Source organism: Rhodococcus sp. DMF-1, from assembly GCF_021441945.1.
In the GTDB taxonomy this organism is placed as follows: Bacteria; Actinomycetota; Actinomycetes; order Mycobacteriales; family Mycobacteriaceae; genus Rhodococcus; species Rhodococcus ruber.
In genome coordinates this window covers 55529-111211 of the sequence record NZ_CP090442.1, presented here as the reverse complement: position 1 = coordinate 111211, position 55683 = coordinate 55529, and the positions used below count along the sequence as shown (strand labels likewise).

At 71.2% G+C, this 55683-nt stretch carries 53 protein-coding genes and 1 riboswitch (1 of these 54 running past the window's edge); of the genes, 29 read left to right on the top strand and 24 right to left on the bottom strand.

Annotated features, from left to right (window positions below; genetic code table 11):
• A protein-coding gene (locus LZP97_RS00575; protein WP_048772348.1) for a DUF3027 domain-containing protein crosses the window boundary here: on the bottom strand, positions 1 to 966 show its 5' portion. It extends 156 nt beyond the left edge of the window; the window shows 966 of its 1122 coding nt (coding positions 1-966); its start codon is at positions 964 to 966; its stop codon lies off the left edge, out of view.
• A gap of 49 nt (positions 967 to 1015) precedes the next feature.
• On the opposite strand from LZP97_RS00575, the gene LZP97_RS00570 reads away from it, so the two are divergent.
• The 3 genes from LZP97_RS00570 (at position 1016) to LZP97_RS00560 (ending at position 4039) form a co-directional block, all read left to right on the top strand.
• Positions 1016 to 1822: a glutaminyl-peptide cyclotransferase gene (locus LZP97_RS00570; protein ID WP_053085917.1), complete on the top strand. Its 807-nt coding sequence runs from the start codon at positions 1016 to 1018 to the stop codon at positions 1820 to 1822.
• A gap of 61 nt (positions 1823 to 1883) precedes the next feature.
• The gene (locus LZP97_RS00565) at positions 1884 to 3575 is read left to right on the top strand and encodes an MFS transporter (protein WP_234574940.1); all 1692 of its coding nucleotides are present in this window, start codon (positions 1884 to 1886) and stop codon (positions 3573 to 3575) included.
• Positions 3572 to 4039 (top strand): DUF2771 family protein, encoded by a 468-nt coding sequence (locus LZP97_RS00560; protein ID WP_010593975.1) that lies wholly within the window; start codon positions 3572 to 3574, stop codon positions 4037 to 4039. The genes LZP97_RS00565 and LZP97_RS00560 overlap by 4 nt, the downstream gene beginning before the upstream one ends.
• Positions 4040 to 4126: 87 nt before the next feature.
• On the opposite strand, the gene LZP97_RS00555 is transcribed toward LZP97_RS00560, so the two are convergent.
• Entirely contained in the window at positions 4127 to 4537 is a 411-nt protein-coding gene (locus tag LZP97_RS00555; RefSeq protein ID WP_010593974.1) for a cold-shock protein, read from the bottom strand.
• A 167-nt stretch (positions 4538 to 4704) separates the two neighbouring features.
• On the opposite strand from LZP97_RS00555, the gene LZP97_RS00550 reads away from it, so the two are divergent.
• The 3 genes from LZP97_RS00550 to LZP97_RS00540 all read left to right on the top strand — a co-directional run bounded on the left by LZP97_RS00550 (position 4705) and on the right by LZP97_RS00540 (position 6366).
• Positions 4705 to 4947 carry a hypothetical protein gene (locus tag LZP97_RS00550; RefSeq protein WP_010593973.1) on the top strand — a complete coding sequence of 81 codons (243 nt, stop codon included), beginning with the start codon at positions 4705 to 4707 and terminating at the stop codon, positions 4945 to 4947.
• Positions 4944 to 5336: a YccF domain-containing protein gene (locus LZP97_RS00545; RefSeq protein WP_010593972.1), complete on the top strand. Its 393-nt coding sequence runs from the start codon at positions 4944 to 4946 to the stop codon at positions 5334 to 5336. Before LZP97_RS00550 ends, LZP97_RS00545 begins: the two co-directional genes overlap by 4 nt.
• 211 nt (positions 5337 to 5547) lie before the next feature.
• Positions 5548 to 5772, top strand: a riboswitch (cyclic di-AMP (ydaO/yuaA leader).
• 9 nt (positions 5773 to 5781) lie between these two features.
• Positions 5782 to 6366, top strand: a complete 585-nt coding sequence (locus LZP97_RS00540) for a resuscitation-promoting factor Rpf1 domain-containing protein (RefSeq protein ID WP_010593971.1) — start codon at positions 5782 to 5784, stop codon at positions 6364 to 6366.
• 64 nt (positions 6367 to 6430) lie between these two features.
• On the opposite strand, the gene LZP97_RS00535 is transcribed toward LZP97_RS00540, so the two are convergent.
• The gene (locus tag LZP97_RS00535) at positions 6431 to 6619 is read right to left on the bottom strand and encodes a hypothetical protein (RefSeq protein WP_003936421.1); all 189 of its coding nucleotides are present in this window, start codon (positions 6617 to 6619) and stop codon (positions 6431 to 6433) included.
• A gap of 60 nt (positions 6620 to 6679) precedes the next feature.
• Between LZP97_RS00535 and LZP97_RS00530 the strand changes: the two genes are divergently transcribed.
• Complete coding sequence (locus LZP97_RS00530) at positions 6680 to 8962, top strand: helicase-associated domain-containing protein (RefSeq protein ID WP_048772354.1); 2283 nt, start codon at positions 6680 to 6682, stop codon at positions 8960 to 8962.
• A 76-nt stretch (positions 8963 to 9038) separates the two neighbouring features.
• Positions 9039 to 10697 carry a DNA repair helicase XPB gene (locus tag LZP97_RS00525; RefSeq protein WP_010593968.1) on the top strand — a complete coding sequence of 553 codons (1659 nt, stop codon included), beginning with the start codon at positions 9039 to 9041 and terminating at the stop codon, positions 10695 to 10697.
• Between the two features lie 7 nt (positions 10698 to 10704).
• Here LZP97_RS00525 and LZP97_RS00520 read toward each other — a convergent pair whose 3' ends face one another.
• The 3 genes from LZP97_RS00520 to LZP97_RS00510 all read right to left on the bottom strand — a co-directional run bounded on the left by LZP97_RS00520 (position 10705) and on the right by LZP97_RS00510 (position 14503).
• Positions 10705 to 11373 (bottom strand): response regulator, encoded by a 669-nt coding sequence (locus LZP97_RS00520; protein WP_010593967.1) that lies wholly within the window; start codon positions 11371 to 11373, stop codon positions 10705 to 10707.
• The gene (locus LZP97_RS00515; protein WP_010593966.1) at positions 11355 to 13028 is read right to left on the bottom strand and encodes a sensor histidine kinase; all 1674 of its coding nucleotides are present in this window, start codon (positions 13026 to 13028) and stop codon (positions 11355 to 11357) included. Before LZP97_RS00515 ends, LZP97_RS00520 begins: the two co-directional genes overlap by 19 nt.
• A gap of 68 nt (positions 13029 to 13096) precedes the next feature.
• On the bottom strand, positions 13097 to 14503 hold the full coding sequence (locus LZP97_RS00510) for a CitMHS family transporter (RefSeq protein WP_048772359.1): 1407 nt from the start codon (positions 14501 to 14503) through the stop codon (positions 13097 to 13099).
• A gap of 653 nt (positions 14504 to 15156) precedes the next feature.
• Here LZP97_RS00510 and LZP97_RS00505 point away from each other — a divergent pair.
• From LZP97_RS00505 to LZP97_RS00495, 3 genes are all read left to right on the top strand, one after another.
• The gene (locus tag LZP97_RS00505; protein WP_048772363.1) at positions 15157 to 15585 is read left to right on the top strand and encodes a hypothetical protein; all 429 of its coding nucleotides are present in this window, start codon (positions 15157 to 15159) and stop codon (positions 15583 to 15585) included.
• Positions 15586 to 15690: 105 nt separating this feature from the next.
• Positions 15691 to 16359: a DUF3239 domain-containing protein gene (locus LZP97_RS00500; protein WP_026138092.1), complete on the top strand. Its 669-nt coding sequence runs from the start codon at positions 15691 to 15693 to the stop codon at positions 16357 to 16359.
• Positions 16360 to 16361: 2 nt separating this feature from the next.
• Complete coding sequence (locus LZP97_RS00495; protein ID WP_010593962.1) at positions 16362 to 16925, top strand: GNAT family N-acetyltransferase; 564 nt, start codon at positions 16362 to 16364, stop codon at positions 16923 to 16925.
• Between the two features lie 13 nt (positions 16926 to 16938).
• Here the strand turns inward: LZP97_RS00495 and LZP97_RS00490 are convergent, their stop codons facing one another.
• The 5 genes from LZP97_RS00490 to LZP97_RS00470 all read right to left on the bottom strand — a co-directional run bounded on the left by LZP97_RS00490 (position 16939) and on the right by LZP97_RS00470 (position 22180).
• Positions 16939 to 17925 (bottom strand): LLM class F420-dependent oxidoreductase, encoded by a 987-nt coding sequence (locus tag LZP97_RS00490; RefSeq protein WP_040274152.1) that lies wholly within the window; start codon positions 17923 to 17925, stop codon positions 16939 to 16941.
• 103 nt (positions 17926 to 18028) lie between these two features.
• Entirely contained in the window at positions 18029 to 19378 is a 1350-nt protein-coding gene (locus LZP97_RS00485; RefSeq protein WP_048772366.1) for an LLM class flavin-dependent oxidoreductase, read from the bottom strand.
• A gap of 33 nt (positions 19379 to 19411) precedes the next feature.
• Positions 19412 to 20284, bottom strand: coding sequence for an ABC transporter permease (locus tag LZP97_RS00480; protein ID WP_048772368.1), 873 nt, complete (start codon positions 20282 to 20284; stop codon positions 19412 to 19414).
• The gene (locus LZP97_RS00475; protein WP_010593958.1) at positions 20277 to 21095 is read right to left on the bottom strand and encodes an ABC transporter ATP-binding protein; all 819 of its coding nucleotides are present in this window, start codon (positions 21093 to 21095) and stop codon (positions 20277 to 20279) included. Before LZP97_RS00475 ends, LZP97_RS00480 begins: the two co-directional genes overlap by 8 nt.
• Positions 21092 to 22180, bottom strand: a complete 1089-nt coding sequence (locus LZP97_RS00470) for an ABC transporter substrate-binding protein (RefSeq protein WP_040274144.1) — start codon at positions 22178 to 22180, stop codon at positions 21092 to 21094. The genes LZP97_RS00475 and LZP97_RS00470 overlap by 4 nt, the downstream gene beginning before the upstream one ends.
• Before the next feature lie 351 nt (positions 22181 to 22531).
• On the opposite strand from LZP97_RS00470, the gene LZP97_RS00465 reads away from it, so the two are divergent.
• Positions 22532 to 23443 (top strand): sigma-70 family RNA polymerase sigma factor, encoded by a 912-nt coding sequence (locus tag LZP97_RS00465; RefSeq protein ID WP_010593956.1) that lies wholly within the window; start codon positions 22532 to 22534, stop codon positions 23441 to 23443.
• 10 nt (positions 23444 to 23453) lie between these two features.
• Positions 23454 to 23867 (top strand): VOC family protein, encoded by a 414-nt coding sequence (locus LZP97_RS00460; protein WP_048772372.1) that lies wholly within the window; start codon positions 23454 to 23456, stop codon positions 23865 to 23867.
• On the opposite strand, the gene LZP97_RS00455 is transcribed toward LZP97_RS00460, so the two are convergent.
• Positions 23849 to 24460, bottom strand: coding sequence for a carboxymuconolactone decarboxylase family protein (locus LZP97_RS00455; RefSeq protein WP_010593954.1), 612 nt, complete (start codon positions 24458 to 24460; stop codon positions 23849 to 23851). The genes LZP97_RS00460 and LZP97_RS00455 overlap by 19 nt on opposite strands.
• 118 nt (positions 24461 to 24578) lie before the next feature.
• On the opposite strand from LZP97_RS00455, the gene LZP97_RS00450 reads away from it, so the two are divergent.
• Both LZP97_RS00450 and LZP97_RS00445 read left to right on the top strand, forming a co-directional pair.
• Positions 24579 to 25772: a pyridoxal phosphate-dependent aminotransferase gene (locus tag LZP97_RS00450; protein ID WP_082170366.1), complete on the top strand. Its 1194-nt coding sequence runs from the start codon at positions 24579 to 24581 to the stop codon at positions 25770 to 25772.
• A 2-nt stretch (positions 25773 to 25774) separates the two neighbouring features.
• The gene (locus tag LZP97_RS00445; RefSeq protein ID WP_010593952.1) at positions 25775 to 26770 is read left to right on the top strand and encodes an AraC family transcriptional regulator; all 996 of its coding nucleotides are present in this window, start codon (positions 25775 to 25777) and stop codon (positions 26768 to 26770) included.
• A gap of 9 nt (positions 26771 to 26779) precedes the next feature.
• On the opposite strand, the gene LZP97_RS00440 is transcribed toward LZP97_RS00445, so the two are convergent.
• Complete coding sequence (locus LZP97_RS00440; protein WP_029539995.1) at positions 26780 to 27205, bottom strand: VOC family protein; 426 nt, start codon at positions 27203 to 27205, stop codon at positions 26780 to 26782.
• A 30-nt stretch (positions 27206 to 27235) separates the two neighbouring features.
• Positions 27236 to 28279: a zinc-binding dehydrogenase gene (locus LZP97_RS00435; RefSeq protein WP_017682134.1), complete on the bottom strand. Its 1044-nt coding sequence runs from the start codon at positions 28277 to 28279 to the stop codon at positions 27236 to 27238.
• 168 nt (positions 28280 to 28447) lie between these two features.
• Here LZP97_RS00435 and thpD point away from each other — a divergent pair, with 168 nt between their 5' ends.
• Positions 28448 to 29335 carry an ectoine hydroxylase gene (thpD, locus tag LZP97_RS00430; RefSeq protein ID WP_010593949.1) on the top strand — a complete coding sequence of 296 codons (888 nt, stop codon included), beginning with the start codon at positions 28448 to 28450 and terminating at the stop codon, positions 29333 to 29335.
• 59 nt (positions 29336 to 29394) lie between these two features.
• Here the strand turns inward: thpD and LZP97_RS00425 are convergent, their stop codons facing one another.
• Both LZP97_RS00425 and LZP97_RS00420 read right to left on the bottom strand, forming a co-directional pair.
• Positions 29395 to 30276: a glycosyltransferase gene (locus tag LZP97_RS00425; RefSeq protein WP_010593948.1), complete on the bottom strand. Its 882-nt coding sequence runs from the start codon at positions 30274 to 30276 to the stop codon at positions 29395 to 29397.
• A gap of 88 nt (positions 30277 to 30364) precedes the next feature.
• Positions 30365 to 31447: a 3-deoxy-7-phosphoheptulonate synthase gene (locus tag LZP97_RS00420; RefSeq protein WP_048772374.1), complete on the bottom strand. Its 1083-nt coding sequence runs from the start codon at positions 31445 to 31447 to the stop codon at positions 30365 to 30367.
• A 599-nt stretch (positions 31448 to 32046) separates the two neighbouring features.
• Here LZP97_RS00420 and treS point away from each other — a divergent pair.
• Both treS and LZP97_RS00410 read left to right on the top strand, forming a co-directional pair.
• Positions 32047 to 33768: a maltose alpha-D-glucosyltransferase gene (gene treS, locus LZP97_RS00415; protein ID WP_010593946.1), complete on the top strand. Its 1722-nt coding sequence runs from the start codon at positions 32047 to 32049 to the stop codon at positions 33766 to 33768.
• Complete coding sequence (locus LZP97_RS00410; protein WP_026137797.1) at positions 33765 to 35162, top strand: maltokinase N-terminal cap-like domain-containing protein; 1398 nt, start codon at positions 33765 to 33767, stop codon at positions 35160 to 35162. Before treS ends, LZP97_RS00410 begins: the two co-directional genes overlap by 4 nt.
• Positions 35163 to 35229: 67 nt before the next feature.
• Here LZP97_RS00410 and LZP97_RS00405 read toward each other — a convergent pair whose 3' ends face one another.
• On the bottom strand, positions 35230 to 37656 hold the full coding sequence (locus LZP97_RS00405; RefSeq protein WP_048772377.1) for an ATP-dependent Clp protease ATP-binding subunit: 2427 nt from the start codon (positions 37654 to 37656) through the stop codon (positions 35230 to 35232).
• Between the two features lie 149 nt (positions 37657 to 37805).
• Between LZP97_RS00405 and LZP97_RS00400 the strand changes: the two genes are divergently transcribed.
• The 3 genes from LZP97_RS00400 to LZP97_RS00390 are packed head-to-tail and all read left to right on the top strand — an operon-like array spanning position 37806 to position 41070.
• Complete coding sequence (locus LZP97_RS00400) at positions 37806 to 38264, top strand: MarR family winged helix-turn-helix transcriptional regulator (RefSeq protein WP_040274127.1); 459 nt, start codon at positions 37806 to 37808, stop codon at positions 38262 to 38264.
• A gap of 25 nt (positions 38265 to 38289) precedes the next feature.
• A complete protein-coding gene (locus LZP97_RS00395; RefSeq protein WP_010593941.1) occupies positions 38290 to 38712 on the top strand; it encodes an organic hydroperoxide resistance protein in 423 nt (140 codons plus the stop codon).
• A gap of 42 nt (positions 38713 to 38754) precedes the next feature.
• Positions 38755 to 41070 (top strand): DEAD/DEAH box helicase, encoded by a 2316-nt coding sequence (locus LZP97_RS00390; protein ID WP_040274125.1) that lies wholly within the window; start codon positions 38755 to 38757, stop codon positions 41068 to 41070.
• Here the strand turns inward: LZP97_RS00390 and LZP97_RS00385 are convergent.
• On the bottom strand, positions 41030 to 42415 hold the full coding sequence (locus LZP97_RS00385) for a wax ester/triacylglycerol synthase family O-acyltransferase (RefSeq protein ID WP_048772379.1): 1386 nt from the start codon (positions 42413 to 42415) through the stop codon (positions 41030 to 41032). The two genes, LZP97_RS00390 and LZP97_RS00385, sit on opposite strands and share 41 nt — an antisense overlap.
• 361 nt (positions 42416 to 42776) lie before the next feature.
• Between LZP97_RS00385 and gvpJ the strand changes: the two genes are divergently transcribed.
• The 4 genes from gvpJ to LZP97_RS00365 all read left to right on the top strand — a co-directional run bounded on the left by gvpJ (position 42777) and on the right by LZP97_RS00365 (position 46493).
• On the top strand, positions 42777 to 43184 hold the full coding sequence (gvpJ, locus tag LZP97_RS00380; RefSeq protein WP_010593938.1) for a gas vesicle protein GvpJ: 408 nt from the start codon (positions 42777 to 42779) through the stop codon (positions 43182 to 43184).
• A 105-nt stretch (positions 43185 to 43289) separates the two neighbouring features.
• Positions 43290 to 44666 (top strand): TrkH family potassium uptake protein, encoded by a 1377-nt coding sequence (locus LZP97_RS00375; RefSeq protein WP_048772382.1) that lies wholly within the window; start codon positions 43290 to 43292, stop codon positions 44664 to 44666.
• Positions 44659 to 45324, top strand: a complete 666-nt coding sequence (locus tag LZP97_RS00370) for a potassium channel family protein (RefSeq protein ID WP_225222243.1) — start codon at positions 44659 to 44661, stop codon at positions 45322 to 45324. Before LZP97_RS00375 ends, LZP97_RS00370 begins: the two co-directional genes overlap by 8 nt.
• A 98-nt stretch (positions 45325 to 45422) precedes the next feature.
• Positions 45423 to 46493: a potassium channel family protein gene (locus LZP97_RS00365; protein ID WP_010593935.1), complete on the top strand. Its 1071-nt coding sequence runs from the start codon at positions 45423 to 45425 to the stop codon at positions 46491 to 46493.
• A 10-nt stretch (positions 46494 to 46503) separates the two neighbouring features.
• On the opposite strand, the gene LZP97_RS00360 is transcribed toward LZP97_RS00365, so the two are convergent.
• From LZP97_RS00360 to LZP97_RS00350, 3 genes are all read right to left on the bottom strand, one after another.
• Positions 46504 to 47373, bottom strand: coding sequence for an oxidoreductase (locus tag LZP97_RS00360; protein ID WP_026137799.1), 870 nt, complete (start codon positions 47371 to 47373; stop codon positions 46504 to 46506).
• A gap of 176 nt (positions 47374 to 47549) precedes the next feature.
• Positions 47550 to 48428, bottom strand: a complete 879-nt coding sequence (locus LZP97_RS00355; protein WP_048772385.1) for an oxidoreductase — start codon at positions 48426 to 48428, stop codon at positions 47550 to 47552.
• A complete protein-coding gene (locus LZP97_RS00350) occupies positions 48421 to 49422 on the bottom strand; it encodes an alpha/beta hydrolase (protein ID WP_225222242.1) in 1002 nt (333 codons plus the stop codon). Before LZP97_RS00350 ends, LZP97_RS00355 begins: the two co-directional genes overlap by 8 nt.
• Positions 49423 to 49552: 130 nt before the next feature.
• Here LZP97_RS00350 and LZP97_RS00345 point away from each other — a divergent pair, with 130 nt between their 5' ends.
• Together LZP97_RS00345 and LZP97_RS00340 are read left to right on the top strand one after the other, a co-directional pair.
• Positions 49553 to 50452, top strand: a complete 900-nt coding sequence (locus LZP97_RS00345) for a universal stress protein (RefSeq protein ID WP_010593930.1) — start codon at positions 49553 to 49555, stop codon at positions 50450 to 50452.
• Positions 50419 to 51627: a site-2 protease family protein gene (locus LZP97_RS00340; RefSeq protein WP_017680876.1), complete on the top strand. Its 1209-nt coding sequence runs from the start codon at positions 50419 to 50421 to the stop codon at positions 51625 to 51627. The genes LZP97_RS00345 and LZP97_RS00340 overlap by 34 nt, the downstream gene beginning before the upstream one ends.
• Positions 51628 to 51630: 3 nt before the next feature.
• On the opposite strand, the gene LZP97_RS00335 is transcribed toward LZP97_RS00340, so the two are convergent.
• Positions 51631 to 52491, bottom strand: coding sequence for a universal stress protein (locus LZP97_RS00335; protein WP_017680877.1), 861 nt, complete (start codon positions 52489 to 52491; stop codon positions 51631 to 51633).
• Between the two features lie 97 nt (positions 52492 to 52588).
• Between LZP97_RS00335 and LZP97_RS00330 the strand changes: the two genes are divergently transcribed.
• The gene (locus LZP97_RS00330; protein WP_017680878.1) at positions 52589 to 53509 is read left to right on the top strand and encodes a pseudouridine synthase; all 921 of its coding nucleotides are present in this window, start codon (positions 52589 to 52591) and stop codon (positions 53507 to 53509) included.
• Between the two features lie 29 nt (positions 53510 to 53538).
• Complete coding sequence (locus LZP97_RS00325; RefSeq protein WP_003936463.1) at positions 53539 to 54045, top strand: SRPBCC domain-containing protein; 507 nt, start codon at positions 53539 to 53541, stop codon at positions 54043 to 54045.
• 15 nt (positions 54046 to 54060) lie between these two features.
• Here the strand turns inward: LZP97_RS00325 and LZP97_RS00320 are convergent, their stop codons facing one another.
• Together LZP97_RS00320 and LZP97_RS00315 are read right to left on the bottom strand one after the other, a co-directional pair.
• A complete protein-coding gene (locus LZP97_RS00320) occupies positions 54061 to 55068 on the bottom strand; it encodes an Acg family FMN-binding oxidoreductase (RefSeq protein ID WP_010593924.1) in 1008 nt (335 codons plus the stop codon).
• Entirely contained in the window at positions 55058 to 55591 is a 534-nt protein-coding gene (locus LZP97_RS00315; protein WP_026137801.1) for a flavodoxin domain-containing protein, read from the bottom strand. Before LZP97_RS00315 ends, LZP97_RS00320 begins: the two co-directional genes overlap by 11 nt.
• Between the last annotated feature and the right edge of the window lie 92 nt (positions 55592 to 55683).

Here is a 55683-nt window from a genome sequence, read left to right as displayed (position 1 = left end):
CGTCTCGGTGTTCGCTGCAGTCTCGGCGCTCTCCGCAGTCTCGGCGCTCTCCGCGGTCTCGGAGCTCTCCGCCGTCTCGGTGCCAACGGTCCCGTTCTCCATCGCGGCCTCGTCGACCACTGCGGCGGCGGCGTCCCGGTCGTCCGCGCCGGGACGGTCCTGCTCTCCTTCGGCGGCGGGCGGCAGGGCGACGACCTCGACAGCGGAGTCGTCGTACGGCTCGTGGACCGGGGAGCCGGCGCCGGTCGGCAGGGTGGTGTCCGAGTGGGCTCCGCACCCGTACGCCGAATGCACCACGTGGCCGTCGGCGGCGAATTCGTTGCCGCACACGCCGAACGCCGCGCGCAGGGAACCCGCGAGGGGCAGGTAGAACCCGCACAGCCGGCACGTCGAGGGCGCCGCCTTGGCCATCTCCGACTCCGGACCGTAGTCGCCGTCGTACCAGCGCTGGGCCGCCTCGAGACGTCCCTCGAGGCTCATGACCTGTTTGCGGCCCAGGCCGATCTCGCGGGCCGTCTCGTCGATCTCGGGGTCGCCGGTGGCGACATAGCCCGGCACGAGGCGCGGATCCCCGGCCGGAGGGGCGAGCAGATCACCGGGGCCGAGGTCGCCGGGCCGGATCCGCTCGTTCCACGGCACCCACCGGGGCGCGACCAGGGCGTCCGGTCCGGGCAGCAGCGCCATCTCGCTCACGGTCACCCGATCCGAGCCGGGCGCGGCGGCGACGACGACGGCCCACTGCCAGCCCCGGTACCCGGGCAGTTCCGCGGCGAACCGGTGGGTGGCGGCGCAGTCGTCCTCGGCGGCGACGCCCAGGTACGCGCCGACGCCGGTCTCTCCGGCGTCCAGCAGCGCGGCCCGCGCGACGTCGACGGCGTCGGCCAGCAGAGGCTGTACGAGCTGTTCGGTAGAGGCGGACGCGGAGCCGGACGCAACTGAGGAAGGCACACCACTCACGGAGCCCATTCTGCCGCACGGAACCGTCGCCGCGAGCCTCGGCTGCCATCATGTGGGCATGCGCCGACGTCCGCTCTCCGTCGTGGCCGGTGTCGCGGCCGCGATCGTGGCCGGTGTCGCGGCGGCCGCGTGCGACTCCGCCCCGGCGGATCCGGGTCCGCCGGCCGAGCGGCTGCGCACCGAGATCGTGGCCGTGTACCCGCACGATCCTGCCGCGTTCACCCAGGGCCTCGAGGTGTCCGGCGACGAGCTGCTCGAGGGCACCGGCCTGTCCGGCCGGTCGTGGATCGCGGCGCGGTCGCTGGCCACCGGCGCCGAACGGGTCCGGGTCCCGGTGCCGGACGACATGTTCGGCGAAGGCATCACGGTCGCCGGCGCCACCGTGTGGCAGCTGACGTGGCAGGACGGGGTCGCGATCGCCCGGGACCGGGACACCCTGGCCGAACGCGGCCGCGCCGGCTACGACGGGGAGGGCTGGGGACTGTGTGCACAGAACGACCGGCTGGTGATGAGCGACGGCACGGCGGAACTGACGTTCCGGCACCCCGGGACCTTCGCCGAGACGGGCCGGGTCACGGTACTGCGTGAGGGCCGCGCCGTGACCCGGCTCAACGAACTCGAGTGCACCGACGACGGTGCGGTGTACGCGAACGTGTGGAAGACCGACGAGATCCTGCGCATCGACCCGGACGAGGGCCGGGTGACCGCCGTGGTGGACGCCGGGGCACTGCGCGAACACCTGACCGAAGGCCGGCGCGAGCGCATCGACGTGCTCAACGGAATCGCCCACCTGCCCGGTACCGATCGCTTCCTCGTCACCGGCAAGTACTGGCCGTCGATGTTCGAGGTGCGGTTCGTGCCGTGACCGCGGCACCGGTGGGGTACGTCGACGAACGCCGATCCGCCCGGTGCGACAGAATTGTGCCGTGACCGATTCGGACGAGGAACGCGCGCACGACGACGCGGACCGTCGTGCCGACGTCGGCGGTCGTCCCCGCCCGTCGGCCCGGGCCCCGCACCCCGGCAACGGCAACTATCCGCCGCCACGGCGCACGTCCGCGCGGCGCACTCCCCTGCCACCGCTGCACCCGGTCGAGGACGCCCGCCGGCACCGGGGCGACGACCCGTCCCGCGGCGAGCGGGCCGACGCCCCACGGGCCCCGCGGATGCCGCGCAAGCTCACGGTCACGCGCGTCGCGGCGCTACGCAGCCGTGAGCTCACGAGCAAGGGCATCGCGACGTTCCGCCGCGCCGCCACGGCGGACGGCGCGGACCGCTCGGGCCTGACGGCCCTGACCTACGCGACGATGGCGAACTTCGCCAGCGACGCCGCGGTCGCCGTGGCCCTGGCGAACACCCTGTTCTTCTCCGCGGCGACGGGTGAGGACAAGACCAAGGTCGCCCTGTATCTGCTCATCACGATCGCCCCCTTCGCGGTGATCGCCCCGCTGATCGGCCCGCTGCTCGACCGGTTGCAGCACGGCCGCCGGCTGGCGCTGGCCACGTCGTTCGCAGCCCGCACCGTGCTCGCGGTGGTGCTGGTGTTCAACTTCGACAGCTGGGGCCTGTACCCCGCCGCCCTCGCGATGATGGTGCTGTCCAAATCGTTCGCCGTGCTCAAGTCGGCGGTGACACCGCGGGTGCTGCCACCCGAGATCGATCTCGTCCGGGTGAACTCGCGGCTGACGGTCTTCGGCCTGGTGGGCGGCACGATGGGCGCCGGGGCGGTCGCCGCCGCCGCGGCCTGGTTGTTCGGCTCGTCCGGGGCCCTGTGGCTGTGTGCCGTCATCACCGCGTTCGGCGCGTACCTGAGCATGCGGATCCCCTCGTGGGTGGAGGTCACCGAGGGTGAGGTGCCGGCCACGCTGTCGTACCACGGCGCCGAGCCCCGCGTCGGAACCCGCACCGAGGTGGTCGCGGCACCCGGGCGCGCCGCCGGCGGGAAGGGCCGTCGCCAGCCGCTGGGACGGGCCGTGCTCACCGGACTGTGGGGTAACGGCACGATCCGGGTACTCACCGGTTTCCTGACCTTGTTCATCGCCTTCGTCGCCAAGTCGAGGACCGAGCACGAGCCCTTGGTCCAGGCCGCCATGCTGGGCCTGGTCGGCGCGGCTGCCGCCGTCGGCAACTTCACCGGCAACGCGACCGGCGCGCGGCTCACCCTGGGCCGGCCGGCCCTGATCGTGGTGCGCTGCACCGCGGCCGTGACGGTGGTGGCGGCGCTGGCCGCTGCGACCGGCAGCCTGTTCACCGCGGCACTGGTGGCGCTGGTGGGGTCCTGCGCGAGCGCACTGGCCAAGGTGTCGCTGGATGCGTCGCTGCAGCAGGACCTCCCGGAGGAGTCCATCGCGTCCGGGTTCGGTCGTTCGGAGACGGTGCTGCAACTGAGCTGGGTGTTCGGTGGGGCGCTGGGGGTGCTGCTGCCCACCGAGTACTGGCTCGGGTTCACCGTGATCACGGTCGTGCTGGCCCTCGGGCTGACGCAGACGATCCTCACCTACCGTGGAGGCACCGTCGTTCCGGGCTTCGGTGGCAAACGCCCGGAACACGCCACCCAGGAGACCACCGGTCGCAGCCCGCGGCCAGGCGGACGTACGACGAGAAACGGAACCCGATGAGACTGCAGCCCCGGACGAAGAAGACGATCGCGATCCTGGTGGTCGTGGCGCTGATCACGATCGGCGGGCTCACCGCGGTCGTGGTCTCCCTCGTCCGGTCGGCACCGCCGAGCCTGCCCACGGTGACGGCGTATGCGCAGGGCCGTGCGGTCACGGTCGAACCCGGCCTGTGCAGCGCCGACGGCACGTGCGCCGGTCTCGAGGCGGTGATGCTCGAGGTTCCGGCCGGCCGGCCGCTGCAGCTGTCGCTGCCGTCGGAGATCGCGGACTCCGACTGGCGGCTCAACGTCACCTACGGTGATCCGCGCACCGGCGAGATCTTCGAGGGGTTCCGCGACTACACGCCCGGGCAGGCCCGGGCCGTGACGGTGCCGTCCGACCCCGGGGCGCAGTTGCTGAACGTGGTGCTGCAGCTGCCCGCGACCGGGGAGCAGGCGCCGGTCTGGGCGATCCAGACGTTCTGAGCACCAGCGCGCACGCGCTCCGGGCCACAGCGCGCACGCGAGAGGGGCCTTCCGGTGCAGCACCGGAAGGCCCCTCTCGCTCGGGTGTCAGGAGTCGAGCTCGCGCGCGACGGCGCGCATGACCTCGGAGATCCGCTGGGCGGTCTTGCGCTCGGGATGACGGCCCTTGCGCAGCTCGGGCTGCACGGTGGCCTCGAGCAGCTTGATCATGTCCTCGACCATGCCGTGCAGTTCGTCGGGGGTGTGCCGCTTCTGGGGAGCCGCCTCGCGCCGGCCACCCTGGCGGACCGAGGGCAACGGATCGAGCAGTTTCAGACTGAGGGCCTGCGGCCCACGACGCCCCGCGGCCATGCCGAACTCGACCCGCTGACCCGGCTTGAGGCCCTCGACCCCGGCCGGGAGCGCGGACGCGCGTACGTAGACGTCCTCGCCCTCCTCCTGGGACAGGAAGCCGAAGCCCTTCTCCACGTCGTACCACTTCACCTTGCCGGTAGGCACTGCGTTCACCCGCTCCTCGACAGCCGTGCCCCGCGGGGCACGAGTGGATATGCAAAACAACGCGCCCCGCTTCGAGTGCGGGACGCGCAGACTTGCGTCAGTGTACCCGGGGCGCAGTCCGCTTCCGAAAGTCCGGCGACGGCGTGCCGGGCCGCGGAAGCACTACGGTGGAACGCGTGGGTACCTCCAGTTCTTCCGTACCGGGCAACGGCCTGCTCAAGGCCGCACTGGCCTGCTTCGCGGTCGGGGTCGTCGCCGTCGTGGCGATCTTCCTGACCCCCGTCGTCACCGACGGCCGGCCGGGCCTGGTCCTGTATCTGCTGACTCTCGCCTGGCCGCTCGGTTTCGTGCTGGCCTTGACCTTCGCGCTGCGCTCCGGCCGGCGCGCCCGCGGAAGGGACCGCACGTGAGGATTCTGCTCAACATCATCTGGCTGGTCTTCGGCGGCCTGTGGCTGGCGCTGGGGTACTTCGTGGCGGGCCTGATCTGCTTCGTGCTGATCATCACCATCCCGTTCGGGATCGCGGCGTTCCGCATCGGTGTGTACGCGCTGTGGCCGTTCGGCAAGACGGTGGTGGACAAGCCCACGGCGGGGGCGGGTTCGCTGATCGGCAACGTGATCTGGGTGATCGTCGCCGGCATCTGGCTCGCCCTGGGGCATGTCGTGACGGCGATCGCGATGGCGATCACGATCATCGGCATCCCGTTGGCGGTCGCGAACCTGAAGATGGTGCCGATCTCGCTGCTGCCGCTCGGGAAGGACATCGTCCCGGTGGACAACCGGCCCAGTTACATGTGACGTTCCTCACATAACGCGGGCATAACGAGGGGGTCGCGGACCGGGACCGGCGATGGACTTTCGGCCCTACCTGCGACTTCATCGCGTCACACCGGGCACCTCTGCACCGCCGGCGCGACGCTCGGCGTTATCAATTGGTGACAATCACCGTCTCGAGCCGTTACCGTCATGTCCGGCCGGTTGGTTCGGCCACCCCGGGTCCGTCGCGCCAAATCCTGCTCCGCGGATTCCGGGTGTCCCGACGAACGATCCACGGGAGCAGGAAGCGGGGGACCCAACGGTCTCCCAGGGAACACCGATTCCCAGGAGGCACCCGGATCGCCGCCCCGGCGACGGTCCTTGGGGTGAAGCCGAATCGCCCACCGGCGAGGAGGCCGGGCTACCTCTTCAGCCCGAACCCGACAGCTGACCTCGTAGGCGCGTACGGAGAGGAATCGGAACCGACATGAGCGGACGCCATCGCAAACCCACCAACACCGGCCGCACCGTCGCCAAGTTCGCGCTGACCAGCGCTGTTCTCGGCGTCACGGGCGTCGCCTTCAGCGGCACCGCCAACGCCGCTCCCGACTCCGACTGGGATCGCCTCGCGCAGTGCGAGTCCGGCGGCAACTGGGGCATCAACACCGGCAACGGCTACCAGGGTGGCCTGCAGTTCTCCCCCAGCACGTGGAACGCCTACGGCGGCGGCGAGTATGCCGCGACCGCCAACCAGGCCAGCCGTGAAGAGCAGATCGTCGTCGCCGAGCGCGTGCTGGCCGGCCAGGGCTGGGGCGCATGGCCGTCCTGCTCCTCGAGCCTCGGCCTGAGCAGCGCGCCGACGCAGCGCAGCGCGCCGTCCACGAGCGCCGGCACCGTCCAGAACACCCCGGTCGTCGAGGCCGCCCCCGAGGCGCCCGAGCTTCCTGCCCTGCCCGCCGAGGCCCAGGGCCTGCGGGCCGGCTTCGAACAGGGCCTCGAGGCCCTGCGCCAGGCCGGCATCGCCGTCGACCAGAACCTCGTCGACGCGGTCAACGCCGCACTGCCGAACTGACACCCGGCACAGCCACACGAAAGAGCCCCGCACCTGCAGGTGCGGGGCTCTTCTGCAATCCGGGTCAGCGGTTGATGACGGTGCGGGGGTGGGTGTACGGCAGGGCGTCGACGGGCAGCGGGAACTCCATCTCCTCGCCGTACGGGGACAGCGGGCCGGAACGAGTCGAGGACAACTCGGTGACGGCGTGGTCCCCGTCCGCCACCTTGGGCCACCCCGGATCGACGTACTGCTTCTTCGAATTGTCAGCCATGCGCTCATTTTGGCAGGCACGTTCACGGACAGCCACTTCAGGTCTCTAATCTTGGTGTCGATGACCGCCACCGACCCCGCCGCGCCGGAGACCGGCCCGGAGTCACTCGCCCGCTGGCTCGCCGACCGCCGCGACGCCGACCTCGGCGAGCTCCTGCGCGCCCGCCCCGACCTGGTGGTCCCGCCACCCGCCACGATGACCGTCCTGGCCGGCCGCGCACAACAGCGCGCGTCGGTGTTCCGCGCCGCCGACGAGCTCTCCGTCCTCGACTTCGGGGTGGTCGAGGCCCTGACCCGGCTGGGTGCCGACCGGGTGCCCGTCACGCGCCGCGCTCTGCTCGACTCCCTCTCCGGTCGGGTCACGGCCAAGAACGTCGACCGGTCGCTCGAGGCCCTGCGCCGGCTCTCCCTCGTATGGGGCCCGGCCGAGGGGCTGCGGGTCGTCGAGGCCGCCGCCGCGACCGTGCCCTGGCGCCTCGGGCGCGGCCCCGACCCCGATCCCGACCCACAGGACCTCGGCGCCGTCCTCGCCGACCTCGACCCGGCCCGGCGCAGCCTGCTCGACACGCTGGCGCGCACCTCCCCCGTCGGCCGGACCCGCGACGCCGCACCGGACACACCCGCCGACCGGCCCGTGCAGCGCCTGATCGCGGCCGGCCTGCTGATCCGGCTCGACGACGAGACCGTCGAACTGCCGCACCGCGTCGGTCAGGCACTGCGCGACGAGGCGCCGTTCGACCCCGCCGCCCTGACCCCGCCCCGGCCGCTGCCCGCGACGCACGTCGTCGCCGACGTCAACGCCACCGCGGCGGGTGCCGCCCTCGAGCTGCTGCGGCACTGCGAGAACCTGATCGACGCGCTCGGCGCCCTCCCCGCTCCCGCGCTCAAGTCCGGGGGTCTCGGGGTACGGGAGCTGCGTCGCCTCGCCAAGACCGTCGACGTGGACGAGCAGCTCGCCGCGCTGCTCGTCGAGGTGCTCGCCGCCGCCGGACTGATCGCACGGGGCATGCCGCAGCCGGCGCCGACCACGGACATCGACGACTACTGGGCGCCGACCACCGCCGCCGACGGCTGGTCGAACGCGCCTCCCGCGCAGCGCTGGGCCGTGCTCGCCGGCGCGTGGCTCGACGCGCCGCGCCGCATGTGGCTCGTCGGGCGTCGCGACGCCACCGACAAGCCGATCGCCGCACTCTCCGACGAGGCCCGGTCCACCGCCGCACCCCGTGAGCGGCGCCTGCTGCTCGAGCTGCTCGCCGAGGTACCCGGGTCGGCGCCCGACGCGGATGCGGCTCGAGCCGTGCTGGCCTGGCGGCGGCCGCGGTGGGCGGCCCGGCTCGGCGGTGACACGGTGGCCGAGACGCTGCGCGAAGCGACGGCTCTGGCCGTCGTCGCGCACGGTGCTCTCGCCTCTCCCGGCAAGGCGCTGCTGCACGGCGGCGACGCCGACGCCGAGATGGCCGCGGTCCTGCCCGAGCCGGTCGACTACGTGCTCGTCCAGGCCGACCTGACGGTGGTCGCGCCCGGCCCCCTGGTACCGGAACTCGCGGACCGCATCGCTCTCGTCGCCGACGTCGAGTCGGCGGGCGCCGCGACCGTGTACCGGGTGACCGAGGCGGGCGTGCGCCGCGCCCTGGACGCCGGCACCGGCGCCGCCGACCTGCACGCCCTGTTCGCCACGCATTCGCGAACGCCCGTCCCCCAGGCGCTGACCTACCTGATCGACGACGTCGCCCGCCGTCACGGCCGGCTCCGCGCCGGGGTCGCCGCCTCGTTCGTCCGCTCCGACGACCCCGCGCTGCTGGCCGAGGTGCTCGGGCACCCCGTCGCCGCCCGCCTCGCCCTGCGGGCCGTCGCGCCCACGGTCGCGATCTCGCAGGCGCCGCTGGCGGAGGTGCTCGCCGAGCTGCGCGGTGCCGGATTCGCGCCGGCCGGCGAGGACGCCACCGGCGCGGTGCTGGACCTGCGGCCGCGAGGCGCCCGGGTGTCGGTGCCGCGGGCACGGCCCCGCTACGCCGGCCCGATGCCGCCCACCGGGGAGCAACTCGACACCCTGATCCGCACGCTGCGCGCCGGGGACCGGGCCGCGGCCGCCCCGCGCGGGGCCACGGTCCGCGGGGACGGCTCCCGCACCGGTGGTGCCGCGACGATGGCGCTGCTGCAGCTCGCCGCGCACGACAAGCGCAGCGTCCGGATCGGCTACGTCGATGCGCAGGGTGTCGCCACCCATCGCATCGTCGATCCCGTCGCCGTCGGCGGCGGACAGCTCGAGGCCTTCGACCCGGCCGCGGGCACGGTCCGCAGTTTCGTGCTGCACCGCATCACCACGGTCGCCCTCGTCGACTGACGGCGGCGGTGGCGGCCCGGCCGTCCCGCCTGGAGAATAGAGAGGTTGTTCTCTGTTCCCGTGCTAGGAGGCGTCCGTGCCCGACGGACCGTTGATCGTCCAGTCCGACAAGACCCTGCTCCTCGAGGTCGACCACGCGCTCGCGAACGAGGCCCGGCAGGCGATCGCCCCGTTCGCCGAACTCGAACGCGCCCCCGAGCATGTGCACACCTACCGCGTCACCCCGCTGGCGTTGTGGAACGCCCGGGCCGCGGGGCACGACGCCGAGCAGGTCGTCGACGCCCTCGTCAGCCACTCCCGGTTCGCCGTCCCGCAGCCGCTGCTCGTCGACATCGTCGACACCATGGCCCGCTACGGACGGCTGCAGCTGGTGAAGAATCCCGCGCACGGCCTGACCCTGGTCAGTCTCGACCGGGCGGTGCTCGAGGAGGTGATGCGCAACAAGAAGATCGCCCCGATGCTCGGCGCGCGGCTCGACGACGACACCGTGATCGTGCATCCGAGCGAGCGTGGCCGGCTCAAGCAGATGCTGCTCAAGGTGGGCTGGCCGGCCGAGGACCTCGCCGGCTACGTCGACGGGGAGGCGCACGCGATCAGCCTCGACTTCGAGTCCCACCCCTGGCATCTACGGGACTACCAGGAGATGGCCGCGGACTCGTTCTGGGCCGGCGGCTCCGGCGTGGTCGTGCTGCCCTGCGGGGCGGGCAAGACGATGGTGGGTGCGGCCGCGATGGCCAAGGCCGGTGCCACCACCCTGATCCTGGTGACCAACACCGTCGCGGGGCGGCAGTGGAAGCGCGAACTGATCGCACGCACGTCGCTCACCGAGGACGAGATCGGCGAGTACTCCGGGGAGAAGAAGGAGATCCGCCCGGTCACCATCGCCACCTACCAGGTGATCACCCGCAAGTCGAAGGGCGAGTACCGCAACCTCGAACTGTTCGACTCCCGCGACTGGGGGCTGATGATCTACGACGAGGTGCACCTGCTGCCCGCACCGGTGTTCCGGATGACGGCCGATCTGCAGTCCCGGCGCCGGCTCGGCCTCACCGCGACGCTCGTGCGCGAGGACGGCCGCGAGGGCGACGTGTTCTCGCTCATCGGTCCCAAGCGCTACGACGCGCCGTGGAAGGACATCGAGGCGCAGGGCTGGATCGCGCCCGCGGAGTGCGTGGAGGTGCGGGTGACCCTGACCGACGCGGAACGGATGGCGTACGCGGTCGCCGAGCCCGAGGAACGGTACAAGCTGTGCTCGACCGCGCACACGAAGATCGCGGTGGTGAAGTCGATCCTGGCCCGGCACCGCGACTCCCCCACCCTGATCATCGGCGCGTACCTCGATCAGCTCGACGAACTCGGCGCGGCGCTCGGCGCCCCGGTGATCAAGGGCTCGACCCGGAACAAGGAGCGCGAGGAGCTGTTCGACCGCTTCCGCGCCGGCGAGCTGAAGGTGCTCGTCGTGTCCAAGGTCGCGAACTTCTCGATCGACCTGCCCGAGGCCTCGGTGGCGGTGCAGGTGTCCGGCACGTTCGGCTCGCGTCAGGAGGAGGCGCAGCGTCTCGGCCGGTTGCTGCGTCCCAAGCACGACGGCGGGCAGGCGCACTTCTACTCGGTCGTCGCGCGCGACACCCTCGACGCCGAGTACGCCGCGCACCGGCAGCGGTTCCTCGCCGAACAGGGCTACGCGTACCGGATCACCGACGCCGACGATCTGCTCGGGCCCGCCATCGGCTGATCGCGGTTCAGCCGGCCGGGAGGCGATACTCCTGTTCCGGTCGTCCCGTGCTGCCGTACCGCAGCTGCATCCGCAGCTGCCCCTTGGTGACGAGCGCGGCGAGATAACGCTGAGCCGTCGCGCGGGACACCCCGATCGTCACCGCCACCTCCCCTGCCGACATGGGCGTCGCCGACGACGAGAGAGCCTGCAGAACAAGCTCTTTGGTCACCGAACGGGGAGCCCGGTCTGCGGCGCCCGACGGGGCGGGCCGCAGCGCGGCCAGCGCCGAGTCGATCTCGGCCTGGCTGAGTTCGGCTCCGGCGACCAGACGCCGGTACTGCGCGTACGCCGACAACCGCCGCGCGAGTTCGGTATTGGGAAACGGCTTGACCAGATACCCCGAGGCGCCGGCGGCCAGCGCGGCCCGCACCGTCGTGCCCTCGGCCGCCGCGCCGAGTACGAATGCGTCGCAGTCGAGTTCGCGGATCAGATCGATGCCGGAGCCGTCGGGCAGGTACACGTCCACGAGCGCGAGATCGATCGCGGTCTCGCGGACCGCGGCCCGGGCGGCCGCGAGGGTGCCGGCGACCGCCGCCACCCGGAACCCGGCGACCGCGGCCACCACGCTCGCGTGCAGCTCCGCGACCCGGAAGTCGTCGTCGACGACGAGCACCGTCAGATCGGATCCGCCCATCCGGTGTCTCCTTCGTCGAGTACGTCGATCAGGGTGGCGACGAACACCGCGCCGCCCGTGGGATTGTCCGGGGTGCGCCGCCCGCCGGGATCGGCGACGGTCACATCGCCCCCGTGCTGCCGGGCCACCTGCCGCGCCAGGGCCAGGCCCATGCCGCGACCACCCGGGACGGCGCCGTCGGCGTGGGTGGTGACGCCCTCCCCGAAGATCTCCTCGGCCCGCCCGGCGGCGACCCCGGCGCCGGTGTCCGCGACGGCCACATGCAGGTCGCGCCCGGCCTCGACGAGTTCTACCTCCACCTCGGCGGGGTCGTGCCCGCGCTCGCGAGCCGCCTCGATCGCGTTGTCGAGCAGATTGCCCAGCACGGTCGTGACGTCCACGGGGCATCGGACGGTGCCTCGCACCCAGGTGTTCTCGCCGAGAACCAGCGTCACCCCGCTCTCCCGCGCGTGGGCAGCCTTGGCGGTGAGAAAGGCGTGCAGGTACGGATCGGCGACGGCGTCGAGCCCGTCGAGTGGCCGGCCCGCCGGTCCGGCTCCGAGGAGCTGCTCGAGGTACTCGGTGGCCTGCGCGCTGCGCCCCTGCTGCAGCAGGCCGTAGAGCAGATGCAGACGATTGGCCGTCTCGTGGCGCTGGGCCCGCAGCGCGGTGGTCAGCGACTGCACGGCGTCCAGCTCGCGGGTGAGCTTCTCGACGTCGGTCCGGTCGCGCACCGACATCACGGTGCCCAGGTCGCGCCCGTCGCGCCGGACGCGACGCGCCACGGCGAGGACGATCCGGTCCCCCACGGCCGCAGCCACCGGCTCGTCGCGGGGGCTGCGTGCGACGTCGAGCAGGCGCGGGGTCAGGCCGATGCCCTCGAGCCGGTCCCCCACCCCGCCCCGCAGGTCGAGCAGCCGGCGGGCCTCGGCGTTGACGACGGTGACCGTGCCCTCCGTGTCGGCACCGATCACCCCTTCCCCGATGCCGTGGAGCACCACCTCCTGCTCGCGGACCAGCTCGGCCAGCTGCTCGGGTTCGAGGCCGAGGGTCAGCCGCTTCCACCGCCGGGCCAGCAGCGCCGAGCCCGCGGCACCGCAGGCCAGGGCGCCGGCTGCGACGAGAGACGCCTGCGCGACGTCCTCGCGTAGTTCCGACCGGATGCGGTCCGTGGCGATGCCGACACTGACCTCGCCGACGACCCGGTCCGAGCCGGGCGCGACGACCGGCACCTTGGCCCGGACGGAGTCGCCCAGGGTGCCGCGCTCGCTGCGCACCACCTCGCGGCCGGCCAGGGCCTCGTCCGGGTCGGTACTGACGCGTAGTCCGAGCAGGTCGGGGTCGGGGTGGGCCAGGCGCAGCCCCTGCTCGTCCGTGACCACCACGAACAGCGCACCCGTGGCGTCGCGGACCGCCTCGGCGGCCTGCTGGACGGTGCCGGAGGCGAGTTCCGGGTTGCCGGGGGCGACGACCCCGTCGTCGGCGGCGGCGAGCCGGGCCACCTCGGCCCGGACCGTGGCATCGACTGCCACGGTCCGGGCGACGGCGAGGGCTCGTTGTCCGTGCTCATCGGTGACGCGGTGCTCGGTGGTGGTGACGAACGCCGCGAACCCCAGCCCGAGGGCCGCCGCGACCACGGCGGACTGCAACAGCAGCACCTGGGTCCGCAGCCTCACGACGCCTCCGGTGGTTCCGGGTCCGACACGATCGATCCGTTTCCCGCGACGGTACGTCGCCGCCGGGCTCAGCCGAGCGGGATCTGACCCAGTGCGACGCCCACGACCAGCATCGTGAGCGAGACGATCGTCGCACGCCACAGCACCTTGCGGTGGTGGTCGGCGAGCTGCACGCCGGCGAGGGTGACGAGCAGCAGGATCGCGGGTACGAGGGGGCTCTGCATGTGTACGGGCTGGCCGGTGATCGACGCGCGGGCCATCTCGACCGGTTCGATCCCGTACTGGGCGGCGGTCTCGGCGAGCACCGGTAGCACCCCGAAGTAGAAGGCGTCGTTGGTCATGAAGAACGTGAACGGAATGCTGAGCACCCCCGTGATCACCGCGAGGAACGGGCCGAGCGCGTCCGGGATCACCCCGGTCAGCCACAGCGCCATCGACTCCACCATGCCGGTGCCCTGGAACACCCCGGTCAGGACGGCCGCGGCGAACACCATGGCGACCACCGACACGATGCTCGACGAGTGCCGGACGATCGCCTCGGACTGGTCGGCCACGCGCGGGAAGTTCACCGCCAGCGCCAGACCGGCGGCGATCATGAACAGCACGGGGATGGGCAGGACGTCGAGGCCGAGGACGACGAGCAGCGCGACGGTGAGCAGGGCGTTGAACGGCAGCAGCTTCGGTCGCAGGGTTGCGCGGTTCGGATCGAGGGCGGCGGCGAATCCGCCGGTCTGGTCGTCGCTGTCGCCGGCGTCGGCCCCCGGGCCGGTCCCGGTCGCTCGGGATCCGCCCGATCCGCCGGAGCCGGTCGATCCGCCGCGGCCGACACCCGCGAGGACCGGTTCCACGGTCCACACCAGCTTGCCGAGTCGCCGGCGCTCCATGACACCGAGGTGCAGCGCGAAGCCGAGCACGACGACCAGGCCCACGAGCAGCGAGGGGATCATCGGCACGAACACGTCCGACGGGGACAGGCCCAGGGCGCTGGCGGCACGGACCGTCGGCCCGCCCCACGGGATGATGTTCATCGTCGCGTTCGCCAGGCCCGCGACGACCGTCAGGATCACGGGGCTCACCCGCAGCTTCAGGTACAGCGGCAGCATCGCCGACGTGGTGATGATGAACGTGGTCGAGCCGTCGCCGTCCAGGGAGACGATCATCGCGAGCACCGCGGTGCCGACGACGAGCCGCGCCGGGTCGTCGCGCACGAGCCGCAGGATCAACCGCACCAGCGGGTCGAACAGTCCGACGTCGATCATGATCCCGAAGAAGATGATCGCGAAGAACAGCAGCGCCGCGGTCGGGGCCAGGTCGGTGACGCCGTCGACGATCATGTCGCCGAGATCGAGACCGGCGCCGGCGAACAGCCCGAAGGCGACCGGGACGAGGATGAGACCGACGACGGGCGTGGCCCTCTTGGAGAGGATCAAGTACATGAAGACGGCGACCATGAGGAAGCCGAGGAAGACAAGCACGATCTGCTCGCTTTCGTCTGGGGACGGTGCGGAGGGGGTTCGAGAAACCGGGCCGCCGCCCGGTGTGATCCCTGCTACACCGAAGTGTGAGGCCGCCCACTCCGAGTGGTCACCGTTGCGTGCGATAGCCCCGTTGTGCGCATTCTGCTCGAGTTGAGGCCGGAGCCTCACGACAGGTTTCCCCGGCACCGCCGGGGGTAGCCGTAGGTATGGGTGCACGGGGCACAGCAGAGGGTCGGACCGCACGCGGCGCCGGCCGAACGGCCGGGGGCAGGGAACGCACATCTCGCAGACGGGCAGCCGCCCCGAAGTCGACGACCGCGGCCACGACGACGTCGGCCACGACGCGGTCGGACACCGCGAAGTCGACGACCGCGCGATCCGGCACCGCGAAATCCACCACCGCGCGGTCGGCCACCGCGCGGTCGGCCACGGCTGCGCCACGGCGGACGGACCCGGATCGGCGAGCCGGACGCGCCGCCGCCGAAACCCGTACGGCGCCGGACGCCCCACGGCGCGCCCGGACGCAGGACACCGCTACGCGCCGGACCCGTCCGCGGACGCAGACCGCCGACGAGCAGGCTCGGTCGCGGACCCGTGAGAGGCCGCGCACGTCCACCGGCTCCCGGCCCCGGTCGTCCGAGCGCCCACCGGTGGCGACATCGGAACGTCCCGGACCGGGGCTCGACGACCGCGCTCCGCGTCGCAAGCGCCGGCCCTTCGCGGCCGCCGTCGAGTGGCTGAAGACCCACGTTCGCCGGCTCGCCCGGGCGGTGCGGAAGCGCCGGGACGCGGTGCTGCGCGATGCCCCCGCCTCGACGGACCAGCTCATCGATACCGTCACCGAGGGCAGTGCGAGCACAAGAGCCGTCCTCAAAGGCGCCGGGGCCGCCCTGACCGGCAAGAACCCCGTGTGGGCCGCCGTCAAGGGCCTGATCTCCGGCCTGAGCACCAGGACGAAGATCCTGTTGGCCCTCCTCGCCGTCCTGGTCGCGCTGCTGGCTCCGGTCCTGCTCGTGGTCGCGCTGCTGGCCCTGCTCGTCGCGTGGCTGGTCGCGGCGGTACGGGCCGCCACCCGGTGAGCGCCCCTCGGCACCACGCCCCTCGACACCACGCCCCTCGACACCAGGCCACGGCCAGCCCCGGCAGGACTCCACCACGGCGGGCCGGTCGCATAAGCTGACGTCGTGCGTCGTTTCGACTTTCCCGTGGACCTGCCCCACGCCAAGGCCGTCAATCAGACCGTCGCCGAGGTGCGACGACTACGGGTGTCGGCGATCGTGCTGGCGGTGCTGTTCACCGTAGCCGCCGTATGGCTGATCGCGGTCGGCCGGGCGTGGTCCTTCGTCGTCGCGGCCGTGGTCGTCGTCGCCGCGCTCACTTCCGCGTGGGTCGCGGTGTGGGCTCCGCGCAAGGTGGGCACGATCCAGGATCTGTACCGGGACAGCCCGCTGGTTCCGGCCGTGGTCTCCGAAATCCGGCCGCGCGGGATGACGCTGCTCGCGCTCGTCGACATCGCCAAGCCGCAGACCGACGGTCACCGCTACGCCCTGGTCGCCCGGGACGTCACGGCCGTACCGGGGCACCGGGTGCGGGTCGGCGAGCGCGTGCCGTCCGTCGCGGTGCTGTCGGACCGCACCACCCGCAACACGAGCGGCGTGTGGCAGATGGTCAGCCCGATGCCGATCGCATGGGGCACCCGGGACGCTTCGGTGCTGCGCGAGGCCGCCGCCGCGATCGACGAGACCGAGTGGAAGGTGCTCGAAGGCAAGCTTTCCCGCTCGGACGAGGTCGCGGCCAGCGAGGAGCGCCGGCTCGTGCTGGACCCGAAGGACCTGCCCGCCGACCTGCGCTGACCATGCGCCCCGTCGTCCTCACCGGAAGCACCGTCGTTCTCACGGTGCCCCGGGCGGGCGACGTCGACGCGATCACGGCCGCCTGCCGGGACCGGTCGATCGTGCGGTGGACGACGGTCCCGGACCCCTACACGCGGGCGGACGCGCAACGGTTCGTCGGCGACGTGGTGCCCGCGGGCTGGGCGGCGCACAGCCCGGTATGGGCGGTGCGGACGTCCGCCGACGGTCCGCTGTTGGGGACCGTCGGGTTGATCGAGCGGGACGCGTCGGCGGCGGAGATCGGGTACTGGATTGCCCCGGCTGCCCGCGCCCGCGGACTCGCGACGGAGTCGGTGAACCTGCTGTGCGACTATGCTTTCCGCTCGGACGGATTGAAACTGGACCGCATCGAGTGGCGGGCGCTGGCCGGGCACCGCGCGTCGGCGGCGGTGGCCCGCCGGGTCGGCTTCCGCTTCGAAGGCGTGCAGCGGCGCGGGATACTGCAGCGCGGGTCCCGGCACGACGCGTGGGTCGCGGGCCTGTTGCCCGACGACCCACGCGTACCGGCCGACGGATGGCCGATGTGATCGACGGGGCCGGTCAGAGCAGTTCGGGCAGGACCTCCTTCTCGAACAGTTCGATGCCCGAGGTGTCGTAGGCGGCCTCGGGGAAGTAGAGGATCGCGTACGTCATGCCCTGCTTCTTCAGCGCCCTGAAGTTCTCGACGATCTGCTCGGGTGTTCCCACGGCGGGCAGACCCCGGAAGGCGTCGAGCGCACCGTCGGCCTTCTCGGGCCCGACGTACGGTTCGAGCCGGGCCCGCAGCGTGCCGAGACGCTCCTGCACCTCGGCCTCGGTGCGGCCGATGGCGACGTTGTAGTTCGCCGAGCGCACGATGGCGTCGAAATCGGTGCCCACCTCGGCGCAGTGCCCCCGCAGGATCTCCGACTTGTGGGCGAAACCCTCCGGGGTGCCGTCGAAGTTGGTGTACTGCGCGTACTTCGCGGCGATCTTCAGCGTCACCTTCTCCCCGCCACCGGCGATCCACAACGGGATGCCGCCCTCCTGCAGCGGCAGCGGCCGCACGACGGCACCGTCCACCTGGTAGTGCCGGCCGTGCAGGGTGGCCGTGCCGGTGGTCCAGGCCTGACGGAAGATCTGCACACCCTCGTCGAGGCGGCGCAACCGCTCCGGCGGGGACGGGAAGCCGTATCCGTAGGCGCGCCACTCGTGCTCGTACCATCCGCCGCCGATGCCCATCTCGATGCGGCCGCCCGAAACGATGTCCGCGGTCGCGGCGACCTTCGCCAGGTAGGCGGGGTTGCGGTAGCCCATGGCGGTGCACATCTGCCCGATCCGCACCCTCTCGGTGACCGCGGCGAACGCCGACACCAGCGACCACGCCTCGTGGGTGGCCTCCTCGGTGGGCACCGGCACGGTGTGGAAGTGGTCGTACACCCAGATCGACTCCCACGGTCCGCTGTCGGCGCGCTGAGCCAGGTCACGCATCACCCGCCACTGCTCGGCGGGTTCGATGCCGACGAGGTCGAGCCGCCAGCCCTGGGGGACGAACATTCCGAATCGCATGTGGGATTCCTGTCTTCGAGATCGGGGCCTGCATGCCGATCCCCAGTATCGCGGACCGGCCCCGGTCGCGCGGGGTTCCCTCCGCGCGACTGGGCCCGTGCACTCAGGCCGTCGCCGCCCGAGCCGGCACAGCGTCGAACCGGCCGGCCGGGCGGTCGAGCCCGTAGTGGCCGCGCAACGTCGTCGAGGTGTATTCGGTGCGGAACAGTCCCCGATCCCGGAGAATCGGCACGACCTGCTCGACGAAGTCCTCGAGACCACCGGGCAGGTAGGACGGCATGACGTTGAAGCCGTCCGCGGCTCCGCCCTCGAACCACAGCTGCAGGTCGTCGGCGATCTGCTCGGCGGTGCCCGCGAACGTGCGGTGCCCCCGTCCGCCGCCGAGCTTGCCGATGAGCTGGCGCACGGTCAGGTGCTCGTTCTCGGCGAGGTTCTTCACCAGCTCGTAGCGGCTCTTGTTGCCCTGGATCCGGTCGAGGGGCGGCAGCGGGGGCAGCGGCGCGTCGAGAGCATGGTCGGTGAGGTCCACCCCCACCATCCCGGAGAGCTGACGCAGCGAGTAGGCCGGCGAGATCAGGTCGGTGAACTCCTGCTCGAGCGCCTTCGCCGCGACCTCGGTGTCGCCGATGAACGGCACGATCCCGGGGAGCACCTTCAGGGAGTGCGGATCCCGCCCCGCCGCGGCCACCCGCGCCTTCAGATCGCGGTAGAACGCCTGTCCCTCGGCCAGGGTGCGCTGCGCGGTGAACACGGCCTCGGCGTACCGGGCGGCGAAGTCCTTCCCGCTCTCCGACGATCCGGCCTGCACCAGGACGGGACGGCCCTGCGGGGAGCGCGGGGTGTTGAGCGGTCCGCGTACCGAGAACCGCGGGCCGTCGTGGTCGACGGTGTGGACCTTGTCCGGGTCCGCGAAACGACCGCTCTCGACGTCGAGTTCGACGGCGTCGTCCTCCCAGCTGTCCCACAGACCGGTCGCCACATCGACGAACTCGGCGGCGCGGTCGTAGCGACCGGCGTGGTCGGGGGTCTCGTCGTATCCGAAGTTGCGGGCTTCGTCGGCCCCTCCGGAGGTGACGATGTTCCAGCCGGCGCGGCCGTGGCTGATGTGGTCGAGGGAGGCGAACTTACGGGCGAGGTTGAACGGTTCGCTGTAGCCGGTGGACGCGGTGGCGATGAGGCCGATGCGCTCGGTGACGACGGCCATCGCCGAGAGCAGGGTGATCGGTTCGAAGATCGCCTGAGCGTTGTGCTCGACGCGCGGCCCCACTGCGAGACCGTCGGCGAAGAACACCGAATCGAGCGTGCCGCGTTCGGCGATCTGCGCGAGCTCCTGGAAGTGTGCGACGTCGAGGACGCGGCGCGCGTCGGTGCGCGGGTGCCGCCAGGCGGCCTCGTGATGACCGACTCCCATCAGGAAGGCGTTGAGGTGGAACTGCTTCGGGGACTGCGACATGACAACCTCTCCAGGTGTGGGGGAACGAGGGGACTACCGGTCTGCGCGCCAGCGGGAGAGCCGGCGCTCGACCGCGACGAGGATCCCGTTGAAGGTCAGACCGACGAGAGAGATGGCGACGATGCCGGCGTACATGTTCGGGATCTGGAAGTTGAGTTGCGAAGCGGTGACGAGATAGCCGAGACCCGCCTTGGCGCCGACCATCTCGGCCGCGATGAGCACGAGGATGGACGAGGCCGCGGCCATCCGGATGCCGGTGAAGATCGTCGGCACCGCGGCCGGCAGGATCACCTTCTGGAACAGGCGGTACGAAGGCAGACCGAGGGAGCGGGCCGATTTCACCAGGAGCGGATCCACGGTGCGCACGCCGGAGACGGTGTTGAGCAGGATCGGGAAGGTGCTCGCGTAGGTCACCAGCGCCACCTTCGAGGTCTCGCCGATGCCCAGGATCAGGATGAACACCGGCAGCAGCGCGAGCGCGGCGGTGTTGCGGAACAACTCGAGGATCGGATCGAGGAACTCGGCCACCGGCCGGTACCAGCCGATCGCCACACCGAGCGGGATCGCGACGAGCACCGCGATCCCGAAGCCGGTGACGGCCCGGGACAGGCTGGCACCGAGGTGCTCGGCGAGCCGGCCGTCGCCGATCAGCTGGGCGAAGGCGTCCGCGACCACGGTGAAGGGCGGCAGGAACACCTCGTCGACGAGTCCGAGCCGGGGCGCGATCTCCCAGACCGCGAGGAAGGCGAGGATCGCGACGGCCGGCTTGAGCCCGCGCCACACGAAGGCACCGATCCAGGGGCCGGTCCCGGCGCCTCGAGCCGGCGGGGCCGGTGCGGGTCGTTGCTCCGCCAGGGCCCCGTCGAGCGCGACGGGGTGGATCAACATGGCGCTCGGACTAGACATGGTGGACCTCCTGGATTGCGGCACCGTGGTTCTGCGCGCGCTCGACGTCCGAGTGCAGCAAGGACCAGATCCGGTGTCGATAGTGTCGGAACGCCTCGCCGGAGCGGACGTCGTCGACGGTGCGATCGATGTCGATGTCCACGACGGCCTCGACCCGTCCGGGCCGGGACGTCAGGACGGCCACGCGCTGTCCGAGGTAGACCGCCTCGTCGATGCCGTGGGTGATGAACAGAATCGTCTTGCCGGTCTCGTGGCGGATCCGTAACAGCTCGTCCTGCAACGATTCCCGGGTCTGTGCGTCGAGCGCGGCGAACGGCTCGTCCATGAGGAGCACCTCGGGGTCGAACGCCAGGCTCCGGGCGATCGCGACGCGCTGTTTCATGCCACCGGACAGCTCGTGCGGATAACGATCTCCGAATCCACGCAGCCCCACGAGCTCGAGGTAGTGCTCGGCGCGCTCACGCCGCTGCCGCCGGGGCAGCCCCTTCGCCTCGAGGCCGAATTCGATGTTGTGCCGCGCGGTGCGCCACGGCAGGAGTGCGTACTGCTGGAAGACGATGCCCCGGTCCAGGCCCGGCCCGGAGATCGGCTGTCCGTCGAGCAGGATCCGGCCGGACGTCGGGCTGCTCAGCCCACCGAGCAGGTCGAGCAGGGTGGACTTGCCGCAGCCGCTGGGGCCGACGAGGACGAGGAACTCACCGTCGGCGACGTCGAGGCTGACGTCGTCGAGGGCTGTGAACGCGGTGTCCGTACCGCGGACCGGGAACCGCTTGGTCACGTGCTCGAGACGGAGCTTCGGGGTGGTGCTCATTTCGCCTCCTCGACGGGTTCACCGTTCGGACCGCTCGACGGTTCGTAGGTGCCGTTGGCGTAGGGGTTGAACTCGTTGGTGTAGATGTCGGATGGGGTGAACGTGCCGTCGGGCAGTTCGCCGTTCCGGGCGAGCCAGTCGAGCCAGGTCCGGATCTCCTGTTCCGTGATCGTCCCGCCCGGTCCGGCGACGCCGGGGCTCTGGTAGAACTCGACCAGGTCGGTGCTCTCGTTGCGGCCGCGGCTGCCGATGATCTCCTTGAACTCGGCAATGACCGTGTCGCGCGGGGTGGTCTGCGCCCAGCGGATCGCACGTGCGGTGCCCTGCACGAAATCCGCCACCGCATCCCGGTTCTCGGCGATGAAGTCGTCGCGGAAGACGTACGTGCCGTAGCTGAACGCCCCGAACAGGGACTCGTCGGTGAACAGCGGTCGGATTCCGCCGCGCGCGACCGCGGTCTCGCGGAACACGCTGCCGAGGGTGCCCACGTCGATCTGTCCCTCCCGCAATGCCTGTTCGGTGTTCACCGGCGGCACGACGATCAGTTCGACCTGCCCGATCTCGTCCGGGGTCAACCCCTGCCGGGCGAGCCATTCGCGGACGAGGAACTCGTGGTGCGCACCGAGCGTGTTCATCCCCACCTTCTTGCCGATCAGATCCCGGGCGGTGCGGATCGGGCTGTCCTCGAGCACGTAGTAGCCGTTGAACGACTGCTCGTCGGAGCCGTAGTAGCTGATGACCGATGTGATCGGCGAGTCGGCGGCGGCGAGCTTGATGACGGCACCGTTGAATGCGCCGCCGAATTCGGTCTGCCCGGTGGCCGCGGACTGGATGTCCTGCGGACCGCTGGTGGTGTCACCCACCCAGTCCAGCGCGACGTTCTCGTAGTAGCCGAGGCTCTCCGCGAGTTCGGGGTAGGTGACCTGGCCGGCCGAGCCCTGGTAGCGCAGAACGGTGCGCCCGTCGTCGGTGGTGGCGGTCCCCGACCCCGGGGAGCACGCCGCGACCCCCGCGGCGAGGGTGACGAGGGTGGCTGCGACCGCAACCGGCCGGGCCAGCCGGCTGCGCAGCATGGAATACGACATCGCGAGAGTTGTCCCTTACGTTCGGCGAGGAGGCCCGGCACAGCGGGCACGGAGAAGTGCGGTGCGGCGACGGCGAGGCGTCCACGGCACCGGGATTCGCGGTGCAGCAACGGAAGATCGAGTGCCGGCGTCCGGACGGGCCGGACGGGCGGGCTACACCGGGAGGGTCAGCGACAACAGTCCGGACACTCGTACACGGTGGACTCCTTCTGCGGCGATCGGACTCCGGAAGTCTGGCCCGGGCCGCGGCGACGGGGCAACGCTTCGGCGCATCCGTGTGCGAATCCCTTGACTTGTCCGATCCGCTACCGTACCGGCCGCGAACCGGATGCCGGTCGGTACGATCGGCCCATGCGCACCGCCGTGCTCGCCGACGCCTTCGAGCAGCATCGGCCGCACCTGCTCTCCGTCGCCTACCGGCTGACCGGCAGCGTCGCCGACGCCGAGGACGCGGTCCAGGACGCCTGGCTGCGACTCGACCGCGCGGACGCGGACGGGATCGACGATCTGCGGGCGTGGCTGACCACCGTGGTCGGACGTCTGTGCCTGGACCGGCTGCGGTCGGCCGCGGTACGTCGCGAGAACTACGTCGGCCAGTGGCTGCCCGAACCGATCGTCACTCCGGTCGGCGGACCGTCCTCCCCCGATCCGCTGGAAGCCGTTGTGCGGCAGGAGGACAGCCGGATGGCGGCGATGGTCGTGCTGGACACGCTCACCCCGGCCCAGCGCGTCGCCTTCGTCCTGCACGACGGCTTCGCGGTGCCGTTCGACGAGATCGCCGCCATTCTCGACGTCACGCCGGCGTCCGCGCGCCAGCTCGCCTCCCGCGGCCGGCGAGCCGTCGCGGCCGCGCCGCCGCCCGTGCCGGCCGCCGAGCACGTCGAGGCGGTACAGCGGCTGATGACGGCCCTCGCCTCCGGGGACCTCGCGGCGGTGGTCGCGGCGCTCGACCCCGACGCCCGGGTGATCGGGGACGCGGGCGGCACCACCCGCACCGCGATCAACGTCGTCGTCGGCGCCGACCGGTTCGCCCGGTTCTTCCTGGGCCTGATGCAGCGCTACGGCGCCGAGGCGTTCCTGGCCGGCACGCCGGCGCTCGTCAACGGCGAACTGGGGTTCGTCAGCGCCGGTTCCCCCGGCGACGGGACCCGCCGCGCGTTCGCCGGGCGGGTCGTCGGCTGCACCGTCCGTGACGGGCGGGTATGGGCGGCCTACGACATGGCCAATCCCGACAAGCTCCGCGGCGTCCGCCTCGACGGTTAGAGTCGCGGTCATGGAGCCCCGACTGAGCTTCGTCACCCTTGCCGTCGCGGACCTCGAGCGCACCCGGCGCTTCTACGTCGACGGGCTCGGCTGGACGCCCGTCGTCGATGTGCCCGGCGAGGTGCTGATGATCCAGGTCGGACCGCACCTCGTCCTGTCCCTGTGGGACGAACAGCACTTCGCAGCCGAGGTCGGGCCCGTTCGCCGGAGCGGCGTCCCGCCCGTGACGCTCGCCCACAACGTCGCCGACCGAGCGGATGTCGACCGGGTGCTGGACACCGCCCGACGCGCCGGAGCCGATCCGGTCTCCGACGCGGTCGAACGCGAGTGGGGCGGCTACACAGGATATTTCGCGGACCTCGACGGATTCCGGTGGGAGATCGCCTGGAATCCGGGTCCCATCGGTCAGCTCGTGCTGCCCTGAGCCGCGTCGTCCTGCAGCCACGGCACCCGGCACGCATCGGTGCTGAAACCCTGCTCGTGGATGCCCAGGGCCGAGTTCATCCGGGCCCGCATGTTCTCGAGCGCGATCTGGTAGGTCAATTCGACCACCCCGGCCCGTCCGAAGCGCCGCTCGAGGTCGGCGACCTGCTCGTCCGTCACCGTGACGGCCGCACCGCCGTCGCCGCCGGCTCCCGTCATCGCGTCGGCGTACGCGATCGCCGCACGCTCGTCGTCGCTGTAGGCGTCGGAGGTCGCATAGTCGGCGATGTGCTCGAGGCGGTCCACGTCGAGGCCGTCGAGCCGCTGCAGCATCGTGCCGAAGTCGACGCACCAGGAGCACCCGACGCTCCAGGCCACCCGGTACACCGCGAGTTCGCGCACGTGCGGCGGCAGCACCGTCGACGCGCGCTCGACGAGCGTCTCGTGCACGGCGCTCGCCCGCATCAGCGCCGGATGGTGGGCGTAGACGGCGAACGGCTCGGGCACCTCCCCGAAGCGGCGCCGGGCCATCCGATAGGCGATCTTCGTCGCGACACCGGCCTCGGCCGGTGTCACCGCGGGAATGCGCGCCATGATCTACTCCGTTCCCCGGGTCCCGGACGGGACCGTTCACCTCTTCGGACGAGACAGCCCCGCCGGATGTGACACGACCGCTGCCGGGGGTCGCGAAGGACGCGGCTAAGCTGCCGAAATGGCAGAAATCGCGTCCTCACGCCGGGTCCGCACGGTCGAAAGGCTGCGGCCGTTCGCCTCCACGATCTTCGCCGAGATGACCGCTCTGGCCGTGACGCACGACGCCGTGAACCTCGGCCAGGGCTTTCCCGACACGGACGGCCCCCGCGCGATGCTCGACGTCGCGCGCCAGGCCATCGCCGACGGCGTCAACCAGTATCCGCCCGGGCCGGGCACGCCCGAACTGCGGCGGGCGATCGCAGCGGACCGGGCGGCCCGGTACGGACTCGAACACGACCCCGACGGCGAGGTCCTCGTCACCGTCGGTGCCACCGAAGCGATCAGCGCCGCCGTCCTCGGTCTCGTCGAGCCCGGTGAGGAGGTGCTGCTCACCGAGCCCTACTACGACTCCTACGCCGCGTCCGTCGCACTCGCCGGGGCTACCCGCCGCACCGTTCCGCTCACTCGTGCCGGATCGGGGTTCGTCCTGGACGTCGACGCGCTGCGCGCCGCGGTCACCGACCGCACCCGGATGCTGGTGGTCAACACCCCGCACAATCCGACGGGGACGGTCTACGACGACGAGGCGCTTCGCGCGCTCGCGGAACTGGCGTGCGAACGCGACCTGCTGGTGCTGTCCGACGAGGTGTACGAGCATCTGGTGTTCGACGGCCGGCAGCACCGGCCGATCGCGTCCCTGCCCGGCATGGCCGAACGCACCGTCACCGTGTCCAGCGCCGCGAAGATGTTCAACGTCACCGGCTGGAAGATCGGGTGGGCGCTCGGGCCCCGCGAACTGATCGACGGGGTGCGCACGGCGAAACAGTTCATGTCCTTCGTCGCCGGAGCGCCGTTCCAGCCCGCCGTCACGTACGCGCTGACCCACGAGCAGCCCTGGGTCACCGCCCAGCGCGACGATCTGCAGCGCAGGCGCGACCTGCTCTCCGCTGCGCTCACCGACGCCGGATTCGGCGTGCTGGACTCGGCCGGAACGTATTTCGTGTGCGCGGACGTCACCCCTGTCGGTGTGACGGACGGTGTCGCCTTCTGCAGAACCCTGCCCGAGCGCATCGGCGTGGCCGCGGTCCCGGTGAGCGCCTTCGTCGACGACCCCCGGCAATGGAATCACCTGGTGCGGTTCGCCTTCTGCAAGCGCGACGACGTCCTCCTCGAGGGTGTCCGGCGGCTGCGCAGCCTGCGGGAGCACGGCTGACTATGACCGCCCCCGCCACCATTCCCTCCGACTTCGTGCGCCGTTCGGTGGTGCTGGCCGAGGCGAACGGGGTGGATCTGGCCCCGGCCCTGAACGCGGCACGGATCAGCCGCGCGGTGCTCGCCCACCCGCACGCGCGCCTGACCCCCGAGCAGGTCACCCGGTTCACCCAGAAGACCTGGGAACTCACCGGTGACGAACTGTTCGGGCTCGGACCGGGACCGGTACCCCGCGGCACGTTCCGGGTGGTGTGCCTGACGCTGATCCACTGCCGGGACCTCGCGCAGGCCCTCGAGCGGATGATCCAGGTCAACCAGGTGCTGCCGACGCTGCCGCGGCTACGGCTCACCCCGGGGCCGCGGACGACCCGGCTCGAGGTGGTGCTGGAGTCGTACGACGACAGGACCCGCGTCATCATCGACTTCCTGCTCATCCTGCTGCACCGCTTCGCGGCCTGGCTCGTCGGGGGCCGGGTACGGCTGGCGTCGGTCTCGGTCCCCTACGGCGAGCCGGATCCGGTGCTGGCGAAGAACTACGACGCGATCTTCGGGGTGCCGGTCACCTTCGAGGCCGCCGGCGCGGTGCTCGAGATCGACAACGCGGCCCTGCGGTCGCCCATCGTCCAGACCGAGGAGACCCTCGAGGACTATCTGCGCGAATCACCGAATCTGATGATGTCGGAACGCGACTACGACTCCACCGCCGCGTCGCAGGTGCGGCGGATCCTCGAGTCGGGCATCGAGGGTCGCACGGCGACCGCCGAGGACGTCGCGGAGATGCTGTCGGTGAGCGCCCCGCATCTGCGGCGTCTGCTCAGGCAGGAGGGCACCTCGCTCGGGCAGTTGCGCGAGGAGGTGCTGCGCGATACGGCGATCGCCGGGTTGCGCCGCGGCGAGGCGGTGGACGCCCTGTCGGCCCGGCTCGGCTTCTCCGAGCCGAGTGCGTTCCGGCGCGCCTTCAAGCGATGGACGGGCAAGACCCCCCGCGCATACCGGTAGGTCGCCGGTTCACGCGACGCAGAACTCGTTGCCCTCCGGATCGGACATCGTGATCCACTCGTTCGGCCCCTGCCGGCCCCGGTGCAGGACGGTCGCGCCCGCCTCGGCGAGCCGGCCGGCCAGCGCCTCGCGGTCCTCCCCCGCCCGGATGTCGAAGTGCAGCCGGTTCTTCACCGTCTTGCCTTCGGGCACCAGCTGGAACAGCACGCGCGGACGCGCGGGCACCTCGGGATCGGAGATCGCGGCGCCCGCCTTCCACACGAGGACGCCCTCGAAGATCTCGGTGTCCTCCTCCCGGGCGTGCCCGGCCGCGACCAGGCCGCGGATGAAGTCCTCGTTGCTCGGCTCCACCCGCCAGCCCAGCGCCGCCGCCCACCATTTCGCCAGCGTGTGCGGGCTGCTCGAATCGACCGTCACCTGGAATCCGTAACCCATGCGGTGACGGTACGACGGCACCCCGACACGTCAGGGCTGTACAAGGATCCGGATCGGATCCCCGACGTGGTCGCGCAGCTTCGCGATGCCCTCGGCGATGTTCTCGAGCGGGACGATCTCGCTGACGGAGCGGGAGATGTCCAGGCGCCCGCGGGAGACGAGTGCCGCGAGCGTCTCGATGTCGACGTTCTTGTACCCGAGGTGGCCCATGACGTGCTTGCGCGACAGGCCGAACGTGGCCGTGGGGCCGAGGGAGGCCTCCTGCCCGCTCAGCCCCACCACCACCACGCGGCCACCCGTCATGACGCACTGCAGGGCCTGGTCGAAGGTGACCTTCAGGCCCGCAGAGTCGAAGGCCACGTCGAGCATCTTCCCGCCCGTCGCCTCGGCGACCTTCCGGACCAGGTCCGGGTCGCGGGAATCGAACACGTGGTCGGCGCCGAGTTCGAGGGCCCGCTCCCGCACCGCGGGGTTGATGTCGAACGCGAGGATCGGCACGGCGCCGACCAGCCGGGCGAGCTGCACGATGTGGGTGCCCACCCCGCCGACTCCCCACACGCCGACGGCCTCGCCCACCGCGACCTGGCCGGTGCGCACGACCGCACCGAACGGGGTCGACACCGCGTCTGCGAGAATCGCCGCCTGCTCGAGCGGGACGTTGTCGGGCACGCGGGTGAGACCGCCCGCCTGGGCGACGGTGTACTCGGCCCACGCCCCGTCGTACGCGAACGCCATCAGCTGGATGTTCGGGCAGTTGGTCAGGTCGCCCCGCCGGCAGAAGCGGCACTGCAGGCACGGTCGGCCCGCGGCGGGGACGACGCGGTCCCCGACCGCCCAGCCCGTCACGCCGTCCCCGACGGCGGCGATGGTCCCGGCGGCTTCGTGCCCCTGGGTGACCACGGGCAGCAGGGCCGGGAACGTACCGTCCAGCAGGCTCAGATCCGAGTGGCAGATCCCGCAGAACGCCACCTTCACGAGCACCTCGCCGGGGCCCGGCGACGGAATCGGAACATCTTCCAGCACATTGGTTCCGGTGTCGGCATGAAAGCGCGCGGCGCGCATCGTCCCGGTCATGGTCCCCTCATCCTGTTGTGCGGCGGCAGCCAGGGGCGACCCTACTCCCGCCGCATGCGCGAGTGCGCATGTTCGTGCTGCGGATCTCCGCGACGGGTTGCATCCGCCGACGGTGAGTGAGAGCGTCGAGGAGAACCGTCATCGACTTCGAGAGGGTGATTCGCAACAATGCAGACGGCCGTCATCGACGCCTACCCGACCCGGAACCGCACGAAGTGCGTGAGCGTGTCCCGGCCGGATCCGGTGGTGTGGGGATCAGCCGCGGGGCCGCTGGACGCGTCGGCCGTCGCCGAGTACGACCGGCGCGGGTTCCACACCGTGGACGCGCTCCTGCCGGCGCACGACGTCGGAAATCTGCTCGACGAGACAGCACGTCTGGGCCGGGAGCTGGCCGACGACGATCGGGTCGTGCGGGAGGCCGGCAGCGGGGACGTGCGCTCCGTGTTCGACGTGCACCGCCTCTCCGACACCGTCGGCGAGATCATCCGGCGACCGGAGATCGCCGGGATCGCCCGCCAGCTCCTCGGCTCGGAGGTCTACATCCACCAGTCGAGGCTGAACGTCAAGCCGGGATTCCGCGGCGGACCGTTCTACTGGCACTCGGACTTCGAGACCTGGCACGCCGAGGACGGCATGCCGCGGCCGCGGGCGCTGAGCATCTCGGTCGCGCTGACCGAGAACTACGGTTACAACGGCGGTTTGATGATCATGCCTGGTTCGCACCGGACCTTCGTCTCGTGCGCCGGCACGACGCCCGACGACTACTACCAGCAGTCGCTGGTCACGCACGTCCCGCCCACGGGTTCACCCGACGAGGACACGCTGACCTCGATGGCCGCCGAGCACGGCATCGCCACGTTCACCGGCTCGGCCGGTTCCGCGACGGTGTTCGACTCGAACTGCATGCACGGCTCGAACGGCAACATCACCCCGTTCCCCCGGTCGAACCTGTTCGTGGTGTTCAACAGCGTCGAGAACACGCTCGGCGAGCCGTTCTCGGCACCGAAGCCGCGCCCCGACTACCTCGGCAGCCGCGACTTCACGCCGCTGCGCTGACACGAACGGATGCGGGGGTGCGCCCGGGACGAGTCGGGCGGACCCCCGCATCGCAGGACTCATACGCGGACGGTGTCCGCCACGTCGATCGGCAGCGTGCGGGCACGCGGTGTGCGCAGCAGCCGGGTGAGCGTGAATCGGCCCTGCTCCGGATCGTAGGGCCGATAGGCTAGATACACGAGCACGTGGAACGCCCAGTGCGCCCTCAGAATCCGGCGAAGCACCGGATTCATCCGGCCGTGCAGTTCGAACGTGGCGGTTCCGGAGCGGATGTACTTGGTGTACTCCCGCGGCGGCGTCAGCGCACGCCGGGGGGAGATGTCGACGAACAAGTCGGAGAGCTGGGCGATCTCGATGTCGGCCTCACGCAGGCACAAGGCCAGGTCGAGGTCTTCGTGGATCCCGGCATCCGTGCTGACCGCGTCGCGGACGCGCTGCCACGCCGACCGGCGCACGGCCATGTTGGCACCGTGCAGATTGTCGATTCGGCGCTCACCGCCGAAGAACCCCTTGCGCACGCGCTGCTCGATATACCGGCGCTTGAGCTCCCGATACGGCGAGTCGTAGGAGTTGCTGAGTCCACTGACGGCTCCGACGCTCGCGGTGTCTGCACGCGCGAAGAAGTCGAGGATCGTGTGGGCCCATCCGGGACGGACCCGCGTGTCGGCATCGATCCTGCCGAGAAGATCTCCTGTCGCCCAGTCGAACCCGGCATTTCGAGCGAATGCGACACCTGGGCGGGGCTCGAAGATCCGGCGGACGATCGGAGACCGCTCGGCAATCGCATCGACGATCTCGCCCGTCCTGTCCGTCGAGTTGTTGTCCACCACCGCGATTTCGTGGATATCCGCCTCCTGCTCCAGCAGGGCCGCAAGACACTGACCGATGTACTGTTCCTCGTTGTACGCCGGCACGACCACCGACAGCGTGTGCTGATGCATGCCTCCGACGCTACCGCGACCGTCCGCGTGCCTCGGAACGCCGAAGGCAGGAACCGTGGCGGGACACCCCGACACGGTTCCCGCACCCTCAGGAGCGACGGCGGCGCACGGCGTCGGCCAGCCGATCGAGCTGGGCGGAGGTGGTCGCCCAGTCGAGGCACGCATCGGTGATGGACTTGCCGTACTCGAGCTCGTCCGCCCGGCCGAGCGTGAGGTCCTGCCGGCCGGCCTCGAGGAAGCTCTCCAGCATGACTCCGGCGATGCCCTGCTCGCCGGCCTCGAGCCGCTCGGCGATGTCGGTGACGACGTCGACCTGCTTTTCGTGGTCCTTGCTGCTGTTGCCGTGGCTGGCGTCGATCACGACGCGTTCGGGCAGACCGGCCTTGCGCAGGCGGGCCATCGTGTCCGCGACGGTCTCGGCATCGTAGTTCGGGCCCGCGGAGCCGCCACGCAGGATGACGTGGCAGTCCGGGTTGCCGACGGTCTCGATGAGGGCGGCCTGGCCGTCGAGGTCGGTGCCGGGGAACACGTGACTCGCGGCGGCGGCGCGGGTGCCGTCGACGGCCACCTGCACGTCACCCTCGGTGGAGTTCTTGATGCCCACCGGCATGGACAGCGCGCTGCACAGCTGCCGGTGCACCTGGCTGGCCGCGGTGCGGGCACCGATCGCGCCGTAGGTCACCAGGTCCGCGTAGTACTGCGGCAGGATCGGATCGAGGAACTCGCACCCCACGGGCAGACCGAGGCCGGAGACGTCGAGCAGCAGTTTGCGGCCGATGCGCAGTCCGGTGTTGATGTCGTAGGTGCCGTCGAGATGCGGGTCGTTGAGCAGGCCCTTCCACCCGAGGGTGGTGCGCGGCTTCTCGAAGTACACCCGCATCACCACGTGCAGGTCGTCACGCAGCTCGTCGGCCTTCGCGGCGAGACGTCGCGCGTAGTCCATCGCGGCGGCGGGATCGTGCACCGAGCACGGCCCGACCACGACGAGCAGGCGGTCGTCGGTGCCGTCGAGGATCGCCACGGTGTCGGCGCGGCCCGAGCGCACGGTCGCGGCGGCGACCTCGTCGGGGGCGTGTTCGCCGCGGACGACGGCCGGAGCGACGAGCGGGCTGATCCGCACGGTCCGCTGTTCGTCGAGATTCGCGGTGGAGATGGAGGTCCTGGTGGTCATCGGGGTTCGGTTCCTGTTCCCGGGCCGACCCTGGCTGAACCTTCGGTGATTCCAGCGAGCCGGTCCGTGTCCGGCTCGTAGGTGGAAGAAGTCAGCGCGCGGTTACGCCGACCGACCCACCCCGGGCCGGCCTGCTAAACCAGAAATATGCGCGCTGCATGCGGACCACCGTAACAGGCCGCCCTCCCCCGCGCCACGGCGCCCCCGTGCGCGGTTTCGGTAGCGGGGGCTACCGAAACCGCGCACGGGGGGCGGGCACGCACCCCTTCGGCACGCCGATCAGGTCCGGGTTCCGACATCGGTGCGCAGCCGGAATCCGGACGGAACGCAACACCACGACAACGGTCGATAGTCGGCCGCTTCGGGTGTGGAAACGCGCGAACCGGGGCACCCTTGGAGAGTCTGTCCCGCGAAGCGACGAGCACGGAGGTGCCATGCCAGACCTGGACGGCGGAACTGCCGCCCCATCCCTGGGCGTCAGCCCGCCCGGAGCGAATCCACCCGACGAGAACGCTCGGGGGACAGGACCGGAACACACCGCCGACGGACACCTGGTCGAGGCCCAGTCCGAGGACTTCTCCCATGCCAGAAATCTCGCGGTGGATCCGGACTGGTTCAAGACCGCGGTGTTCTACGAGGTCCTGGTGCGCGCGTTCAACGACTCGAACCACGACGGGACGGGTGATCTGCGCGGGCTGACCGAGAAGCTCGACTACATCGCCTGGCTGGGCGCCGACTGCATCTGGCTGCCCCCGTTCTACGACTCCCCCCTGCGCGACGGCGGGTACGACATCCGGGACTTCCGGGCGGTGCTGCCGGAGTTCGGCACGGTCGACGACTTCGTCCTGTTTCTCGACGAGGCGCACAAGCGCGGCATCCGGGTCATCACCGATCTGGTCATGAACCACACGTCGGACACGCACGCGTGGTTCCAGGAGTCGAGGACCGACCCGGAGGGCCCGTACGGCGACTTCTACGTGTGGTCCGACACCGACGAGCGTTACCCGGATGCGCGCATCATCTTCGTCGACACCGAATCGTCGAACTGGACATGGGATCCGGTGCGCAAGCAGTACTACTGGCACCGCTTCTTCTCGCATCAGCCGGACCTGAACTACGACAATCCCGAGGTGCAGGACGCGATGATCGACGTCCTGCGCTTCTGGCTCGACCTGGGTATCGACGGGTTCCGGCTCGATGCGGTGCCCTACCTGTTCGAACGCGAAGGCACCAACTGCGAGAACCTGCCCGAGACGCACGCGTTCCTGAAGAAGTGCCGCGCGGTGATCGACGCGGAGTACCCGGGCCGCGTGCTGCTCGCCGAGGCGAACCAGTGGCCCAGCGACGTGGTGGAGTACTTCGGCGAACCGGAGGTCGGCGACGAGTGCCACATGGCCTTCCACTTCCCGCTCATGCCGCGCATCTTCATGGCGGTGCGTCGCCAGAACCGGTTCCCGATCTCCGAGATCCTCGCCCAGACACCGCCGATCCCGAGCAGTGCGCAGTGGGGCATCTTCCTGCGCAACCACGACGAGCTGACCCTCGAGATGGTCACGGACGAAGAACGTGACTACATGTACGCCGAGTACGTGACCGACCCGCGGATGCGGGCGAACATCGGTATCCGCCGCCGGCTGGCGCCGCTGCTCGAGAACGACCGCAACCAGCTCGAACTGTTCACGGCGCTGCTGTTGAGCCTGCCCGGGTCGCCGGTGCTCTACTACGGCGACGAGATCGGGATGGGCGACAACATCTGGCTCGGTGACCGCGACGCGGTGCGCACGCCGATGCAGTGGACCCCGGACCGCAACGCGGGCTTCTCGCGAGCGGATCCCGCGCGGTTGTACCTGCCGACGATCATGGATCCGACCTACGGTTACCAGTCCGTGAACGTCGAGCGGCAGATGAACTCGACGAACACCCTGCTGCACTGGACGCGGCGGATGATCCAGGTCCGCAAGCAACATCCGGCGTTCGGCAAGGCCGCGTTCACCGAACTCGGCAGCGCCAACCCGGCCGTCCTGTCCTACCTGCGGGAGATGCCGCTCGGACCGGACCGCAACTACAGCGACGTCATCCTGTGCGTGAACAATCTGTCCCGGTATCCGCAGGCCGTCATCCTGGACCTGTCGCGGTTCGCGGGGTGGATTCCGGTGGAGCTCACCGGTTCCGTCCCGTTCCCACCGATCACGGAGGAGGGGTACATGGTCACCCTGCCCGGTCACGGCTTCTACTGGTTTGCGCTGCAACCGGATCCGACGAAGGAAGGCGTCGGCGAACATCCGGTGAGCAGCGAGGCCGAGGCGGCGGTACAGCCATGACGGAGCCACACGTGCAGCATTATTCCGACGCGGAGCTCGAGGCCCTGCTGGCCGAGTGGCTCCCCCACCAGCGCTGGTTCGCCGCCAAGGGCCGGACCGTCGCCGCCGTACGCATCAAGCTGCGGGAACACCTCACCGACACTCCCGCATTCGGGGCGGACCACCTGCTGGTGACCGTCGAGTTCGAGTCCGGCGACGAGCAGATCTATCAGGTGCCCCTCGGCTACCGCCTCCACCTGCCCGACGAGCTGGCACCCTGGGCGCTGCCGCGGCCCGACGGCAGCGGCGACGATCGCACCCACGCCTACGACGGCCTGCGCGATCAGGAGATCATCGACCTGTACGCGCACTCGATCGCCACCGGGCAGGTGTACGGCCCGGTCGAGTTGCACACCGTGCCCGGCACGGTCATCGAGGAGGGTCTGCGGGGACGGGCGCTCAGCGCCGAGCAGTCCAACACCTCCGTCGTGCTCGGCGAGCAGTTGCTGCTCAAGCTGTTCCGCCGGATCACTCCGGGGGTCAACCCGGATGTGGAGCTGCATCTCGCGCTCGGGGAGGCGGGCTGCCGGTCGGTGGCCCCGGTGCGCGCGTGGATCGACGCCGAGATCGGTGGGGTGCGCACGACCCTGGCGATGGTGCAGGACTTCGCCGCCAACTCCGCCGACGGCTGGTCGATGGCGCTGGGCAGTGTGCGGGACCTGCTGCTCGAGGCGGACCTGCGGGCGGACGAGGTGGGCACGGATTTCGCCGGGGAATCGCAGCGGATGGGCGCCGCGGTGGCCGAGGTGCACGCGCTGCTGGCGCAGTCCCTCGGGACGTCCCAGCGAGCCGTGGGCGACATCGTCGACGGGATGCTGCGCCGCCTGGATGCCGCCGGCGCCGTCGTACCCGAACTGGCGGAGATCGCCCCGGGGGTGCGGGCGCGGTTCGCGGAGGCTGCGGCCACCGGCACGACGACGGTCCAGCGGATCCACGGGGACCTGCACCTCGGGCAGGTGCTGCGCACCCCCGAGCACTGGCTGCTCATCGATTTCGAGGGCGAGCCCGCCAAGTCCCTCGACGAACGTCGGGAACCGGACAGCGCCCTGCGCGACGTCGCGGGGATGCTCCGCTCGTTCGACTACGCGGCCCACCACTCCCTGCACGATGCGACGTCGGAGGCCGCTGCCGCGCAGCGCGAGTTCCGGGCGCAGGAATGGGCACAGCGCAACTCCGCGGCGTTCTGTGACGGTTACGCGAGCGAGTCCGGCGTGGATCCGCGCGAGTTCGCCGCGCTGCTGCGCGCGTACGAGCTGGACAAGGCCGTGTACGAGGTCGTGTACGAGGCCCGTCACCGTCCCCAATGGATCCGTTTGCCCCTGAACGCGATTCGCCGGATGACGCAGGCCGGCTGACGTGGCCGCAGACGCGGACGGGCGGTGACCGGATGCCGGTCACCGCCCGCGCTTCGCGTGCCGGTGTCTAGCCCACCGAGAGCTCGAGCTCGTCGTCGGCCACGTCGACGCGGATCTGACCGCCCTCGACGAGCACGTCGTCGAGCAGCAGATCGGCGATGCGGTCGTCCACCGCGCGCTGGATGGACCGGCGCAGCGGCCGCGCCCCGAACTCGGGCTGATGCCCGTGCTCGGCGATCCAGTCGACGGCGGCCTCGGTGAACTCGACCTCGATGCCCTTGGCCTGCAGACGCTTGCGGCTGTCGTTCAGCAGCAGATCGGTGATCCGGTGCAGCTGCTCGGTGTCGAGCTTGCGGAAGATCACGATCTCGTCGATGCGGTTGAGGAACTCGGGCCGCATCGACTCGCGCAGCCGGCCCATCACCCGGTCCCGCAGCGGCTTCTCCGCTGCCTCGGCATCGCCGGTGCTGAAGCCCAGCGCCCCGCCGCGGCTCGAGATGATGTCCGAGCCGAGGTTGCTGGTCATGATCACCACCGTGTTGGTGAAGTCGACCGTGCGTCCCTGACCGTCGGTGAGCCGGCCGTCGTCGAGCACCTGCAGCAGGGTGTTGAACACGTCCGGGTGCGCCTTCTCGATCTCGTCGAGCAACACCACCGAGTAGGGGTTGCGCCGCACCTGCTCGGTGAGCTGGCCGGCCTCGCCGTAGCCGACGTAGCCGGGGGGCGCTCCCACGAGACGGCTGACGGTGTGCCGCTCGCCGAACTCGCTCATGTCCACCCGCAGCATCTTGCGTTCGTCGCCGAACAGCACCTCCGCCAGCGCCTTCGCCAGCTCGGTCTTGCCCACGCCGGTGGGTCCGAGGAACAGGAAGCTGCCGACCGGCCGGTGCGGGTCGCTCATGCCGGCGCGGCTGCGCCGCACGGCCCGGGCCACGGCCCGGACGGCTTCGTCCTGCCCGACGACCCGCCGGTGCAGCTCGTCCTCGAGGCCGCGCAGCCGCTCCTTCTCGGCCTGGGTCATCCGTGTCGCGGGGATGCCGGTGGCGCGGGAGACGACCTCGGCGATCAGTTCGGCGGTCACCTCGGGCACGTCGGTGTCGGCGGGCGTCCCGGCATCGAGACGGGCCTGCACCTCGGTGATCTGGTCGCGCAGTCGCGAGGCCTGCTCGTAGCGTTCCTCGGCGACGGCACGGTCCTTGTCGGCTTCGAGCCGGGACAGCTGCTCGCGCAGCGCCGTCTCGTCGACGCGCGGGCTGCGCAGCCGCAGCCGGGCACCGGCCTGGTCGATCAGGTCGATCGCCTTGTCCGGCAGGTGCCGGTCCGGCAGGTACCGCACCGACAGGTCGACGGCGGCGTCGAGCGCGTCGTCGGTGTATCGCACGCCGTGGTGTTCGGCGTACCGGTCCCGGAGGCCGCGCAGGATCGCGACCGCGTCGTCGTGGCCGGGTTCGCCGACGGTGACGGGCTGGAAGCGCCGCTCGAGCGCCGGATCCTTCTCGATGTGCTTGCGGTACTCGTCGAGCGTGGTGGCGCCGACGATGTGCAGTTCCCCGCGGGCGAGCTTGGGCTTGAGGATGTTTCCGGCATCCATCGCGCCCTCGTTGCCGCCGCCCGCGCCGACGACGGTGTGGATTTCGTCGACGAAGACGATCAGCTCGTCCGAGTGCGCGGTGATCTCGTCGAGCACCTTGGTCAGCCGCTCCTCGAAGTCGCCGCGGTACCGCGTACCGGCGACCATGCCGGTCAGGTCGAGCTGCACGATCCGCTTGCCGCGCAGGCTGTCCGGGACGTCGCCGTCGACGACGCGCTGGGCGAGGCCCTCGACGATCGCGGTCTTGCCGACCCCGGCCTCGCCGACCAGCACCGGGTTGTTCTTGGTGCGGCGGGAGAGGATCTCGACGGTCTGCTCGATTTCGTCGGCACGGCCGATGACGGGGTCGATGCCGCCGCCGCGGGCCCGCTCGGTCAGGTCGACACCGAACTTGTCCAGGGTGGGGGTGGCGGACTGCTCCTGCGTCGCCTCGGTCGCCGCACCGGGTTGCAGCGCGGCCTGGAGCGACTGCGCGGTGATCCCGGCCGAGACGAGCAGGCCCCCGACCCCGTGCTCCTGGTCGGCGGCGAGAGCCACGAACAGATGCTGCGGTTCGATGTAGGTCGCGCCGAGGGCACGGGTGAGCTGGTGCGCCTCGAGCAGCACCGTCTTGATCGCGCCGGTGAGGGCGGGTGCGGTGACCGCGCTGCGGCCCTGTTCCTGCGGGAGTCGCTGCTCCACCGCAGCCAGGACCTCGGCGGGATCGGCTCCGGCGCGGGTCATGACCGACCGGACCGGGTCCTGCTCCGCCATCACGTGCAGGACGTGGAGCGCGTCGAGGTCCGTGTCACCGCGTTCGGCGGCGAATCGGGCCGCGGCGGCCATGAGTTCCTGGGTGCCACGGCTCAGGTAGCGGGTGATGTCGATACGCCCAGGGCCACCAGGCCCGAAGAATGCCGGCATTCCGAAGCCTTTCTCTCGGACTTGAGTCTTTCTCACTCAACTAACGTGGCGGGCCGCCTGTCAATTCCACTCGGAGCGTGAGGTGCGTCACGTCGGAGCCCCGCCGATTTCAGTTGTGCACAACATAGCGGTGCGCTACTTTATTTCTCGTGTCCGATGATCTCGCGCTCGACCGGCAGGTCTGCTTCGCGCTCTACTCCGCCTCCCGGGCCACCACCGCCGCCTACCGCGGCATGCTCGACCGGCTCGGCGTCACCTACCCGCAGTACCTCGTGCTGCTGGCCCTGTGGGAACGCGACGGTCGCGGGGTGCGCGAGCTGTGCGACGCCCTGCACCTCGACACCGGCACCCTCTCGCCGCTCCTCAAGCGGCTCGAGGCCGCCGGTCTCGTCGAACGCCGCCGGCAGAGCACGGACGAGCGCCGCGTGCGCATCCACCTCACCGACGCCGGGAGCGCGCTGCGCTCACAGGCAGAGGACATTCCGGCGCGGCTGGCCTGCGCCATCGGTCTCGACACCGGCGAACTCGCCGGCCTGCGCGACACGCTCCACCGCCTGACCGCCGCCCTGCACGGCATCACCGACGACACACACCGCCGGGCCGACTGACCCACACCACCGACAGGAGAAACACATGCACGTGCTCTACACCGCCGAAGCCCTCGCCACCGGGGAGGGCCGCAACGGCCGCGCCCGCACCTCGGACGGCAAGGTCGACGTGAACCTGTCCGTCCCCACCGAGATGGGTGGCGACGGCAAGGGCACCAACCCCGAACAGCTCTTCGCCGCCGGGTACGCGGCGTGCTTCCACTCGGCGCTGCAGCTCGTCGCCCGGCAGGACAAGGCCGACGTCGCCGACTCGGCGGTCGGGGCACGCGTGGGCATCGGCCGCACCGACGGCGGCGGCTTCGGCCTGAAGGTCACCCTCGAGGTGTCCCTCCCCCACGTGCCGCGCGCCCAGGCCCTCGAACTGACTGACAAGGCCCACCAAGTGTGCCCGTACTCGAACGCCACCCGCGGCAACATCGAGGTCGAGCTCGAGGTCACCGAGGACTGACACCCGCGCGGCCCACCGTCGGGCGCGCGTAGCGTGGAGTGCGTGTGCAGGCAGGACGGGCCGCGGCTCGCGCAGTTCACCGCGGGACTCGGATTCACCCTCGACGACTTCCAGGTCCGCGCCTGCCGCGCCCTCGACGAGGATCGGGACGTGCTCGTGTGCGCTCCCACCGGAGCCGGCAAGACGGTCGTCGGCGAGTTCGCCGTCCACCTCGCGCGCGCCGCAGGCGGCAAGTGCTTCTACACCACCCCGATCAAGGCCCTGAGCAACCAGAAGTACGCCGATCTGGTCGCGCGGCTCGGGGACGAGCAGGTGGGGCTGCTCACGGGCGACGTCTCCCTCGACCCGCACGCACCCGTCGTGGTGATGACCACCGAGGTGCTGCGCAGCATGCTGCACGGCCGCTCGCCCCTGCTCGACGGGCTCACCCACGTCGTGATGGACGAGGTGCACTTCCTCGCCGACCGTGAACGCGGGGCGGTGTGGGAGGAGGCCATCCTCTACCTCCCCGCCCCCGTGCGGCTGGTGAGCCTGTCGGCGACGGTCAGCAACGCCGAGGAGTTCGGCGCGTGGCTGGGCCTCGTCCGCGGAGCGACCACCGTCGTCGTCGAGGAGACCCGGCCGGTGCCGCTGCACCAGCACGTGCTCGCCGGCGGACGGCTGTTCGACCTGTTCTCCCCCACCACCGGGGCGATCGACGAGAATCTCGTGCGGTACGTCGCGCATCGCCAGCTCGTCGACGCCGCCCCCGCGGTTCCGTCCCGGCGCCGGCGTCGCCGCTCCGCCACACCCGGCCCGGCCGGCGTCGACCGGCCCGAACTCGTCGCGCGGCTCGAAGCCGAGTCGCTGCTGCCGGCGATCTGGTTCCGCTTCAGCCGCAGCGGCTGCGACGAGGCCGTCGCCGAATGCCTGCGTTCGTCGTTGCGGCTCACCGAGGCCGCCGACGTCACCCGCATCCGCCGCATCGTCGACCGGCACACGGCCGGGGTCTCCCCCGCCGACCTCGATGCGCTCGGATTCGCCGACTGGCTCGACGGACTCGAGCGTGGCTTCGCCGCCCACCACGCGGGCATGGTGCCGGTCTTCCGGCACGCCGTGGAGGAACTGTTCGGCCTCGGCCTCGTCCGGATCGTCTTCGCCACGGAGACCCTCGCCGTGGGCGTCAACATGCCTGCCCGGACCGTCGTGCTCGAACGCCTCGTCAAGCACACCGCCGCCGGACCGGTCCGGCTCACCGCCGGCGAGTACACCCAGTTGACGGGACGGGCCGGTCGTCGCGGCGTCGACCGGGAGGGTCACGCGGTCGTGCTGTGGAGTCCGGAGGTGCAGCCGGCCACCGTCGCCGGACTCGCCTCCACCCGCACCTATCCGCTGAACAGCTCGCTGCGGGTGGGCTACAACACGGCCGTCAACCTCGTCGACAGGCTCGGGGTCGCCGGAGCCCGGGACCTGCTCGGACGGTCCTTCGCCCAGTTCCAGGCGGAGCATTCGGTGGCCGCGCTCGCCTCCGCCGCGACGACGAACGCCGCGACGCTGCGTCTGCTCGACGCCGAACTCGGGGACGCCGAGGGTTTCGCCGAGTACCAGCAGTTGCGGGAGCGGTTGGCCGTCGCGCGCACCACCGGAACCGCCGACGCGGTGACCGCGCTCGCGCGGGCCGTGCGTTCGCACCCCGGTCACCGGTACCCCGATCGGGAACGCCTGATCGCCGTCGCCGAGCGCCGGCGGGCACTGGCCGCCGACACCGAGGTGCTGCGCGGACAGGTCGCCGTCGCCACCGGCCGGCTGGTGGGCACGTTCGACCGGGTCCTCGGCCTGCTCGACGAACGCGGATACCTGCTGTCCGATCCGTATTCCGGCGAGGCGGTGGTCACCGACCACGGCCGGATCCTGGGCCGGATCTATTGCGGCAGCGACCTTCTCGTCGCCGAGTGTCTGCGGACCGGCGTGTGGGCGGGCCTGGATCCGGCGGAGCTGGCCGCCGTCGTGTCGAGCGTGCTCGGCGAAGCGCGCCGTCCGGCTCCCGGCGGCGGGGCCCTCACGGCCGGCGTCGACGCCGCCTACCGCGCGACGGTCCGGCTGTGGCGGGAGGTGTCGGACGCCGAGCGCCGGCACGGCCTGCCCGAGGGCCCCGAACCGGACCCGGTGGCGATGCGGGCGATCCACCGGTGGGCCCGGGGCGACGGGGTGTCCGCGGCCCTGCGTGAGGCCGCGGAGTCGGATCTGTCGGCCGGCGATCTCGTCCGTCGCTATCTGCGCACCCTGGACCTGCTCGGGCAGATCGGCAGGGGCGGACACCCCGTCGAGCCCGCCGGCTTCACCGCGGCCGGGTACCCACAGCGCTCTCCAGTTCGCTGAGTGCGCCCTCGAGGAGTTCGACCAGCCGGTCGAGGGCGGGCACGGCATGACGGTCGCCGACCACCCCGAGATCGAGCCGGCCGTCGTTCCCCATGAGGGTGATGCCCAGCGCCTGTCCGTTCAGCACCGCAGGCACGGGGTAGATGCCGGTCAGCCGCGCACCGTTCCAGTAACGGGTGCGCGAGGGCCCGGGAAGATACGAGATCAGCACGTTGAACGGCGGCGGGATCTCGTCGACGAACCGCCGCACCGGCTCGAGCGCGAGCGGGCTCAGCGACAGCGCGCTCAGCATCAGGAACTGGGTTCCGCTGAGCGCGGTGACCACCCGGTCGGTGTGGACGAGCGAGTCGGCGATCCGGGCGAGCCGCACCGCGGGATCGGGTTCGTCGGTGGCCAGGCCGATCACCATCGCTCCCACTCCGGGTTCACGACCGCCGGGACCGACCGCGGCCCCACCGAGGTTCATCGGCACCGGGAGCATCGCGGTCAGCGGTGACTCCGGGAGCGCGTACCGCTCGGACAGATAGGCGCGCAAGCCGCCGGCGCACATCGTGAGCGCGACGGCGTCGATCGTGGTGCCGGACGCGGTCGCGACCGCGTGGAGCCGCTCGATCTGCCAGGAACGCGCCGCGAAGGTCCGGCCCCGGCCCACCGCGACGTTGAAGATCGTGGGCGGTGTCTGCCACGGCAGCGCCACCCGGTGCCGGCGCACGCCGTCGGTGACCAGCCTGCCGATCTCCGGGGTCATCGCGAACACTTCCGTGCCCGCCCGCAGCCCGGCGCGCAGCCACGACGTGGGCAGTGTCGACAGCCGAGCCCGGGGGGCGACCACCTCCGGGCTCCACGGGGCGGGACAGTCGCAGGCCTCGGGGTCGGTGGACATGCTCCGGTGCAGCAGGCGCAGGCCGGCCGGACCGTCGGCGAGGGACAGATGGATCTTCGCGTACATCGCGGTGCGCCCGTCGTCGAGTCCCTCGATGACGTACACCTCCCACATCGGGCGGAGCGGGTCGAGTGGGGACCCGTGGATCCGGGAGACGAGGGCCAGCAGGTCGGTCATCGAACCCGAGCCGGGAACGGCGGTGTGGCGCACGTGGAATCCCAGGTCGACGTTCTCGGGACGCGACCACAACGGGTAGCCGGCTCCGCGCAGGGTCCGGACGGGACGCCGCCGCAGCGGGTCCGCCACCTCGTCGTGGGTGAGCAGGATCTCGTACATGCGGCGGGCGTGATCGTCCCCGGCCTCCGGCGGCGGTTCGAACAATACGAGAGCACCGAGGTGCAGTGGACGCGACGGAGTTTCGAGCAGTACGAACAGCGCCTCGGGAAGGCTCATCACCTGCATTCCCCCATCGTGGCGCCGAAACGTCCCGCGTGTGCGGTAACCCTGCCATCTCCGCACAAGAGGCGCACGTGCTGCGCCGGACGCCGTGACGTCTCCGCATCGTCCCGGACTACCCCTCGTCCAATCCCGGACGACGCGGAGACGTCGAGGCCGGGCTCCCGGATCCGGCCTGCGACGACGATATCAACAAACCGGTCGAACGGTATTTGATTTGCTCGACTCCGACCGCACTTCTGCCGACGGGTGGGTTTCGACCGGGGGGTGCGCGGCTATAGCCCTTGTACGCGCACCGCCCCACGAGTGCTCTCCCCGCGCGGCCGGCGGCACGCGAACCGCCGAGCGACAGCAAGGAGCGCGGATCATGACCATCCAATCCGGAGGCGGAGGCGGCGGCACGATGGCGAGGCCGAACTCGTCCGGCCTCGCCGACGTCATCGACACCATTCTCGACAAGGGCCTCGTCATCGACGCATTCGTCCGCGTCTCGCTCGTGGGCATCGAGATCATCACCATCGACGCCCGGGTGGTGGTGGCGAGCGTGGACACCTACCTGCGTTTCGCCGAGGCGGTCAACAGGCTCGAGATCTCCACCACCGAGCCGAAAGGCCTGACGGACATCGTCGGCGGCCCGGCCGGGAAACTCACCGAGAAGGCCGCCGCGCACAAGACGAGAGGTGCCCTGGACTCCGCGGGCGAACGGGTCAGCGGCCTGCTCGCCGGCGGTCAGGACGAACGCGAGGCGGCGCCACGCCGGTCCCGGGACGGGTGACGTTCGTCGGCGGCGGCCGGTGGCACGAGCCGGCGGCGGGAGCCCGAATTCCGGTCATCTCTACCCGGTTCCCCGGCGACCCGGAGCGGGTCTAGTCTCCTCCGGGTGAGAACACCCGCCGGCGCATCCGCGCCGTCCCTGCTGCGGCGACTGGCAGCGCGGGCGACCCTGACCCCGGTCAGGGTCGTGGCGCTGAGCTTCGCCGCGGCGATCGCCGTCGGCACGGCCGCGCTCCTCACCCCCGCGGCGCGCCGGCCCGACGCCACGGCCTCCGTCGTCGACGCCCTGTTCACCGCCACCTCGGCGATGTGCCTGACCGGGCTGGTCGTCGTCGACACGCCCACCCACTGGTCCGGTTTCGGCCAGGGCGTCATCCTCGCCCTGATCCAGGCCGGGGGGTTCGGGATCATGACCATGGCTTCGCTCGTGGGCCTGCTGCTCGCGAACCGGATCGGCCTCAAGGCCCGACTGAACACCGCCGCCGAGGCGCGTGCATCCGGACTCGGCGACGTCCGCTCGGTCGTCGTCGGCGTCGTGCGGATGAGCGTGCTCATCGAAGCGGTCACTGCGGTGGCGCTCGCAGCGCGGTTCGCGCTCGGCTACGAGGAACCACCCCTGCGGGCGGTGTGGCTGGGGGTGTTCCACTCCGTCTCGGCGTTCAACAACGCCGGCTTCGCCCTCTACAGCGACAACATGATCGGCTTCGCCGAAGATCCCTGGATCTGCGTGCCGCTCATGGCCGCGGTGATCCTCGGCGGAATCGGGTTCCCGGTCCTGTTCGAAGTGACCCGGCACCTACGGGGCCGCAGCACTCGATGGAGCCTGCACACCCGGCTGACCGTGACCGTCACCGCGGTGCTGCTGGTGGTGGGACCGGCGCTCGTGCTGATCCTCGAATGGACCCGCACCCTGCAGCACTACCACTTCGGCCAGAAATTGCTCGTCGCCACATTCCAGGGCGTCATGCCCCGCACGGCCGGGTTCAACAGCGTCGACTACGCGCAGGTGGACGACGCGACGCTGCTCGTGACCGACGTGCTGATGTTCATCGGCGGCGGCAGCGGCGGCACCGCAGGCGGGATCAAGGTGACCACCTTCGTGCTGCTGCTGTTCGTCATCGCGGCCGAGGCCCGTGGTGAGCGTTCGGTGACCGTGTTCGACCGGCGCATCGACACCCGGGTGCAGCGCCAGGCGCTGTCGGTAGCGTTGATCGGCGTCGGTCTGGTGGCGGTGCCGACCATCGTCCTGCTCGCCGGCACCGGATTCGATCTCGACGTGCTGCTGTTCGAGGTCACCTCCGCGTTCGCCACGGTCGGGCTGTCCACGGGAATCACCGCTCAGCTTCCGGCCTGGGGACAGCTCGTCCTGGTACTGCTGATGTACCTCGGCCGGATCGGCTCGATCACCCTGGTCAGCGCCCTCGCCGCCCGCGAACGCGGACGGCGCTACGAACTTCCCACCGAAAGGCCCTTCATTGGCTAGGAAACCTGCCTCCGACGTCGTGGTCGTGCTCGGACTCGGCCGCTTCGGCAAATCACTGGCGCTGGAGTTGATGGCCCAGGGCACGGAAGTGCTCGGCATCGACTCGAGCGAGGCGGTCGTGCAGAAGGTCGCCCACCGCCTCACCCATGCCGTGGTCGCCGACACCACCGACGAGGAATCGCTGCGGCAACTGTCGGTGCACGAGTACGGGCGCGCCGTCGTGGGCATCGGTTCCGACCTCGAGGCCAGCCTGCTGACGGCCTCGGCGTTGATCAACATGGCGGTGCCGAACGTGTGGGCCAAGGCCATCAGCAACGCGCACGCGAAGATCCTCAGCCAGATCGGCGTGCACCACGTCGTCCGGCCCGAACACGACATGGGCAAGCGCGTCGCCCACCTGGTCCGCGGCCGGATGATGGACTACATCGAGTTCGACGACGGTTTCGCGATGGTCAAGACCACCCCGCCCGCATTCGCGATCGGCCGGCGTCTCGGCGACACCGCCGTCCGCTCCGATTTCGGTGTCACCGTCGTGGCGATCAAACGCCCCGGCGAAGGCTTCACCTACGCCACCGCCGACACCGTGCTCGCTCCGGGCGACACCATCATCGTCTCCGGCCAGGTCCGCAACACCGAGCGCTTCAGCGAACTGACCTGACGGCCGTCGGAACGACGTAGGCTGCTGACGATGTCTCCGACAGCGCACCAGGCGCCCCCGGGCCCCCGGCCGGGCCGCGGCACCGAACGAAGCCGGCCGTGCCCGGTAGCACGCTCCGGGCCCGGTTCAGCCGCTCCGACACCCTGACCGAGCGACCCGATTTCACACTGGTGGGCATCCTGCGGGTGCCGCAGTTGCAGACCAGTCCGGGCCGCGCGATCGTGCGCCGAATCGGGTACGCCCTGATCGCCCTGACCCTGGTGGTGCTCGTCGTCTACCTGGACCGCGACGGCTACTCCGACAACCAGGACAACGAGCTGTCGCTGCTGGACTGCATCTACTACGCGACAGTATCGCTCTCGACCACCGGCTACGGCGACATCACTCCCATCACGCCCGCGGCCCGTCTGGTCAACGTCCTGGTCATCACCCCGCTTCGGATCTTCTTCCTCATCATCCTGGTCGGCACCACCCTCTCCGCCCTGACCGAGAGTTCCCGGCAAACCTTCCGCATCCAACGCTGGCGACACGGGGTGCGCAACCACACTGTGGTCGTCGGCTACGGCACCAAGGGCCGCACCGCGGTCGATGCGATGCTCGGCGACGGCGCCGCGCCCTCGGACATCGTCGTCGTCGACACCGACCCGGTGGTGCTCGACGCCGCCAACGGCCGGGGCCTGGTCACCGTGCAGGGCTCGGCGACCAAATCGGATGTGCTGCGTCTGGCCGGGGTGCCGCACTGCAACTCGATCGTCGTCGCCGCCAACCGCGACGACTCCGCGGTACTCGTCACCCTCACCGCCCGCGAACTCGCCCCCGCCGCCAAGATCGTCGTGGCCATCCGCGAATCGGAGAACACCCACCTGCTGCGCCAGTCGGGCGCCGACACGGTGGTGATCTCGTCCGAGACGGCGGGCCGGTTGCTCGGAGCCGCCACCATCACCCCGAACGTCGTGGAAATGATCGAGGATCTGCTCACTCCGGAGGAAGGCTTCGCGATCGCCGAACGCGACGTCGAAGCCGACGAGGTCGGCGACTCACCGCGGCACCTGCCGGATATCGTCCTGGGCATCGAACGCAACGGCCGCCTGCTGCGTGTCGGGTCCCCGGAGGTGGAGACGGTCATGACCGGCGACCGGTTGCTCTACATCCGGCGCGTCTCGGACTGACGTGCTGCCGCTATCCGGCGGGCGCGCACAGCTTCGCCGACAGCTCCCAGAGCCCACGGGCGACAGCCTCGTCGTGCGAGCGGGAGTTGGATTCGACACGCTCGGGACTGCCGCGCATCTCGAACAGTCCGCCCGGCCCGTAGTACCCGCCGGGTTCGACGCCGGGCGCGGTGGCCGCATACAGCAGTGGTAGCGCGCCGGTCTGGGCGGACTGCCCCACCAGCTTGTTCGCCACGCCCAGGAACAGGTCCTGGATCGACTCGGTGTGCGACTGCAGGTTCGTCGACGAGTACCCCGGGTGGGCGGCCACCGCCACGACCGCGGACCGCCGCTCGGTGAGCCTGCGCTGCAGCTCCTGGGTGAACAGCAGGTTGGCCAGCTTCGACTGCCCGTACGCCAGCCACCGGTCGTAGCGGCGGTACACCCAGTTCAGGTCGTCGAGGTCGATGCGACCGATCCGGTGCATGGTGCTCGACATCGTCACCACGCGGTCCGTGACGCGGTCGAGGAGCAGGTCGGTGAGGGCGAAGTGGCCGAGGTGGTTGGTCCCGATCTGCATCTCGAATCCGTCGACGGTGCGACGCAGCGGCACCGCCATCACACCTGCGTTGTTGACCAGCACGTCGACCTCGTCGATACCCGCTGCGAACTCCCGCACCGACGCCAGGTCGGCCAGATCGAGGCGCCGGACCTGCGCGGCGGGCCCGATCTCCCGGGCGACGGCCTCGCCCGCGGCCACGTTCCGGCACGCCAGCACCACCCGCGCCCCCGCGGCCCCGAGGGCACGGGCGGCCACCGCGCCCAGCCCGCTGTTCGCGCCGGTCACCACGAAGGTGCGGCCGTCCTGCTTCGGGATGTCGCGTGTGGTCCAAGCCGTCATGTCGGCCACCCTACGGTGAGCGGACTACGCGGGGGAAGGAACGCGTCCCGGGTCGGCGCCCCGGCCGGACGCAGCGCGGCGCCCCCGGGACCGTGACCTTCCACCCCGACGGGTCACGACATCACGGCGTCCCCGTCGACGCCGCAGGCCGGCGCCGTTCGCTACAGGCGCGTTCGCTACAGGTCGAACCGCACGCCCGTGAGCTGCTCCGACAGCTCCCACAGTCGCCGGGCGGTCTCCGGATCCGCGGCGTGTCGGCTGTAGGCGGCCACGGTCGGCGGGCCGTACAACTCGAAGAAGCGGTCCGGTCCGATGTAGCCGCCGGTCACCTCCGGATCGGTGGCGGCGACCACGACGGATTCCGCACCCTCGGCGGGGGTGCGTCCGAGCACCTTCTTCCCGAGTCGGAACAGCTGGTCGAACCACGTCCCGGTGTGCGTGCCGACCTCGGTGGCCGCGTACCCCGGGTGCGCGGCCACGGCCTTCAGCGGCGAGCCGGCGGCCGCCAGCCGCCGGCCGAGTTCGAGGCTGAACATCAGGTTCGCCAGCTTGGACTCCGCGTACGCCAGGGAACGGCTGTAGTGCCGCCGGCGCTCCCAGTTCAGGTCGTCGAGGTGGATCCGGCCGAACCGGTGACTCGTGCTCGAGACCGTCACCACCCGATCGGTGAGCCGATCGAGCAGCAGCCCGGTCAGCGCGAAGTGCCCGAGGTGGTTGGTGCCCATCTGCATCTCGAAACCGTCCGCCGTGCGGCTCAGCGGCACGGCCATCACGCCCGCGTTGTTGACGAGCACGTCGGCGGTCTCGATGCCCGCCGCGAACTCCCGCACCGACGCCAGGTCGGCGAGATCGAGCCGTCGCACCTGCGCACGGGGACCGATCTCCGCCGCGACCGCTTCACCTCGGGCGACGTTCCGGCACGCAAGCACCACGTCGGCACCGGCGGCGCCGAGGGCCCGGGCGGTGGCCTCACCGAGGCCACTGTTCGCCCCGGTCACCACGAAGGCGCGGCCCTGCAGGACGCCCGGTGCCGGCGGGGAGAACCGTTCAGGCACCGATGGAGGACTTCATCATGGGCAGCATCGCCCACAGCTGGTCCTGCCAGTAGCCCCACGTGTGGGTACCGGCGGCCGGGAAATCGAAGTGGGCGGAGTTGATGCCCAACGTCGCCAACCGCACCTGGAACGCGCGGTTCTGCGCCAGGGCGAGCGCCTCGAGTCCCATCGCGTTGCCCGTGTTGAACACGCCGATCGCGGAGTTCGGCCGATCGTGCTGGCCGGGCAGGCCGCTGCCCGCGGAGATCCACATCGGCAGCCCCCGCATGCTGGGCGCGGCGACGAACGGATCGTTGCGCAGCCACGCCGAGTTCCACGGCGGGCCCCACATCGAGTCGGCGTTGTAGCCACCGGAGTCGAGCATCGCCAGGCGGATCGCCTCACGCATGCCCGGCGCGGACAGGTTCAGGTAACCGGACATCGAGCCGGCGAACCGGAACTGGTCCCGGTGATAGGCCGCGAGAATCAGCGCCGCGTTGCCGCCCATCGACAGACCCACGACGGCGTTGCTGGACCGGTCGATGCCGTACGTACCGGCGAGGAAGTCCGGCAGGTTCTCGGTGAGGAAGGACTCCCACTTGTAGGTGTAACGCTGACCGTTGAGGTTGCTCGGCGCATACCAGTCCGTGTAGAAGCTGGACTGGCCGCCCACCGGCATCACGACGTTGACGCCGTGGTCGGACAGCCACGCGGCGTTCGTCTCGTGCTCCCACCCGCTCACGTCGTCGGTGGCGCGCAGACCGTCGAGCAGATACATGGCCTTGTTGCTGCCGTTGTTCGCCAGCCAGATACGGACCTTGATCTGGCCGACACCGCCCGGCGCGGGCACCCAGTGCTCCCGCAGGCGGGAGTACGGGTCCGCCGACGCGGTGCCCGCGCCGGCGAAGGCCACGGCGAGCGGTAGCACGAGCGCCGCGATCAGGAATCGGACGAGCGCCCGAGCCCCCCGAGGTCCGGCCTTGGTTCTGGAAGTATGAGTCACACCAGGCTCCATCAGCACATCATGTATCAACAACAACTGGGGCCCCGACAGTTACGCAACAACACGGTAGAGGTCCACGTCGGCCCGTACGAGGCTTGCACATAATCGTTATCGAGCAAAGCCGAACCGAAAGGCAGACGCAATGAGCAGCGACCGCGGCAGGCCGCCCGTCACCGCCGGAATCGACGGCTCGGACGCCGCGAAACAGGCCGCCACCTGGGCCGCGGCCGTCGCCGAGCGGCTCGGCACGGACCTGCAGCTCGTCCACGCGCTGCCCGGCCCCCGGAATTATTTCAGTGACGCCGCGCTGCGCGCGCGGGCCGAATACAGCCAGCGTCTCGCCGAGTGGGGCCGCGAACTGCTCGACGACACCGCGGCCGAGCTGCGCCGGCAGCGCCCGCATCTCGAGGTGGTCACGACCGTCCACCCGGGCCCGGCCGATCTGGCGCTGCTCGAACACGGCGACCGCAGCCGGATGCTGGTGCTCGGCGCCACCGGCTCGGGTGCGCTCGGGTCGCTGCTCGCCGGTTCGACCGCACTGCGCGTCGCCCACCGGTCCACGTGCCCGGTCGTCCTCTGGCGGGGCGATCCGGCACCCGAACCGGGCACGGACCGCCGGCCGGTGCTGGTCGGCATCGACGGCAGCGCGGACGCCGGCCCACTGGTCACCGCTGCGTTCGACATGGCGGCGGCGCTCGGGGTCGGCGTCCTCGCCGCCCACGCGTGGGGCGCCGGCGACGTCGCGGACCGCACCGCGGCGCTGGAGCTGATCGACTGGGCGGTCGTCGAGGCCGAAGAGACGGCCTTGCTGTCCGAGTGTCTCGCCGGGCAGCGCGAGCGGTACCCGGACGTGCCGGTCACCGAGATCGTCGAGCAGATCGGCGCCCGGCACCTGCTGCTGAGACTGGCGAAACGGGCCCAGCTGAGCGTCGTCGGCAGCCACGGCCGGGGCCTGCTCGGCGGCCTGCTCCTGGGCTCGACGAGTCAGGCGCTGCTGCACCACGCGCCGTGCCCGACCATGATCTGCCGACCGGGGGTCTGACGATGCTGCGCGGATCGGTCCGGCTCGGCCGGGTCGCGGGGATAGAGATCCGGGCCCACTGGTCGCTGCTCGCGACGCTCGGGCTGCTGTCGTGGCTGCTGGCCGCGACGATCCTGCCGGCGCGGATCAGCGGTCCGAGCACCACGCAGTTCTGGATCGCGGGCGTCGCCGCGGCGCTGGGCCTGCTGGTATCGCTGCTCGCCCACGAGCTTGCGCACTCGGTGGTGGCGGGCCGCTACGGAGTGGGGGTGGACGGGATCACCCTGTGGCTGCTCGGCGGGGTGTCCGAACTGCGCGACGAGCCGCCGAGCCCGAAGGCCGATCTGCGGATCGCGCTGGCCGGGCCGCTCGCGAGCGTCGTGATCGGCATCGTGGCGCTGGCGGCGGCCTCGTTCCTCGGTCCGCCCGTCCCGGCGCTGGTGACCGCGACGATCGGCTGGCTGGGCGCGACCAACCTGGTACTCGCCGTGTTCAACCTGCTGCCGGGTGCGCCGCTGGACGGTGGGCGGGTCGTGCGGGCGGTGTTGTGGCGCCGCACCGGCGACCGGCTCGCCGCCGCGAGCGGCGCCGCCCGCGCCGGCCGCGCGGTGGGGTTGGCGCTGATCGTGCTCGGCGCCGCCGAGACGCTCGCCCTCGGCAGCGCGGGCGGCCTGTGGATGATGCTCCTCGGCTGGTTCCTGCGGACCGCAGCCAACGCCGAGCTGGCGAACGCCTCGCTGGGGCACCAGCTCGGCGACACCCGGGTCGGTGACGTCATGACGGCGTCGCCGGTGACCGCACCCGGGAGTGCGAGCGTGGCGCAGCTCCTCACCGTCGCGGCCCGCGGCACGCACCACCGGGTGTTTCCTGTGGTCGACGACGGGAACCGGCCCATCGGCGTGGTGTCGCTGGCCGACCTGACCCCCGTCCCGGAGGGCGAGCGCACGGTCGTCACCGTCGCGGACCGGGCCCGGCCGCTGCCCGCGGCGGCGCGAGTACCGGCCGACGCCTCGCTCGCCGAGGTCGCGAGCCGGGTGCTGCTGCGGCCGGGGCTCGACCTCGTGGCCGTCGTGTCGGGAGACCGCCTCGTCGGCATCGTCACGGCAACCGACCTGGTGCGGGCCTGCGATCGCAGCGCCCTCGGCCTGCCCGTCCGCCGCACTCCGCCGCCGGACGAGCAGCCCCGGCCGGAGTAGTCCCTAGCTGCGCCGGACGACGAGCAGCGGGCACGGCGTCGTGTGCAGCAGTGCCCGGCTGGTCGAGCCGAGCAGCATGCCCTCGAAGCCGCCGCGGCCGCGGCTGCCGACGACCAGCAACCGGGCGTTCTCCGCCCGTTCGAGCAGGTGGCGCACGGGCCGGTCCCGCACCACGACCCGTTCCACCTCGACGTTCGGATAGTCCTGCGCGCGTCCGGCGAGGGACTCGGCCAGCACGACGCTCTCCTGCTGGTCGACGTCGTCCCACGTCGCTCCGGGCGTGCCGGCCACCACGTCGACGAGGTCACGGTCCGACCAGGCGTGCACCGCCACCAGCGGCGCCCCGTAGCGGTCGGCGGCCTCGAAAGCGACGTCGAGGGCGTGCAGGCTCGCCCGCGAACCGTCGACGCCGACCACGACGGGACCGTCCGCACCGCGTCCGGCCTCGTCGGGGCCGGGGATCACCGCGACGGGGCAGCGTGCATGCGCGACCACCGCCGAGGTCACCGATCCGACCAGACCGCCGGTGAACTCGCCGAGCCCACGTCGGCCGAGGACGAGCATCCGTGCCCGGCCGGAGTGCCCGAGCAGCGCCTGTGCGGCCACCAGACTCGACTGCTCGGTGCGGACGGACAGGTCCGGGTGCTCCCGCTGCACGGACTCGGCGGCGGACGCCAGGTTCCGTCGCGCGGTGAAGCGCAGTTCGTCGACGAACGGCGACGAGGCGCCGATTCCGCCGGCGTTCGCGCTGGAGACGAGCAGCAGCGGCACGTCCGTGGCGGCGGCCTCGGCGGCTGCCCACTGCAGCGCGGCGCGCGCGGGCGCCGATCCGTCGATACCGACCACGATCGGCGCATCGTCCATTGCCCGCTCCTCAGTCTCGTCCCGGTTGTTCCGACACCAGTGTCGCCATACCCCGGTCGCTGCGCGGACGGTTGACGGAAACAGTTACCGTGCGGGGGTGCGCCGCGCTCCGCTGCCCGTCCGCGACGGCCTGAATCCGACCCGCCTGCGGCTGCCCGACGGCGGCTCCTGGGCGACGGTGGCGGAGTTCCTGTCGGCGCGGTTCCCCGCCGACGTCGCACGCGTGCGGGAGAAGGTCGCAGGAGGCGAGGTCGTCGACGGCGCGGGCACGGCGATCACCGAGGACACCCCGTACGCGGCGGGCCGATTCGTGTACCTGTACCGCGACCCGCCGGTCGAGGAGCGGGTGCCGTTCGAGATCGACGTGCTGCACCGCGACGAGCACCTGCTGGTGGTGGACAAGCCGCATTTCCTGGCGACGACGCCGCGCGGGTCGTGGGTGGCCGAGACCGCGCTGGTGCGGTTGCGCCGCGAACTCGACCTGCCGGAACTGAGTCCGGCGCACCGGCTCGACAGGCTGACGGCGGGCGTGCTGGTGTTCACCGTCCACGCCGGCGCGCGCCGGGCCTACCAGTCGCTCTTCGATGCGCGGCGGGTGGACAAGGAGTACGAGGCCGTCGCGCGGCACGTGCCCGGTATGCGGTTTCCGCGGGAGGTGCGCAGCCGCATCGTCAAGGAACGGGGCGTGCTGCAGGCGCGTGAGGTGCCGGGCGAGGTCAATGCCCTCAGCCGGGTCGAACTGCTCGACACGGACGCCGGCCTGGGCCGTTACCGCCTGCTGCCACGCACCGGCAAGACGCACCAGCTGCGCGTCCACATGAATTCCCTCGGTCTGCCGATCCTCGGCGACAACCTCTACCCGAACGCATACGACGTTGCGCCCCAAGACTATTCGAATCCCCTGCAGCTGCTGGCCCGCGCGGTGGAGTTCGACGATCCGTACACAGGTCGGCGGACCCGCTTCGTCAGCGCACGAAACCTGGCAGCATGGAGGCACAGCACACCAGGACCCCGTTGATCGCGCGGGCTCACGTCTTGGAGGACCCCATGGATAACGGCATCGTTTCGCGCACCTACGACGGTCGCGTCGCCCTGCGCTTCCAGCATGCCTTCGCCCATCCCCCGGACCGCGTATGGCGGGTCATCACCGACCCCGAGTATCTGCGCGCCTGGTTCCCGGCCCGAGTGGAACTGGATCTGACCCCCGGTGCCCAGCTCGTCTTCCATGCCACCGAGCAGCAGGCCGAGCGCCTCGGGCTGCCCGCCGACCACACCGCCACGGGCACCGTCATCGCCGTGCACCCCGGACGCATTCTCGAATACATGTGGGACGCCGAGGTGCTGCACTGGGAACTGGTGCCGGACGGTTCCGGCGGCTGCTGGCTGACGCTCACGCACACCGTCGAGGACGAGGACTCTGCCTACGCACACGGTGCCGACTGGCACGCCGGATTCGAGGTCCTCGAAGCCCAGCTGGAAGGTCGCGACGTGGACTGGTCACCGGGAGATCGTGCCCGGGAACTCGCCGAGATGTACCGCAACCCGTCCGACTGACCTGCCCGCCCGGGACTATCCGGCCCCTCCGCTCCGGTCGACGAAGACCTCGTCGACCGGACGCCGCGACGTGGTCGGCAGCCCGCGGGCGCTGCGTGCCCCCAGCCGGATCACCACCTGAGGGAATCCTGCGACCTCCCCGGTCCGTGCCGTCGCCGTGCGCACGATGCCCCGGCTGGCCTCGATCTCCGTCACGTGGGTGAGCGGGCACGTCGCCAAGTGCGCCGCGGTGGCTTCGAGCAGCACCGCAGACATCGCCTCCCCGGCCCGCAGCCAGTCGATCCGTTCGTCGCTCCGGGTGCTCAGGACCGCCAGCGCCGACGCGTCCACCTTCGGCTGCACGGTGTCCAAATTCCCTGCGCCCGTGGGAAATCGACGCGCAACGTCGACGTCCCCGGCGGCTTCGTCGTCGAGCAGTGCGGATGCCGGAACGCCGGTGTCGCCGGGTTCCGCGCGACCGGTCCACCAGGCCAGCTCCTGCCGGTAGGCGTCGTCGCCCTCGCGGATCGCCGTACTCAGTTCCGACGCCCGCGCGAGATCCGAGCGGGCACCGGCGTCGAGGATCGACAGCGATGCACCCTCCCGGCGGGCGGCGTTCTCCAGGTCCACCAGGCTCTCGCGCAGGGTCGTGGGCGCTGCGAACGGCCGCCGGTCGGTGTGCCGGGCGTCGATCGCGAGGGCGAGGGCTGCGTCACGGGCGTCGACCGTGTGCGGCCGGTCGAAGTCGAGCACGGCCAGCAGGTCCGGCCGCGACGGATCCGGAAGCCGGGTCACCGTGGGGATCCACGACGCGGCGGACAGCGCCACGCGGACGTGGTGCAGCGCCGCACCGCAGCCGAGGAGCAGCTGCCGGCCGCCGGGATCGGTGCGACCGAGCATCCGCTCGGCCACGGCATACAGTTCGAGTCGTCCGCCCGTCCACTCCCAGCGCCACGGCTGGCTGTTGTGCAGGGACGGCGCCCGGCACGCCGACTCGACCGCATCGCGGATCGTGGCGACGTCCGGCCGGATCTCAGTGACCATCGCTGTCTCTCCCCCAGCCGCTCGACTCGACCGCCTGCCGCCCCACGGACTCGACGATCTGCGCCGCCCAGTTTCCGATCGCGTCCCAGTCCCGGAAGTCCCCGGTACGCCCTCCGGTCATGCGGGCGACCACGCGTTCGCCGGCACCGAGGACCTCCGGATCCAGCTTCCCGGCGAACATCCGGTGTTCCCGCGCGCCGGTGCGCTCCGACGCGTGCGACGCGTCGTACGGCCTGTTCACGGGCCGGTCCTGATCGCCGATGGGGCCCGAGGAGAACAGGAAGACCGCGCGCTCCCGCAGGGCGCCGGCATGCCGATCGACGAAGGTCTTCGCGGGGTGCAGCCAGTGCCCGAGGTAGACGGCGCTGCCGAGGACCACCGCGTCGTAGCCGTCCACGGCGTCGACCTGCTCGGGGGCGACGACGTCGACGCGCGCTCCCTTGTCGCGCAGGGCGGCCGCGAGAGCCGTGGCGATCTCCGTGGTCGAGCCGTGCCTGCTCGCCGCCGTGACCAAAATCCTCATCTGCGTCCTCCCCGGCCCAGGTTATTCGATGATCGCCCGGCGGGCACGCGGTCGGCCAGAGTCGAAGGACCCGCGCACAGGCCCCGCAGCGG

Excerpts from the sequence above, each read along its gene's own strand:
- LZP97_RS00570 (WP_053085917.1), top strand. The coding sequence starts at position 1,016 with ATGCGCCGACGTCCGCTCTCCGTCGTGGCCGGTGTCGCGGCCGCGATC.
- LZP97_RS00560 (WP_010593975.1), top strand. The coding sequence starts at position 3,572 with ATGAGACTGCAGCCCCGGACGAAGAAGACGATCGCGATCCTGGTGGTC.
- LZP97_RS00540 (WP_010593971.1), top strand. The coding sequence starts at position 5,782 with ATGAGCGGACGCCATCGCAAACCCACCAACACCGGCCGCACCGTCGCC.
- LZP97_RS00535 (WP_003936421.1), bottom strand. The coding sequence starts at position 6,619 with ATGGCTGACAATTCGAAGAAGCAGTACGTCGATCCGGGGTGGCCCAAG.
- LZP97_RS00530 (WP_048772354.1), top strand. The coding sequence starts at position 6,680 with ATGACCGCCACCGACCCCGCCGCGCCGGAGACCGGCCCGGAGTCACTC.
- LZP97_RS00520 (WP_010593967.1), bottom strand. The coding sequence starts at position 11,373 with ATGGGCGGATCCGATCTGACGGTGCTCGTCGTCGACGACGACTTCCGG.
- LZP97_RS00495 (WP_010593962.1), top strand. The coding sequence starts at position 16,362 with ATGCGCCCCGTCGTCCTCACCGGAAGCACCGTCGTTCTCACGGTGCCC.
- LZP97_RS00490 (WP_040274152.1), bottom strand. The coding sequence starts at position 17,925 with ATGCGATTCGGAATGTTCGTCCCCCAGGGCTGGCGGCTCGACCTCGTC.
- LZP97_RS00485 (WP_048772366.1), bottom strand. The coding sequence starts at position 19,378 with ATGTCGCAGTCCCCGAAGCAGTTCCACCTCAACGCCTTCCTGATGGGA.
- LZP97_RS00480 (WP_048772368.1), bottom strand. The coding sequence starts at position 20,284 with ATGTCTAGTCCGAGCGCCATGTTGATCCACCCCGTCGCGCTCGACGGG.
- LZP97_RS00475 (WP_010593958.1), bottom strand. The coding sequence starts at position 21,095 with ATGAGCACCACCCCGAAGCTCCGTCTCGAGCACGTGACCAAGCGGTTC.
- LZP97_RS00470 (WP_040274144.1), bottom strand. The coding sequence starts at position 22,180 with ATGTCGTATTCCATGCTGCGCAGCCGGCTGGCCCGGCCGGTTGCGGTC.
- LZP97_RS00465 (WP_010593956.1), top strand. The coding sequence starts at position 22,532 with ATGCGCACCGCCGTGCTCGCCGACGCCTTCGAGCAGCATCGGCCGCAC.
- LZP97_RS00460 (WP_048772372.1), top strand. The coding sequence starts at position 23,454 with ATGGAGCCCCGACTGAGCTTCGTCACCCTTGCCGTCGCGGACCTCGAG.
- LZP97_RS00455 (WP_010593954.1), bottom strand. The coding sequence starts at position 24,460 with ATGGCGCGCATTCCCGCGGTGACACCGGCCGAGGCCGGTGTCGCGACG.
- LZP97_RS00450 (WP_082170366.1), top strand. The coding sequence starts at position 24,579 with ATGGCAGAAATCGCGTCCTCACGCCGGGTCCGCACGGTCGAAAGGCTG.
- LZP97_RS00445 (WP_010593952.1), top strand. The coding sequence starts at position 25,775 with ATGACCGCCCCCGCCACCATTCCCTCCGACTTCGTGCGCCGTTCGGTG.
- LZP97_RS00440 (WP_029539995.1), bottom strand. The coding sequence starts at position 27,205 with ATGGGTTACGGATTCCAGGTGACGGTCGATTCGAGCAGCCCGCACACG.
- LZP97_RS00435 (WP_017682134.1), bottom strand. The coding sequence starts at position 28,279 with ATGACCGGGACGATGCGCGCCGCGCGCTTTCATGCCGACACCGGAACC.
- thpD (WP_010593949.1), top strand. The coding sequence starts at position 28,448 with ATGCAGACGGCCGTCATCGACGCCTACCCGACCCGGAACCGCACGAAG.
- LZP97_RS00425 (WP_010593948.1), bottom strand. The coding sequence starts at position 30,276 with ATGCATCAGCACACGCTGTCGGTGGTCGTGCCGGCGTACAACGAGGAA.
- LZP97_RS00420 (WP_048772374.1), bottom strand. The coding sequence starts at position 31,447 with ATGACCACCAGGACCTCCATCTCCACCGCGAATCTCGACGAACAGCGG.
- LZP97_RS00410 (WP_026137797.1), top strand. The coding sequence starts at position 33,765 with ATGACGGAGCCACACGTGCAGCATTATTCCGACGCGGAGCTCGAGGCC.
- LZP97_RS00405 (WP_048772377.1), bottom strand. The coding sequence starts at position 37,656 with ATGCCGGCATTCTTCGGGCCTGGTGGCCCTGGGCGTATCGACATCACC.
- LZP97_RS00395 (WP_010593941.1), top strand. The coding sequence starts at position 38,290 with ATGCACGTGCTCTACACCGCCGAAGCCCTCGCCACCGGGGAGGGCCGC.
- LZP97_RS00385 (WP_048772379.1), bottom strand. The coding sequence starts at position 42,415 with ATGCAGGTGATGAGCCTTCCCGAGGCGCTGTTCGTACTGCTCGAAACT.
- gvpJ (WP_010593938.1), top strand. The coding sequence starts at position 42,777 with ATGACCATCCAATCCGGAGGCGGAGGCGGCGGCACGATGGCGAGGCCG.
- LZP97_RS00360 (WP_026137799.1), bottom strand. The coding sequence starts at position 47,373 with ATGACGGCTTGGACCACACGCGACATCCCGAAGCAGGACGGCCGCACC.
- LZP97_RS00350 (WP_225222242.1), bottom strand. The coding sequence starts at position 49,422 with ATGGAGCCTGGTGTGACTCATACTTCCAGAACCAAGGCCGGACCTCGG.
- LZP97_RS00345 (WP_010593930.1), top strand. The coding sequence starts at position 49,553 with ATGAGCAGCGACCGCGGCAGGCCGCCCGTCACCGCCGGAATCGACGGC.
- LZP97_RS00335 (WP_017680877.1), bottom strand. The coding sequence starts at position 52,491 with ATGGACGATGCGCCGATCGTGGTCGGTATCGACGGATCGGCGCCCGCG.
- LZP97_RS00325 (WP_003936463.1), top strand. The coding sequence starts at position 53,539 with ATGGATAACGGCATCGTTTCGCGCACCTACGACGGTCGCGTCGCCCTG.
- LZP97_RS00320 (WP_010593924.1), bottom strand. The coding sequence starts at position 55,068 with ATGGTCACTGAGATCCGGCCGGACGTCGCCACGATCCGCGATGCGGTC.
- LZP97_RS00315 (WP_026137801.1), bottom strand. The coding sequence starts at position 55,591 with ATGAGGATTTTGGTCACGGCGGCGAGCAGGCACGGCTCGACCACGGAG.